A 57,671-nucleotide genomic window follows, 5' to 3' on the forward strand; every position below is an offset into this window, starting at 1 on the left:
AAGAGAAGAGGGCAATCATTCTCGAAGGAGCGCTTCACTGCTTTACGGAAAAAGGGTTTCAAGCGACGACCATCGACGACATCGTGAAGCATGTGGGGATCAGCAAAGGCGCGATTTACAACTATTTTGCTTCCAAAGAAGAGATGTACATTCAGATGGCTGACGATAAAATGAATGCGATGCTGGCAAATTCTCTGGAACATTTCAAAAGCTTGCCCGTAGCAGCGGATCAAATTAGGTATATGTATGACCGCTTCCGCAAACAACCGCTGGCAGAACTGCGCAAATGGATGGCGTTTCATCTGGAATTTATGCTGTACGCGGCTCGTCAGCCTCATCTGATCACGCGATGGGATCAGTACGCGGACAAAGCATTGGTGTTCATGCAGGGCATTATGGAAGCCGGCAGAACATCGGGGGAATTTCGTCCGGATCTGGATTGCGCAGCCGCTTCCCGCCTGTTCTGGTCGCTCCGGGACGGGCTGGCGCTCCAGTATATGTTAAGCGGGGAAGAATTGGACTACCTGCAGCGCATTGACGATATGGAAAGCATGGTATTCCGTTATATTGCGGGGTAACGAGGGAGGGCGAAAGCGATGATCGTCAAAAAGATGAGTGAGCTGTCGGTGGAAAGCGCGGTGGCGCTTTGGAATTTGGGGTTCGAAGGCTATTTGATCAATAGCACGCTGACGGTAGATAGATTCCTGGCACGAGCCGTGGGTGAGGGACTCTCCTTCGAGCATTCGCTGGCCATGTACGACGAGCAGGGAGAGCCGGTGGGGCTTGTCATGAATGGATTTCGGACCATAGCCGGCCGGAAAATCGCTTGGAATGGCGGGACAGGCATCGCGCCGGCTTTCAGGGGACAAGGGTTCGGGCGGCAGCTGATGGAACGGAATCTTGAGCTATACCGGGAGCAAGGCGTCGACGCAGCGCTGCTCGAGGCGCTTATTCAGAACAACGCTGCTATCCGGCTGTATCAAAAAGTCGGCTATGAGATCAGCGGGCGGCTCGTTGGACTTCAACATGAAGGCGCCTTGAACGCAGACGCGTTACAGGCGAATCATTCGTATACCGTGAAGCGAGGCCGGCCCGTCGAAGTGAGCAGGCTATCTTTTTACAATGCGATGTCAGCCTGGCAGACGCAGTGGAACAGCATCAAAGACGGTGAAAGCGTAATGATCACTGATGATGCGTCGGTGGTTGGTTATGCGCTTTTCAAATGTGTGTATGCGGAGGACGGCAGTTTGACGACGGTCGTGCTGTACCAATGCGAAGCCGCACCTGAACGCAAGGATAAGCGGGAAATTTTGCTGGCTGCGCTGCGTGTAGTTTTTGCACAAGGGGAGGCATCAAGTAAGCAGTTGACGATGAACATCAGGCAGACGAATCACGAGCTGCATGAGCTGTTGGTTTCCTTGGGCTTCGCACCTTTTGTCGAGCAGGTGCACATGCTGCGGCAGCTTTGAGCGTGATCGGGAGGCAGCTGCAGGAGATTCGCTTGTATCATTTGCGCAAACAGCAGGAGAAGGGCATTGATCTGATTCCTGTCAATGATTTCAGTTATTACGATCATATTCTTGATACGGCTGCCATGTTTGGAATTATTCCGCAGCGTTTTGCTTTCGAGGGAGACGCGGTTCCCTTGTCTGTCTATTATGGTGTCGCCAGAGGAACGAAAGAAGCTGAAGCAAGTGAAATGACCAAATGGTTCAACACGAACTATCACTATATCGTATCCGAACTGTCCGGAGCCACTCCTGTCATTACGGAGAATAAGCCGCTGGCTGCCTACCGGGAAGCGAAGGAAAAGCTCGGCATCCAAGGAAAACCGGTCATCGTGGGGCCATTCACTTTCTTGAAATTGTCCAAAGGCTACAGCGCCGCGGATTTCGACACGTGGCTCAACAAACTGCTGCCGCTGTATGTACAGATCCTTCAGGAGCTTGCGGCAGAAGGGGTGGAGTGGGTTCAGATCGACGAACCGATGCTCGTCACGAAGTTGAGCGATGCTGACATTGAGAGACTGAAAACGATCTATGAAACGTTCGCCAATTCCGTGCCGCACCTGAACATTGTGCTGCAAACGTATTTTGAAGCGGTAGATCGCTACGCTGATATTATTTCGCTGCCCGTCAAAGGCATTGGGCTGGATTTCGTTCATGGACTTAACGGCAACCTACAGTCGTTGAAGTCGTTCGGATTTCCTGCCGACATAGTATTCGGCGTTGGGGTAATCGATGGTCGCGGAATCTGGAATATTCACAGTCCGCGGGTTCCAGGCGTAGAGGAAATGACAAGCATGATAGAACGTGCTTTGCATGTGCTGGATCCGAAGCTATTCTGGATTAATCCGGATTGCGGTCTGAAAACGCGTGGACTCGAAGAAACCGTTGCTTCGTTGCGCAACATAATGGAAGCGACGCACATGGCACGTGCAAAGCATGCTGCTTACGTATAGGAAGGAGGGAAAGTCGCGTATGACGCGGCTTTTTCTTTTTATGTGATCACGTCTTGGAATGCCCATATAAAGGAAGATTAGACAATTCTGAGATCCTTCATACTAAGATCAACTTTATCTATGGGGGATGGATTCATGCGTAGAGCTTTCAATCAGTTCATCAAAGGGGTCACGGCATGTCTGGCACTGACAACCCTCACGAGTTGTCTGCCGCTTGCTTATGCTGCCAAGGCTGTTTCACACCCTGTTAGCCCAGAATTGAATAGGACGAAAATGGCTTATTTAACATTTGATGACGGCCCCTCGGAGAATACGGAGCGAATTCTAGCCATTTTGCGAAAATACGGCATTCGGGCCACGTTCTTTGTCATAGGGAATTCGTCAGATGAGGGAAAACGTTTATATCGACGGATTCATGCGGATGGACATGTCATTGGCAACCATACCTATTCTCATAATTATCAGGTTGTCTATTCATCGGTTCAGGCGTTCGCCAAAGATACCGAGCGACTAGAAACATTGTTGGAACAAACGATTGGCGTAAGGCCTGCCTTGCTTCGTTATCCGGGCGGATCCAATAATCTCGTTAGTCTCCATTACGGAGGAAAACAAATCATGCCTCGAATTATTCATGAAATGACGAGAAAGGGCTACGATTACATCGACTGGAATGTGAGTTCGACAGATGCCGCCAGAACCGTACAGCCCAAGCGTGAGATTATTGATGCCGTGCTGAGTGCCAGTAGAACGAAAAAAGAAGCGGTGATTTTAATGCACGATGTCAAAGTGAAAACAACGACGGTTGAAGCCTTGCCTGAGATTATTGAAGGCTTGGTCAAGCAAGGGTTTCATTTTGACGTGTTAAGCAGGGCGTCTTTTCATTATCATTTTTAGTGGGGTAGGGAGCGATTCGCCGCGGCTCTACTTGGCATGCTGACAGGCAGCTTTCCTTGGAGGGACAAGGGGCTGCTCTTTTTTTGCCGGAGTTCAGTCTAATGCCTGACAAACGGATGTATATATGAATTACTAACTGTAAGCGTTTACAACTTGTCCACAGATGGGAGCTCAGCGCCAAACATCCTCAGCTTCGTATGACATGGCATCCAAGGAGGTCGTTTGCATGCACCTAACGTATACGCCGCATCAGCTTCAGCTTCGCACGCTTGTGCGAGATTTTGCTCTGGCCGAGATTGCGCCCACTGTCCGGGATCGGGATGTGGAGGAGCGGTTTGAGCGCCGCATTTTTGACAGGCTGGCTGAGCTTGGGCTGACGGGACTGCCGTGGCCGGCCGCGTTTGGCGGCAGCGGAGAGCCTTTTCTCCATTATGCGATGGTCATTGAAGAGTTGTCCCAAGTATGCGCCTCAACCGGTGTAATGCTCTCGGTGCATACGTCGTTGACAAGCTGGGCGATCCATACGTTCGGCACGGCTGCGCAGCAGGAGGCGTTTTTGTTGCCGTTGGCGGAGGGGAAAGTGCTCGGTGCGTACTGTCTCACGGAGAGCGAGTCGGGTTCAGATGCCGGCGCAATGCGTACGACTGCGAGAAGGGACGGAGACAGCTACGTGCTGAACGGTTCAAAGCTATTTATTACAAGCGGAGGCGAAGCCGAAGTCTATATCGTATTTGCGTTGACCGAGCCTGCGCTTAAGCAGAAAGGGATCAGCGCCTTTGTTGTCGAGAAGGGGACCGCTGGACTGACATTCGGTAAAAAGGAAAAGAAACTGGGCATTCGCGCATCATCGACGCTGGAGATGTTATTCGACGACTGCCGGATTCCTGCTCACAATCTGCTGGGACAGGAGGGAAATGGGTTTCACATCGCGCTGCGCTGTCTAGATGGAGGAAGAATCGGCATCGCCGCTCAGGCGCTTGGTATTGCGCAAGCAGCGCTGGACGCAGGGCGGGATATGGGCGTGAATCTTTCTGCCCTCCGTGAATTGGCGACGGAGGTGCAGGCGGCAAGGCTCCTCATGTACCACGCCGCTTGGCGCAAAGACCGCGGTCTCCCCTACGGGAAGCAGGCAGCCATGGCGAAGCTGTGGGCCAGCGATACGGCAGTGAAGGTGACCAACGACGTTGTGCGGCTAGCGGGAAAAGATGGGATTGTACCTGGCAGTACCCTCGAGCGCTGCTGGCGCGATGCGAAGGTGACGCAAATTTATGAAGGGACGAATGAGATTCAACGCATTGTCATTTCCCGATGGCTGTTATCGGAAGGCGTGTAGAAGGGAGAGCGATACTATGAGTGATCTCTATTTGCCTGGACTTGAAAATGTTGTAGCGAGCGAAACCGGCATTTCTTATTTGGATGTCGAAAAGGAAGAGATTGTCATCCGCGGTTATGACTTGATCGAACTTGCGCAGCAGGCCGTGTATCTGGACGTTGCGGGATTGCTGCTGGACGGAGAATTGCCGGATGAGGCGGGGCGTGCCGCCCTGGAGGCGAGCATTGCGGACGCCTATGGGCTGCCGCAAAACGTGCGCGCGATTCTGCATCTGCTGCCTGCGAATACCCCTGCGATGGATGTGCTGCGCACGGGCATATCGGTGTTGTCCAGTTATGACGAGGAGCTCGATGATCGCTCGCCGGAGGCGAATAGGCGCAAGGCGATTCGTCTGCTGGCCCGTGTACCGCAGATTGTCGCCTACGGTCATCGCGCCCTGACGAAGCAGCCGCTCATTGAGCCGGACAGTTCGCTATCGTACTCGGCGAATTTCCTGTATATGATTACGGGGAAGGTGCCGTCGGCACTGGAGGCGGGAATTTTTGACCAATCGTTAATTGTATACAGCGAGCATGAAATGCCGAACTCGACGTTCACGGCCCGCGTCATCGCCTCGACGCAATCGGATCTCTATGGCGCTCTTGTGGGAGCCGTAGCTTCGTTGAAAGGCACCCTGCATGGCGGCGCAAACGAAGCTGTGATGGAGATGCTGCTCGAAGCGGGCTCAGAAGACGGCATGGAGGCGCTGATCAAGGAGCGGCTTGCAAGGCGAGAGCGCATTATGGGATTCGGCCATCGGGTGTATATGCGAAAGCCCGATCCGCGGGCATTGCTGATGAAGGATGCTTTAGCGCTTCTGGCGGCGCATTTCGGGCAGCCCGATCTCTACCATATGTGCGTGCGGGGCGAAGAGGTGATGCGGCGTGAAAAAGAGCTGCACCCGAATCTGGACTACTACGCTGCGCCTGTGTATCATCTGCTGGGCATTCCGACGGCGCTGTTTACACCGGTTTTTCTTGCGGCGCGAACGCTCGGCATTTCGGCGCACGTCATGGAGCAGCATGCGCATAACCGATTGTTCCGTCCGAGAGTCCGCTATACCGGCCCGAGGGGGTTGCACCCGCTGATTACCGATCAGCTGCTGCCGGAAAGAGAGGAGGATGAAGAGGAGTGAGTGGTCACCATGATGCGCTGGAACAGGCTGAAAAAGAGCTAAACTACGATCCGCTAATCGGTGAGCTGGCCGATTATGTGTTGGAGGCTTCGATCCTCAGCGAAGAAGCGTATCGAATCGCCTATCATGTGCTGCTGGATTCCTTGGGGACGGCCCTGTTGGCGCTCCGCTTTCCAGCCTGCACGAAGCTGCTCGGCCCAGTTGTGCCGGGTGCGGAATTGCCGGGAGGAGCGCGGGTGCCGGGCACCTCGTACGAGTTGGAACCCGTGCAGGCGGCGTTCAACATCGGCGCAATGATCCGCTGGCTCGATTACAACGATACGTGGCTGGCCGCGGAATGGGGGCATCCGTCGGATAATCTCGGCGCGATTCTGGCGCTTGCGGATTATTTGAGCAGGGCTCGCGTGGAATCAGGCGCCGCGTCGTTCAACGTACACGATGTACTCACGTATGCGATTAAAGCGCACGAGATTCAAGGCGTGCTCGCGTTGAACAACAGCTTGAATCGCGTCGGCCTGGATCACGTTCATCTCGTCAAGGTCGCTTCGACAGCCGTTGCTGCAGCGATGCTCGGCGGTACGAAGGCGCAAGTGTGCAGCGCGATCTCCAACGCCTGGATCGACGGGGCCAGCTTGCGGACATACCGGCACGCACCGAACGCAGGCTCCCGCAAATCGTGGGCCGCCGGGGACGCGACGAGCCGGGCAGTGCGGCTGGCGCTTATGGCAGTCCAAGGCGAGATGGGCTACGGAACGGCGTTATCGGCGCCGACGTGGGGCTTTCAGGACGTCCTTTTCCGTGGAAACCCGCTCACATTGGCGAGGCCGCTGGGTTCTTATGTGATGGAGAACATTTTATTTAAAATCTCGTTCCCCGCTGAGTTTCACGCGCAAACGGCGGTGGAATGCGCGTTCGAGCTGCATCCGGAAGTCGTGGGACGACTGGACGACATTCAGGAAATTACAATTACGACGCACGAGTCGGCGATGCGAATTATCGACAAACGCGGGCCGCTCCACAATCCGGCGGACCGGGATCATTGTCTGCAGTACATGGTAGCTGTGGGCCTCCTATATGGTACGCTGAAGGCGGAGCATTACGAAGATGAAGCGGCTGGGGAGCCGGCCATCGACAGGCTGCGCAGCTTGATGACGGTTAAGGAAGATGAGCGTTACAGCCGGGACTACCTGGACCCGGACAAAAGATCGATCGCGAACGCGCTGCAAATTACGTACAAGGATGGCTCGCGTTCACGGCAAGTGGTGTGCGAATATCCGATCGGACATCGACGGCGTCGCGAGGAGGGGCTGCCCAAGGTGATTGACAAATATAAAGCCAATATGGAAAGCCGCTTTGATGGCGAGCATACGGAACGTATCCTAGGGGCGACCTTGAACGTGGAAGGTCTGTCCAAGATGGCCGTACCGGATTTGATGGCGCTCTTTGTACTCAGCGATTGAGGCGGATTGCGCGAAGCAGAGATTGCCCGGAAATAGAGGACTGTTACATTCTTATGAGAAAGATGCAGAAAGGCAGGTATTTTGCTGATACCTCACTCGATTTGAAGAGAAGCCTGCGAATTGGCAGGTATTTTCGAAGGAAAGAGGCGATTTCGGGGAAAATGTAGGAAAAAGCTGCATTTTCGCAGGTTTCCTCTCTTTTCGGCTGCGAAATCTGGGATTTGCTGCACATTTGCAGGCTTTGGCAATGTATAAGGTGAAAAGTATGTGAGGCCAGCGTTTGAATGAAAACCTGTCATGAAAAGTTTGGAGGAGATTGCCATGTCCTGGCTCATCGAAGAGGAGGAGGATCAGCGCACCTTGTCGGCCCGGTTCCGAGCGCTTGTCGACACAGGCCCCGTACTGCAAATTCTCGGCGCGCATGACGGCATGGCGGCGAGGCTCGCCAAATTGGCGCAAGCCCGGGCCATTTACTTATCCGGCGCAGCGTATACCGCCTCTCGAGCGCTCCCGGATCTTGGTCTGCTATATTCGGGCGAAGTAGCGGAACGCGCGCGCGAGCTGGTCAGAGCCTCCGGCCTGCCGCTGCTAGTCGACATTGATACCGGGTACGGCGGGATTTTGAATGTGGCGCGTACTGCCAAGGAAATGATTGAGGCCAGCGTGGCAGCTGTGCAGATCGAAGATCAGGAGATGCCCAAAAAATGCGGCCACCTGAACGGCAAAAAGCTGATTGCACCGGAAGAAATGGCTCAAAAAATCAGAACCATTAAGGACGTCGCTCCTACGCTTTATGTCATTGCCCGCACGGATGCGAAAGGGGTAACCGGCATCGCAGACGCCATTGAACGCGCACGCGCTTACGTTGAGGCCGGGGCCGATGCGATTTTTCCGGAGGCGCTAGAGCGTCAGGAAGAGTTTAAGGCGTTCCGTGCCGCAATTAACGTCCCGCTGCTGGCGAATATGACGGAGTTTGGGCGGACGCCGTATTACACCGCTGAGCAATTTGCGCAATGGGGATACCGCATGGTGCTTTACCCGGTTTCCTCTTTGCGTGTGGCTGCCAAGGCGGTTGAGCGGGTGTATGCGGATATTGTGCATAACGGCACCCAACAGGGATCGCTTGCACATATGCAGACGCGGCGGGAGCTGTATGCGACGATTCGGTACGACGATTATGAAGAACTGGATGCCCGGATTGCCCGGACGGTGCTGGACGAGGAGGGAGAGGCGCAGTCAGGTTCAGGCAGCTTAGAGGAATGACCGCTTAGAAGAAGGAGCGTGCTAAACATGGATTTCAGCGTTCCGGAGGAGTTAGGCATGATTCGCGAGATGGTGCGGGATTTTGGTGCGCGCGAGCTGATGCCGTCCGCAGCGGTCCGAGATGAGAAGGCCAAGTTCAATGCTCCATTGTTTGCAAAAATGGCGGAGCTAGGGCTCGCTGGCATTCCATGGCCGGAGGGCTATGGCGGATTGGACGCTGATTCTCTGACATTCAGCTGCGTCCTCGAGGAGCTGGCTCGCTCCTGCACCTCGACGGCTTATGCGTTGTATGGGCATGCGGCGCTGGCGAGCGCGCCGATCGCCATGTTCGGAACGGAGCTGCAGAAGATAACGTATTTGATGCCGCTCGCAGAGGGCGCGAAGCTGGGGGCAGCCGCAGACCAGCAGGCGCTGCAGGACTTCGATCGGCTGCAGGCAGTGCGCAGCGGAGATGACTATATATTTAATGGCATTAACTATGGGGTGATACTTGCTTCAGCTGCGGATATATTCGTCGTCTATGCCTGTACGGGAATGCCAGAAAACGGGAGGGGATATACCGCTTTTATCGTTGAAAAAGCGGCCGGAGGCCTGACCATCGAGCCCGAACCGCCTCGATTGGGCCTGCGCGCTGCGCCTTCGGCGGCGCTGCGATTCAGCGGCTGCCGCATACCTGCCACGCAGCGGCTGGGCGAGGACGGCGGCGGCTTGCAGATCGCCGCCAGGGTGCATGAGGCCGCCCGCTGCTTGCTGGCGGCACAGGCGGTGGGCGTCGGGCAAGGCGCCCTGGCAGCGGCGCTCGCTTACGCGCAAGAACGGCGGCAGTTCGGCAAGTCGCTCGCTGCGCAGCAAGCGATTGCCTTCAAGCTGGCGGGCATGGCGACGCAGCTTGAAGCCGCACGGCTTCTGACGCTGGAGGCCGCCTGGCAGCGCGCGCAGGGGGCGGCGCCTATGCCGGCGCAGCCCATCGCGCATACGTTTGCCGGCGATGCGGCCGTGGCGGTGGCGATTGAGGCGCTGCAAATTTTTGGCGGCTATGGGTACACCAAGGACTATCCCGCTGAACGTTTCCTGCGGGATGCCAAAATGCTGCAAATCTGCCAGTCAACCCAGGAATCGCTCTTGGCGTCAATCGCGCCGCTGCTGTCCAAGGAAGACGATGTTGTGTGAGCAGAGGAAGGAGACGTGAACGATGAGAGAAACGGTCATTGTCGGCGGTGCGCGAACTCCTTTCGGCAAGTTTGGCGGGGCTTTGCGGGATGTCGCCGCGGTGGATTTAGGCGGAATCGCCATTCGGGAAGCGATTCGGCGTGCGGGCGTTGCCCCTTCGACCATCGACGAGGTCATTATGGGAATGGTGCTGCAGGGCGGTGCCGGGCAAGTGCCGTCCCGGCAGGCGGCGCGCAGCGCCGGCTTGGACTGGTCCGTCCCGACGGAGACCGTGAATAAGGTATGCGCTTCCGGTATGCGGAGCGTGACCTTGGCGGACCAAATCATCCGGGCCGGCGATGCGACAGTGATCGTCGCGGGCGGTATGGAAAGCATGAGCCGGGCGCCGTATTTGCTCCAGCAGGCCAGATGGGGCAGCCGCATGGGCGACCAGGCGCTGCTCGACGGCATGCTGCTCGACGGGCTGACCTGCCCGTTCCATGGCGTGCCTATGGCTATGCACGGCAGTCAGGTCGCGGCCGAACTCGGCATTGCCCGCGAGGAGCAGGACGCGTGGGCTTTGCGCAGCCACGAGCTGGCGGTGCAGGCCGCGGCAAAAGGTTACTTGGACGAGGAAATCGTCCAAGTCGCGGTGCCGGGCAAGGGGGGCGAGCGGCATGTCGGGCAGGACGAGTGCCCTCGTCCGGATACGAGCCTCGCGAAGCTTGCGGCGCTGCCGCCCGTGTTCGATAAGCGCGGCACGATCACCGCCGGCAACGCGCCGGGCGTGAATGACGGCGCCGCCGCGCTCGTGCTGATGGAGCGGACGCGCGCTGCGACGGACGGTCTGCAGCCGCTGGCGACGCTGGTCGGGCACGCCGCGGTCGGCGAGCGGGCGCCGTATATCTCGACGGCGCCCGCGCTGGCGATTGCCAAGCTGCTGCGGCAGACTGGCTTGGCTTTAGGGCAGATTGACCGGATTGAGGTCAATGAGGCGTTTGCCGCTGTGCCGCTCACTTGTGAGCGGATGCTCGGCTGGCAGCGTGATCGCGTTAACGTGAACGGCGGCGCGATTGCACTTGGCCATCCGATCGGCGCCAGCGGCACGCGGATTATGTTGACGCTGATCCACGAGCTGCGACGGCGTGGCGGGGGTTACGGCATTGCTGCAATCTGCAGCGGTACGGCGCAAGGGGATGCCGTTTTGCTGCGGGTAGACGGCTAGGAGGTGAGCGTTAGTGAGCATAGCAACCGTCATGGTGGTTGGCGCAGGCCAAATGGGTAGCGGCATCGTACAGGTCGCCGCAAGTAGCGGCAAATCTGTACTCTGGCAGGACGTGTCCGCTGTCGCACTGGAGAAGGGGCTTCAGCATATTGCCCACAATTTGGACCGGAGCATGGCCAAAGGAAGATTGAGCGGCTCGGAGAAGACAGCGATTTTGGAGCGGATTGAGGTGACCCCGTCCCTGGATCAGGCGGATCGAGCGCAGCTCGTTATCGAAGCCGTCACCGAACATATGCCGGTAAAGCAGGCGATTTTCCGCGAGTTGGATGCAGTGTGCCCGCCGGAGACGATCCTCGCGACGAATACGTCTTCGCTGCCGATAACGGAAATCGCCGCGGCAACGGGGCGGACCGGGCAGGTGATCGGGATGCATTTTATGAATCCGGTGCCGGTGATGCCGTTAGTGGAAATCATTCGCGGGCTGGATACTTCGCAAGCCGTGTTTGAAGCTGTGGAGCAGGTAGCCCGAGAACTCGGAAAAACGCCTGTGGAGGTGCAGGATTTTCCTGGTTTTGTATCGAATCGGGTACTCATGCCCATGATTAATGAGGCGATTTTCACCGTGTATGAAGGGGTGGCATCCCCAGAGGCGGTCGATACGGTGATGAAGCTCGGCATGCGGCATCCCATGGGACCGCTGGAGCTTGCCGATTTGATCGGCCTGGATACCTGCCTCGCGATCATGGAGATTTTGCATGAAGGGTTCAAAGACAGCAAATACCGTCCGTGCCCGCTGCTGCGGAAATATGTGAAGGCCGGACGTTTGGGGCGCAAGTCGGGGCAGGGGTTTTACCGGTATTCGGAATGATGGTTGTCCGGAGGTGGAGTAGAGACGAAGCGAGAACGCGTTTCTACTCTCTCCATACTTTGTTGAGGAAGGAGGAGCGCTATGTCATCAGCATGTTTAGGTTGTCAGTTGGCGAATGGAGAGGTACAAGCCCATGTTGTCTATGAGAACGAATGGATTACTTGTCTATTGGACATCGCACCGATTAACGAAGGGCATGTGCTGATTATGCCGAAACGGCATATCGTTGAGGTTGAGGAAATCGATGAGGAGACGATGCGGGCTGTCTTGTCGGCGGCGGCACAGATCAGCAGAGGGCTGAAAGCCTGTTTTGCTCCGGATGGCATCTCCATGATGCAAAATGGCGGAATGTTCAACGATCTGGGGCATTACCATCTGCATGTTTTCCCGCGGAATCAAGGCGATGGGTTCGGTTGGGTGGAGGCAAATGCGGGTAATGCGGCTGCAAAGCGGCTGGCAGAGACCCGATTGAAACTAATTAACCGCATTAATTAAAGATATAAAATATTAACTGCATTAACTAATCATGAAATCACCTTTACACACGCCAGCAGAACAAGCTTTATCTTCGACATACCGCCGCAATTCGTGGTACACTTATCGCATCTTAGGAACGTTGCCTGCATATGCAAACGCTTGAGGAGGAAATCGTTCGTGAAATTTCGTGCTGTCTCGCCTGAGACGCGAATGAATTATATGATCTGGAGCATTCAAAAAGAAATTCGGAAAGAGAATCAGTACCTCGCCTCACTGCCTTATGATCCGACACCGATTCTGTTTATTGTTAAAGCTCATATCGACAGATGGGACCCGGCGCAGCTGCTGGCGACAGACGGGGTGGAGGACGAGTACGACGGGGAGTCACGCAGCATTACGATCTACATCACGAAACATCTTGGGGCGTTAGAGATCCAAGGACTGGCATCTGAGATCGATCGGGTTCTCAACAAGTCATTTCAGGATCTGTATGTCCAAGATGGACAAGCCCGTGAGGTGGCAGCGCAAATCATCGCCGTTTTGGATGAAGTCATCGAGTTTGAACCCGCCGAGATGTAACAAAAGACAGTCTTCCTTGAAGTTGAAGAAGGCTGTCTTTTGCTTTTTATAGCAACTCCCTAGTTACTCCCTTCCTGCAAAAAGTACAGGTAATCTCACTGTAAAAGGTTCAACATGCCGTAAATCATGTAAACCTTACAGTAAAATTGCGCCGACAGGTGCGTTATCCTCGAAAATGGGGAGCCAGGCGGCGATGGAACTTTACGAAATGCAGGTCTTTTCGCGAAAACTGCTTATTCTTCGAAATTTAATGTACAGCATGCAGGATCACGGTAAAATGCGGTAGCGTCGGCTTTATATTTGTTGCCTTCACACTTCCCCCGAAACGCCGCGGCGGATGTGCCTTACCTCGAATGTCCAAGTGTTGTACCCCTATCAGACGCAACCTCGTAGGGTGCGTTAAGCCCCTTCTTCAGAATTCGCCCTTATAAATCCTATCTGCCAATGCGAGTACATCCTTGCCGTACTGTGTAAACTTTAAAGCAGCAGGCTTGTTTTTGACCAGATAGCTGCCTGCCGGATGCGGATCTGTTGCAGCGTTCAGAAGCAGGCCGGCGCCTGTGCTTGGAGGCGGGAAGATCAGCTTCATGACCGGCCTCAGGTAAAAAGGAAGGCCGGATTTGTTGCCCGGCCGCAAGGTATTGTTGCCGCCGGGGTCCGCGCTGAGCAGCCGAATGCCTTGTCGGGTGAATTCGGGCGCCGCCTCATGGACCCAGAGGGAAAGCGCCAGCTTCGAGGTCGCATAAGGGCCGAAAAGCTTCCGGAAAGGCGCTTCCGGCATCAGCAGCGAGCCCGGATCAAAGCTATTTAGTGTGGCAAACGCGTTGGTCGAAGTGCCGACGACGGTTCGCATGGACCCCTGCAGCAAGAGCTCCTTCAACTCATGGGTCAAAATATAAGGAACGATCGTGTGCAATTCCACATGAAGCTCTCGTCCCTGCTTCGAATAGAGGAGTTCCGGAAAGCTGCCTCCAGCATTGTTAAAAAGAACATCGATGGCCGTCTCGGCTGACTTGATCTGCTGCAAGGCAGAGCGCAGCTGTGAGAAGTCGGCCAAATCGGCGCGGTACACGCGCAGGGAGCGATCACGAATGGCCTGTTTAATCTGCATATCATCTTCCGGGAAATCAGAGCGATTCAGCGCCGCAACATGCCATCCTAGCTGCAGCAATTGCTTCGTCAACGCCAGGCCGATTCCGCTGCTAGCACCTGTAATAAGCGCGGTATGCGGGAAATTTGAGTTTGTCATAAGCCAATTCCTCCATCATCTTCATGTCTGGCGAGGGAACCCGCCTCTTTCATAGACCATACAACTTGGTGTTAACACCAAGTCAAGCCCACTTGGTAGGCCGGATGGAAAACGAAAGCGCCCCTCCAAAGTTTGGACAGAGACCGCAGGCTCATTCACATTGACTTGTGCAGAGTGTCTGGCGTATAATCAGTTTGTGGTTTAGTAAATTACTAAATAACTGAACATTCCTTTAGGAGGCTTCCCAATGAAAATTCCAACAACGTTGAAACATAAACCTGTGATCGTATCTGAAAATTATGCCAATATCGATGGCAGATATACGAACAACTCCGACGCTAAGGGTCTTTCGCTTGGCCTGGCCCAGTGGAACGACCGCGGCAAGGTCGACATTTCCGCCAAAGTTTGGCGTTATACGGGGGAGAAATGGTCCCGTCAATCCGAGGAGCTTCCGCTGCACCGGGTCCTGGACTTGGCCATTCTGGTTTGCCGGGCGAAGCAGCATTTTTTGGATGCGTACCGGTATGAGAACTTTTACGACCCTGAGAATCCAGAGATCGACCGTGTCGGCCTCCAGGGCGATGCGATGACGGTCGCGGTGTGTACGGATAACGAGAAAATTAATGAAGACATCCGCCTTTTTAACCAGGCGCTTAGTGACGATGATGAGCTGATCGGTGAACGACTCCGCACATTGTCAGCAATTTTGAAGGAAATGGGGTATTAATCCGCCGTGCTAGACAAAAATAAAAAGAAAGAGCTTTCCTCGGCGTATGCCCAAACGTTTCGCGCGATGGGCGTGTATCAGATTCGCAACACGTCGAACGGCAAAATTTACGTCGTCTCCTCCATGGACCTTGAGGGAGCGCGGAATCGGTTCGACTTTGCCAAGCAGATGAACTTGAGCATCTTTCATGAACTGCAAAAAGATTGGCAAGCCTTTGGCCCGAACAGCTTTGTGTTCGAAGAGCTGGACCGACTCAAGCCGGACGAAGATGCGCCCGTAGACGCTACCTCGCAGAAGCATTACCGTGACGAGGTCGATGCCTTGTTGGAGCTGTGGCTGGAGAAGCTGCAGCCTTACGAGGAGAAGGGATATAACCGGCGCAAGCGGTAGGGAAGTCCCGCCAATAGAAACGACCATACACTTCGGCTGAGAATCGGCTGAAGGGGTATGGTCTTTTTATGTCCGCCTCATCGTACACATGATTGATCAACTAGAAGGAGATCCGGTTATAAGAGAAGAAATGGGTACTTAAGGAAATCGGACCTGGAGAGGGGAGAATGCCTTGAGCAAAGTAAGCACCCGAAAAATCGGAAGATCAGTTCCTAGCCATCGTCTCAGGCTGATGATGCTTTTGAGCACAGTTTCACTCGTAATGCTCATCGCGAGCGGCTGCTCAAAGGGGGAGATGGCGGGCGGCGATGGAGGCACCGAGCTGGACGAGCTGATCTGGTATTACCCCCAGAACAAGGCGAATGCCGACTTGCCGTTGGTGAATGCTGAAGTCAACAGGCTGATCAAGGATAAAATTCACGCAAGTGTCAAGCTGCAGCCCATTGATTTTGCCAGCTACGAGCAAAAGTTGAATACGCTCGTGGCGGCGAGTGATCCGATGGACATTGTCTGGACCTCGAACTGGCTGTTCTCGTGGGACTCCAATGCCCGGAAAGGCGTGTTCCAGCCCTTGGACGAGCTGCTTGAACGCTACGGGCCCCAACTGCGGGCGTCGATGTCTCCGCGCTTCTGGAACGACGGCAAGCTGGACGGCAAGCAGCTTGCCGTACCGAACTACCAAATTGCCGCTATGCGCCCGAGCTTGGTCATTCAGAAGCGGTTCGTTGATAAATACAAGCTCGATGTAACTAAGATTCGCACGGTCAACGATGTAGAACCATTCTTGAAGCAGCTCAAGGAGGGGGAACCGGGCATCGTTCCGTTCGGCACGACGCGGGGCTTTTTCACGAACCACATCTACGGAATCGACTGGCGCGTGTCTGTGTATCAGGGCGATGCGAGCCACCGGGTTCTGCCCGATGTCCCGCCGGAAATGAAGCAAAACTTCGCTTTGGTACATTCCTGGTACGACAAAGGCTATATCAATCAGGACGCCGCTACGCTGAAGACCGCGGCGGATGTCTATAAAAAAGGGAACACCGCGGTTTGGTTCGATTTCACGGGAAAGCCGGGCTCCGAGGCGGAGTTTAAAGTCGGGGATGGCGGCTTCGACGTCGTGCTCGTTCCGCTGGCGAAGCCGTCGTTCACCGGGGCGGCCAGCTCGATGAATGCGATTAGCCGGACGTCGAAGCATCCGGAGAAAGCCATGCAGCTCCTTGAGATGGTGAACACGGACAAGCAACTGTACAACACGCTCGTTTATGGAATAGAAGGCAAGCATTATACGCGAACGGATGGCAACTTCGTAAAGCTGAATCCGGATTCGGGGTATTTTACGAACACGGATTGGGTATTTGGCAACATCCGCAATGAATATTTGCCGGAGGGGGCGCCTTCGGACAAGATCGAACAGACCATTCGCATTAATGAAGAAGCGGAGGTATCCCCTTACTACGATTTTGTATTCCAAACCGATGACGTAAAGGCGGAGCTCGCCAATGTGAAAGCGGTCAACGACGAGTATTATGCAGCGCTCGCCACGGGGACGGTCGATCCGGCGAAATATTTGCCGGTCTACGAAGATAAGCTGGTCAAGGCCGGCAGTGAACGGATTCGAGCGGAGAAGCAGCGGCAGCTCGATGAATGGTTGAAGGAGAAGGGGCGGAAGTGACCCTAACGCCTATATAGGGCAAGGCTGAGAACGAAGGTGTCCACCGCACCGGGAGGTCTCAGCCTTTTTGACGTTGCTTGAGGGTCCCAGCCTTTTTGGCACCTTTGCAAGCGGTCTGCGTGCCGGCCCTTGCGGCATGCCGCGGCCAGCGCGGACTTCAGTTAGTAAAATGCAGATCGTTCACATGAAATGGAGACAAAAGTACAGTTTTTGCACTGTTTTATAGATGAAATTCGGGCTATCTTGTTCTCAGGCAGCAAGCCAAGCAAACGCTACAAGCAAGGAGGAAGGCATCCCATGAGGCGCAAGAAGGCATTCCGGTTCTTCGGCAGGAATATCGAGCTGTTTACGCTCTCGCTCCCCGCAGTCATCTATATTTTCATCATGTCGTACATTCCGATGTTCGGGGTCATCATCGCCTTTAAAAATTATCGGTATGACAAGGGCATTCTGGGCAGCGAGTGGATCGGCTTCAAAAATTTCGAATTTCTGTTCAAAAGTGAAACCGCATTCCGCATTACCCGCAACACCGTGCTGTATAACCTGGGCTATATGCTGCTGACTACGATCGCGGCGCTCGCTGTCGCGATTCTCCTCAATGAAATTGCGAAAAAGTGGCTCAAGATTTATCAGACCGCGTTAATCCTGCCCTTTTTCCTTTCATGGGTCGTCATGAGTTATATCACGCTGGCGTTCCTCGATCATGACAACGGGTTTATCAACAGCTGGCTAGTGTCGGCGGGCATGGACAAAATCCAATGGTATTTCGAACCGAAATACTGGCCCTACATTTTGAACATCGTGCATCTATGGAAGGCAATCGGCTTCTCGGCGATGGTGTATTATGCCGGCATTCTCGGGATTGACGGAGAGCTGTACGAGGCGGCTCGCATCGACGGGGCCAAGCGGATGCAGATGGTGACGAACATCACGATCCCTCAGCTGACGCCGCTAATTATTATTCTGCTGATTCTCAGTATCGGCAACATGTTCCGGGGAGATTTCGGCCTGCACTATTTTATCCCGAACAACAATGGCATGACATACGCGACGACGGATATTATCGACACTTACATCTACCGTGCGCTCAGTGAGATCGCCGACGTCTCCATGGCTTCCGCCGTCGGTCTGTACCAGTCGTTCGTCGGCTTCGTGCTCGTTGTTGCCGCAAATTTCATCGTAAGACGAATTAACGAGGACAATTCACTGTTCTAAGGAGGGAGCAATCCGTGGTAGTCAAACAGTCCAAAGCGGTATGGAGCCAGCTGATCATTCATGCCATTTTCATCTTGATTACAATTGTAATGCTCGTTCCATTCGCCCTCGTCATCGTGATCTCGTTCTCTGACGAACAGTCGATTCTGCATAACGGCTTTCGCCTGATTCCGCAGCAATTCAGCGCTGCGGCGTATCACTACTTTCTGAAAACGCCGGAAACGATTCTTCGTGCTTACGGCGTGACGATCATCGTTGCGACCATCGGCACCTGCATCTCTCTGGTCCTGACCTCCACGATGGGGTATGTGCTTTCCCGAAGAGATTACGGGCTGCAGCGGGTAACCTCTTTCTACGTGTTCTTCACTATGCTGTTCAACGGCGGTCTGGTGCCGTTCTACATTCTGATGACCCAGCTGCTGCACCTGAAAGATTCGATCTGGGCCTTGATCGTACCGGGGTTGCTCAGCCCTTTTTACGTGCTGATCATGAAGGGGTTTATGGCCAAAATTCCGACCGAAGTCATCGAGTCGGCGAAGGTGGAGGGAGCGCGCGAGTGGCGGATTTACGCGGAACTGATCCTTCCGCTCTCGAAGCCGGCGCTGGCGACGCTGGGTTTGTTTATCCTTTTTAACTACTGGAACGAATGGTTCAATGCGCTTTTATTTATCAATACGGAGAAGCTGGTGCCGCTGCAATTGCTGCTCGTGCGAACCATGAATACCCTTGATTTCATCACCTCAAGGCCCGAGTTTGCCACAGCTATGGTTTCGCTGGGTGTCAATATGGGGGATTTTCCGAAGACATCGGCTAAATTTGCAGTTGCCGTTCTGTCGGCCGGTCCGATGCTGTTGGTGTTCCCGTTCTTCCAACGGTTTTTCGTCAAGGGACTGACCATCGGCGCCATTAAAGGATAAGTTGCTAGCGGGGGTGGCCGAGCCGGGAAGGAGGGGGATCGAAGGAGGATCAGGATTCAGCTTGTCATCACTGCTTTCATAGATAGCTTAATGACCATTTTAAGGGAGGTTTCTTCATTGGAAAAGATGACCAGAAAAAAAACGCGTTTTCAGTGGATGTCCGTTCTTGCGCTTAGTTCAGCACTCGCCATGGCCCTCACCGGCTGCGGCAGCAGCACAGACAATGCTTCGGATCCGGGAAGCAGTGCATCTCCGTCCGGCAGCGCGGCTCCGTCTGCATCAACAGGCATGAAGAAGCTCGATCCGGTCGAACTGACCTGGTATTACCCGCAGAACAAAGCGAATCCGGATCTGCAGTTGGTGAACGATGCCGTCAACAAGATTACGCAAGAGAAAATCAACGCAACGATCAAGCTGATGCCGATCGATTTCGGCACTTACGAGCAGAAGATGAACACGATTGTGGCGTCGAACGAAGTGACAGATATTATCTGGACTTCGAACTGGTTGTTTAAATTCGATCTGAATCAGAAAAAGGGCGTGTTCCAGCCGCTCGACGACCTGCTGAAGAACCAAGGTCAGAAGCTTTACCAAACCATGGAAGAAAAATTTTGGAACGATGCGAAGATGGACGGCAAAATCTATGCGGTTCCGAATTACCAAATCTCCGCTACCCGTGTGGGCCTGGTTATTCAAAAGCGCTTTGCCGATAAGTATAAACTCGACACCAGCTCTATCAAAAAGATAGAAGACATCGAGCCGTTCCTCAAGCAGATTAAGGATAACGAGCCGGGGATCGTTCCATTCGGCACGACGCGCGGCTTCTATACCGGCTATCTGTACAATATCGATCCGAAAGGGCCGGTTTACAAGAACGACCCCACGTTCAAGGTCCTTCCGGATGTGACGAATGAAATGAGAGACAACTTCAAGCTCGTTCACTCCTGGTACACGAAGGGCTACATTAATCAGGATGCAGCAACGCTTAAAAATGCGGCGGACGCCTACAACAAAGGTACCACTGCCGTCTGGTTCGATTTTACCGGCAAGCCGGGCTCCGAAGTGGAATTCAAGGCGGCGGACGGCGGCAACGACGTCGTGCTCGTACCGCTGGCGAAAGCAGTATTCAGCGGGGCTGCAAGCACAATGAACGCTATCTCCCGTACATCCAAAAATCCGGAGAGAGCCATGATGTTCCTGGAACTGGTGAATACGGATAAAGAGCTGTATAACACGCTTGTTTACGGAATCGAAGGCAAGCATTACACGAAGACGACAGGCAATTTTATTAAAATTAATCAAGATGCCGGTTACTTTACTAACACGGACTGGATTTTCGGCAGTATTATCAATGAATATTTGCCGGAAGGTTCGCCGGCCGACAAGCTGGAGCAGACCGCGAAAGTCAACGCCGAAGGCGAAGTGTCCCCACTCACCGGGTTTGTCTTCAACACGGATCCGGTCAAAACGGAAACCGCGAACGTCAAAGCGGTCAACGACGAGTATTTCGCCGCGCTCGGGACCGGTACGCTCGATCCGGAGAAGTACTTGCCGGTCTATGAGGAGAAGCTGAAGAAGGCCGGTGCCGATGTCATCGTCGCTGAGCGTCAGAAGCAGCTCGATGCGTGGCTGAAAGCGAACGGCAAGAAATAAAGGTAGCGTAGGAACCCATGTAAAGCTGGGCTATCTCCACAAACAGCGATGTTTCATAGGAATAGCTCAGACTTTCATACAAGAGAATTGGGAGGATTTCGATTGAAGATCGCTATGCTGTTAGGAATAGACAAAAGGGACCGGATCTTCGGGCCTGAGCATCTCGCTCAGCTCCGCGAATTGGGCGAGGTAACGCTCAATGAGGAAACCGGCAACCCCTCGGAGGAGCAGATGCGCGCCTTGATTGCCGGTGCGGATGTGGCGATTACGTCGTGGGGCTGCGGTGCGCTGACAGAGCGGGTGCTCGAGTCCGCACCGAATCTGCAGATCGTCCTGCATGCGGCTGGGACGGTGAAGCCGATCGTGACTGAGGCGCTGTGGCAGCGCGGGGTACGCGTCGCCAACGCGACTGAAGCACTCGGCCAAGGCGTGGCGGAGACGGCGCTTGGCTTTACCATCGTGTCGCTCAAGGACATGTGGCGGCTCAGCCGGGAGACGGCTGCCGGCGGCTGGGGCGACGGCTCGCGGGTACGCGAAGTGTACGGTCTGACGGTCGGGGTCGTCGGAGCTGGCCGGGCGGGTTCCCACTACATCAAGCTGCTGCAGCAGTTTGATGTCAGGATTGTTCTCTACGACCCGTTCGTTAGCGAGGAGCAAGCCAGGAAGATGGGCGCGCAGAAGCTTGAGCTGGAGGAGCTGCTGCGAGAAAGCGACGTCGTGTCCATTCATTTGCCATCGCTGCCGGAAACCTATCACATGTTTAACGCTGAACGTCTGGCGATGATGAAAGACGACGCGGTGCTGATCAATACAGCCCGCGGTTCGGTCATTGACGAGGAGGCGCTTGCAGCCGAATTGCGCAGGGGAAGATTGTTCGCCTGTCTCGACGTCACCGACCCGGAACCGCCGCAAGCCGACCATCCGTTCCGCACGCTGCCGAACGTGATCCTGACCCCGCATCTCGCAGGCGCCGTCAATAATGGCCTGCGCCGCATTGCCAAAGGGGTGGTGAACGATCTGCGGGCTTATCTCGACGGCCGCCCCCTGCGTGGGGAAGTTCTGGCGGAGCAGATGCATCTGCTCGCTTGATGATTAGGCGTTAGTCCCGCAGTATCAGCGGACACCCTTCGGTCAACCGAAGGGTGTCTATCTGCAAAAAGGAAGTCTGCGGTTTATGTTGAAATAGGTATAGATCAGCCATGCCAAGGTTGGAATGCCGGGCGAAGGGGACTGTCAAGGAAGCCGGAATAAGGGGGAAGCACCGATGAATAACTACTTGCGCAAGTACAGGGAGCGGAAATACTTGATACGTATCATTCTGTCGATCAATCTGCTTATTATCTCCGTGATGCTGGCCTCTTTGCTGTCCGCTTTTCTGTATTCCAAGAAGATTAGTCTGGATTCGCAGCAGGAAGCCAATGAGAAGGTGCTTTCTCAAATCAATTACAACATAACTTACATGAATGATACGGTGAAAAATTTTGCCATCTCCATGTTCTATGACACCGACATGGCCCATTTGTTATTCAGCGGCGAACGGGACACTTTCGAAGATACCGACCGCGTCAATAAGCTAAGCAAGACGATCGCCTATAATTCCTTTATTCATTCCATCGTGTTCTACAACAGCAAGCGTAACATGTTTTTTACAAGCGGAGATGATGCGATCACGAGCTCAACGAGCAACCTGATGAATCTGATTGGTGAATATTTGAGCGGTGGCAAGCCGATTTCTAAAATGCAGATGATGCCGCTCCGCTACATCCCGGATCTCAAGCATCCCGAGCGTCCGCAGCAAGTATTTTCCTTGTTTATGTACGATTCGCTGGATGCGTATACGAAGAAGGACAGCGCGCTGATCATCAATGTCAAACCGGAGTGGCTGTTCGAGAAGCTGGAACTGATGAATCGGCAGTCTACGAACCGAGCCAATCGTATTTTCGTCCTGGATCAGCATCAAGAAATGTACAGCCCGGACTTTCAAAACGACCAAGATCTGGGGGACCTGAAGGGCGAAGTGTATCGGCAGATCGCTTCTTCCCATCGCCAAGTTTCCCAGTTTACGTATATGGCGCACGGCGAGAAGCAAATTGTCAATTACCTGGTAAACAACTCGGTGAATTGGGTTATTGTCGATGTCGAACCGTATGAAGGCGTGATCGCCGCGGTGGATCGGCTGAAAATTGTGTTCCTCACGGTCGCCGCGATCTGTCTCGTTCTCGCTATTGCGGCCTCCTTCATCGTCTCGAATCGCCTGTATTCGCCGATCAACGGATTGCTCAATCAAACGAAGCGCTTGCCCGGCGGCGAGCCGGATCGCTCGAACGAGCAGGACGAGATTAGCTACATCTCGCATATCTACAACCATCTGATCGAAAAGCTCATGACGGAGCAGACGAGGCACGACAGTAATGAAGCGATTATACGTTCCTATTATCTGCGCAAGCTCTTCACGGACAGCCGTGCCTTCACCTCCGAAGAATGGTCCGAGTGCATACGGGGCGGGTATGTCAACGTCGATTTGGAAAAGAAAAGCATCGTCGGGGTTGTGAAGCTTGACCGCTACGGAGAGTTAAAAGACAAAATGCTCGGCGTGGATGTGAACCTGCTGAATTTTGCCGTATCCAATATTATTCGGGAAGTTGTATTGGAGGAACTGCGCGGGGACGTCGTTGATATTCGCGGCGACCACCTGGTGCTGGTCTTCGAAGCAGGTGCGCGACCGGAGGAAAGCTACGCGGCTATCACCAAGCTGCTTCAGGAGGCGCAGCGGATCTTCAGGGAGTACTACCACGTTACATTTACGGCGGCGCTTGGCGATGTCACATCCCACTATCACGAACTGACAACCTGCTACGAGAAAGCATTGGATTACCATCTGTACAAAATGAATTTCGGCCACGGTTCAATCATCACGCCGGAGATGGTGCAGAGCAACTTGGCGAATGTTGAAGCGCACATCCCGCTTGAGCTTGAGCGCAAATTTGCGGAGTCAATCAAAGCTGGCCGACCCGACAGCGTCTTCCAAGAGCTGGAGCATCTGCGCCGGTTGATCGCAGGGATGAGCTCTGACGCCGTCGTGCAGTCGGTGATTCAACTCGGCATCCTGATCAAACAGACGGTTCGCGAAATCAACCAGAATAAGTTGTCGCCGCTGCTCATCGACCTTCGTTCCATCGATCGCCTCGTCTTCGAGAAGGAGACGCTGGACGATATTTTTGCGGAGTTCGGCGCCATTCTCAGCGCGATTTTCGAGGATCAGAAGCGGGGGACGGAGACGAAGGATCATTTTATCATCGATACGATTAAAGACGTGATTCAGGCGAATTACTCCGATCCGAATCTGAGCTTGCAGGAAATCGCCGATATGCTGCGGATGTCCTCGGCGTATGTCGGCCGTATCTTCAAGAAGCAGGAGACGATCTCCGTTGCGGATTATTTGAACGAAATTCGACTGCTGAAATCGGTCATGCTGCTGGAGAACAATAATCTGCCGGTGAACGAAATCTCCGAGAAAGTTGGGTTCAGCTCGCCGAGCTACTTCTTCAAGCTGTTCAAGAAACGCTTCGGCACGACGCCGAAGGATTATCGCATCAAAAAATCGCTGTCCCTGTAAGCAGCACGTTAGAAATCAGCTTCATCGTTCATAAAAGTTCAAATTGTACATTGTTTCAGTGAAAGAAAGTGCGAATCTTGCACTTTCTTTTGCTTTTTCCGGGGGTTACGCTGATCCTAAGCCAACCGAACAAAGGGGAATTCACATGCAAGATGTATTTGTCTTCGAGACACGCTGTCTCCATTCTTTAGTCAAAGTATTTCCGGATGAGGAGCTTACGGATGACCCATATGAGCGGGGCACGGCCTTGCGCGGGGAGACGTTCCATTTCCAGGTCGCCTATCGGGCTCCTGCCTTGACCAAGCCGATTCGGGTGAGTGTTATGTCCGGGCTGCCGGCGGCGATTACGTTGCAGAAGGTTGGCTTGGCGCCGTCGGAGCTCCCCTGCCAGCGACGCCATGATGACAATGTGCTGCGGGTCACGCCCGGCCTGTATCCCGATCCGCTGTACCCGATCGACGAAGAGCGAGGCGTTGTGGGGATTCATTATCAATGGCGTTCCGTATGGGTCACCGTTGAGCTTGGCGAGGAGACGCCCGCAGGCGAGTATGCCGTCGCAGTGAAGTTTGCATCTTCGACAGGGGAGACGCTTGGGGAGGAGTGGTTCCGCTTGGAAGTGATCCCCGTTATGTTGCCACAACAGACGCTTATTCACACGGAATGGTTTCATCCCGATTGTTTGGCGAATTACTACGGGGTTGACGTATTTAGCGATGCACACTGGAGGCTGATCGAGAGCTATTTGCAAACCGCTGTACAGCACGGCATGAACATGGTGCTTACACCGCACTTCACGCCTCCGCTCGATACCCAAGTCGGCGGCGAGCGGCCGACCGTTCAGCTGGTCGATGTATGGATCGTCGAGGGCGGCAAATACGAATTCGGCTTCGATCGCCTGCTGCGCTGGATCACGTTGTGCGATCGAATCGGAATTCGTTATTTCGAATTCTCACACCTGTTCACGCAATGGGGCGCTAAGCACGCTCCGAAGGTGTTGGCGGAGGGGCAGGGGGAGCTGCGCCGCATATTCGGCTGGGAGACGGATGCAACCGGAGAGGCGTATACGTCGTTTCTCAACCAGTACCTGCCCGCTTTGATGACGTTCCTTCGAGCGCAAGGGCTGGAGAATCGGTGCTATTTTCATATCTCGGATGAGCCTTTGCTGGAGCATATGCCCTGGTACCGGAGCGCAAGCGAGCTGATGCAGACGCATTTGGGGAATTTCCCGATTATCGATGCGCTCACCAATTATGAGTATTATGAACAGGGGCTGGTGAAGCGCCCGATTCCGGCGAACGACCACATCGAACTTTTCCTCGAGCTGCAGGTGCCGGAGCTGTGGACGTATTACTGCTGCGTGCAGTACCGGCAAGTGTCCAATCGGTTTTTCAATATGCCGTCCGCTCGCAATCGGGTGATCGGCGTTCAGTTATATAAGTTTCAGATTGCCGGCTTCTTGCACTGGGGCTACAACTTCTGGAATACGCAGTACTCACTGCAAGCGATCGACCCGTATCGGGTGACGGATGCCGGCGGCAGTTTTCCTTCCGGCGATGCCTTCCTGGTGTATCCCGGGGATGCAGGGCCGGTAGAATCGATCCGCATGGACGTCTTCTACGAGGGCTTGCAGGATCTTAGAGCTCTGCAACTGCTGGAAAGCTTGGTCGGGCGCGATGCCGTGCTGGTTTTGATCGAAGAGGGACTCTCGGAGCCGCTAAGCTTTAGCCGGTATCCGCATGAGGCGGCGTGGTTGCTCGGGCTGCGGGAACGCGTCAATCGGGAGATCGGCGCTGCATTGGCGTCGAAGCGGAGGGAGGAAGAGAGATGAATATGAATCATAAACCTGTAGAGGTCATCATTGTGGGGGCTGGCAGCCGCAGTATGAATTACGCAAGCTACGCGCTGCGTCATCCGGATCAGATGCGGGTGGTCGGGGTGGTAGACCCGAACCCGCTCCGTCGCGCGCATGTGGCTGAACAGTATGGGCTAGCCGCGGAGATGGTGTTCGCGGATGTGGAGGCACTCGTCGTGCGGCCAAAGCTGGCCGATGCGGCGATTAACGGTACGTTAGACGCCCAACACGTAGCGACGAGCTTGCCGCTGCTGCAGAAAGGCTACGATCTGCTGCTGGAGAAGCCGATCGGGATTGCGGAGGACGAGGTGCTGGAGCTGTATCGAACGGCGCAAGCGTATGGCCGCAAGGTGATGATCTGCCATGTGCTGCGGTATGCCCCGTTTTACGTCGAACTGAAGAGGGAACTGGAAGCAGGGACGATCGGAGACATCCTCCACATGCAGACGGAGGAAAATGTGGACTATCACCACATGGCTACGGCATTCGTTCGCGGCAAATTCGCGAATCAGGCGCAGGGAGGCTCGTCCTTCCTCATGCAAAAATGCTGCCACGACCTCGACCTCATCACCTGGTTTCAGTCGAAGGTGCGGCCGGTCAAGGTGAGCAGCTATGGCGGACGGTCGTATTTTCACGAGTCCCGCGCTCCTCAAGGGTCGGGCAGCCGCTGCTTGACCGACTGCGCTATCGAAGCCAACTGTCCGTACTCGGCGAAAAAGCTGTATGTGGACCATCCGCTGTGGCCGGTTTACGTATGGCCTCGTTACCTGGACGGCGTGCGCTTGAGCGAAGAGGAGAGGCTGGCGAGCTTGCGCACCGACAATCCTTTCGGCCGCTGCGTCTGGCGGTGCGATAACGATATCGCCGATCATCAGGCGGTGATGATGGAATTCGAGGATGGCAGCACTGCCGTTCACAATTTAGTGGGCGGTGCGGCGAAAGCCTGTCGCACCGTGCATATTACGGGAACGAAGGGCGAGATCTACGGTGAGCTCGAGGAAGGCTTCTTCGTCGTGCGCCACCCGCATCTGCGGGAAGGAGGCGTGTACAGCGAGCGACGGGTGGAAATTCCGGTCAGCCGCGATATGCATGGCGGCGGCGATCACCGGCTCGTCGAGGATTTCGTACGGGTTGTGCGTGGAGATGCTTCCGCTCAATTCTCCACGTCTTTGGAGCATGCCCTCGTCGGGCATCTCGTCGGTTTTCGGGCGGATGCCTCCATGGCGTCCGGAACTTCTACGAAGATCGACTGGAGCGCCGTGATGTCAAAATGACGGCAAGCGGCCGAAGGTAAGGTGAAGCCGGAGAAATATTTACAAATGAGTATGATACAACATTGCAACAACCCCCTCGTATACGAGGGGGTTGTTTGTTCTCATTTATTTCCCGGACATATCATGAGGAACCGTGACAAAGCTTGAAACAACGGTTCTATTGCCAGCGTTGTCGGTAGCCGTGTAGGTGATGGTATAGGTGCGCACCTTTTCGGCTCGCAGGCTGAACGTTGTGGCAGGCGTACCGATGGCCGCTTGGATGTCACTGGCGCTGCTCGGATCACTGCAGGTAATCGAGGTCAAGATGACCGAGGCTATCCCCGAATCCGCATCGCTCGCATTCACGGCAGCATGGACCTCGACCATTTTATGATTCGGCGGCCATATGGAAGTTTTATCCAGTGTCACCGTCAGCGTCGGAGGGGTAAAATCCATCAAGCCAACGATCAGGGATTTAATCGCTTCTGCATTGCCGGCCTTATCGACAGAACGATATTGGATGGTTTGTGTACCGCCTTGCTCGATCGAAATAAGCCCTGTATAAGTGCTCCAGGTCCCGCTGTCGCCGATCCGATACTCGGTTGTCGCCACGCCGGACAGATTGTCGGTCGACGAGAGGGCCACGATCGTTGCTTGCGTGCCGTATACAGCCTCAGCCGTCGTAATCGGGGCGTGGAGATCCGCAATGAAGCCTGTGTTGACTTCCTTCGTTACACCGCCCAGGGTAATCGCTGCATGAACCGACGTAATGCCTTCCCCAGCAGCGGTTACGATGCCATGACTGTCGACATTCGCCACTTCGTTGTTGTCGCTTTTGTAGACGATCGTCGCCTGGCTTAGATCCGCTTGAGACCCATCGGAGATATGGCCGGTGACCGTCAGGGCAGCCGAGCTTCCGGCCCCTAGATACTGGGAATCCGCTGTCATCGAAACGGAGGAAAGCACTTCCTCCACTTGCACGTCCAACTGCGAGATGACGGCTTTAACCGGCGGCTTCCCGCTTCCCGAGAACAGGCCGATACCGGCAAGGAAGTCGGTTCCGTCGAATTCCACAGTTGTGGAACCGATGGATTGCCACTGAGCATCTTTATAGTAATAGCCGGTAACCTTATTGCCTTCCTTGACCAGCTTCATCTGGAACGGGGGGCTAATACTCTTGCCCGCATAGTCAAGCAGCAGCCCTGTTGATGAGCCCCAGTATTGCTGTTGGGCGGGCGGCTTCTGCGCATCCAGTATGCTGTCGTTGTTTCGGAATACATACCTGAGCACCTTGCCGGTTCCATCTGTTCGGAACTGCACGTGCTTCGAATCCGCTGTGTCTTTGGCGCGGAACATTAAGCCGACCGATGCGGGATCCGGGAAGTCGAAGGCGTCTATCGTAGCCGTAAGCGTTACTTTAATGTTAGGGTCTGACAGGTGTACGGGTTTACTGAGGTAGATGAAATCATCCGTTGCAGCCCATACATTATCCCCAACGCCTACGAGGGAATAGGTCCCATCGGTACCGACAGTAACAAAGCCTTTGCTGTGTGAACCATACGATCTCACCGTCCATCCTGTCGCTCCCGTATCCGTTCCTCCGGCGGGGAAGACGGTTAGGAGCTGTGAAGCGGCTTTGGTAATGCCATCCTTGTTCACGGTTACCGTTACGTTGACTTGGCCTTCAGACAAGGCCGTAACGGATACGGTGCCATTGCTTGCGCTATTCACGCGCAGCACCTGCGGATCGCTGGAAACGACCTGGACATTGGCTGTAGAGAGATCTGCCGGCTTACCGTTTTGCAGTGTTCCGGTCAACTGCAATTCGCCTTGCTCGCCGACGGTGTAAAGATTAATCGGCGCCGAAATCTGTATCTCTTTCAGGAGATCTTGGCTTACCCCTGAATCGAAGGGTGTGTTTTCAATGAGACCGGTATCGTCCGCATAAGAAAGGCCTGTCGCCGATCCGGATTTATAGATGCGCACGCGTGCCTCCGTATTCGTAGGACCGGTGCGGAACGGAATCTCTTTACGAACATATTGGGTATCTTTCGACGTAATATCGATGGCGTTTCCGCCGTAATTAAACACGCCGAGGTTCACGGCTTCTCCGGGCTCGTTATACACCCAGGCCACAAATTTATATTCGGTGTCCGGCTTAAGCCCCGTGATTTTCTGTTCCACGCCGGCGCCGCCTGGCCCAAGCTTCAGACGGAATTGTCTTCCGCGTACCTGCCAGTCGGGAGAAGTGGGCACCTGCTGGACGTCGGTGGTGCCGTTCGTGGTCCATTTCAGCCATTTATCCGTATTCCCGGAAAAGCCGCTGTTCGAGATCAGGTTCATATAGGGGGTATTGATGGGAACGAAATTGACGCTTGGCGGATTGGTCAGATCCGGCCCTGCCTTCCAGTCGATGCTGCCAAACTCATAAGCGCCTGCATCCGGGGCAGGCCCGAGATAGCCTTCGGTGATTCCTGGAATAACCGCCCCTGTGTTGATTGCCGTTGAGCCTGGGTTTAACCGGTAGTCGTTCGAAGAGGGATTAACAAAATTCAAGCCGGCGCTCGACGTGGTATTATATCCGTTCGCCGTGTCTGCCGTTAAGGAGACACTGTTCGTAAAAATGTTGTTAAACACCCTGGAGCCGAACAACTCTTGGTCATAGGGCGCAGATCCCCAAAAGCCGACGCTGCTGGTTGTATTGTTGACAACCGTGTTGTTGTAAATGAGCCGATAATTGCCCGGTGTATTGAGCTGGATGCCTACGTCGTTGTTGTAAATAACGTTATGATGCGCCACAACATTGTTCGCATAATTATCGAAATAGAGGCCGACGCTCATATCCGTGCCTTTGCTGTCGTGAATCAGATTATGGTGTATGTTGCTGTTGCCCATATCGAGGCCCCAGCTATAGAGCAGTGCGCCATCGCGGGAAAGCCACATCCCATTGGAGATGTCGTTGTAGGAGATTTCTCCGCTGCCCGATCTCCAGTAGATGTTGAATCTGCCTGAATTTCGAATCTCGTTGTGACTGATCAGGTTGCCGGTCCCGCTTGAAAGCTTGATCAGGGGATCGTAGGAGGCCATGTAGCTGCCGTCATGAATGACGTTGTTCACAATGCGGTTGCCGTTCCCCTCAATATTGATTAACGTGCCCGAGGCGTAGGCAATTCTGCTGTTCTTGATCTCATTGTTGTCTCCGGTGATGCTGATTCCGCCATTAAGCTGATCGGGATTCGTCGTATTCTGGGAATAGTTCGAGAAATACACATAGTCGGCCTGAATGCCATCCAAAACATTGTCGCTTGAACCGTTCATCGTGATGTTGGCAGCAAAGGTATGAATGCCGTTCATGTGAATAAAGGATTTTCCGTTTAAATTAAAGGCGGTTTTGCGCTTTTTAACCTCAACATTGGAAGGAACTCCGCCGTCCGGCGCCCACAGATACACTTTGTGGGCCGCTTCATCCACATACCACTCATTCGGAGCGTCCAGTGCGCCCAGAACCCCGCTAAGGAAATAGGTGCTGCCCTGTCGGGGATACAGCTCCGGATAATCGCCCGTAATCGGTTCATACGTGAGGGTATGGGTCGCACTGTCATAGCCTGTCACCTTGCTGGTCATGCCTTGGTATGCGTTACCGCCTCTTTCCCAGACCAAAGCGTTCCTCCAAAAGTCGGCAGGCTGCGTCAGGTCGGAATCAACGATCGACGTCGCTCCCCCTGCGTCCGCCGTGGCGACCCCCGCTTTTAAGCCGGGCAGCGTGTATTCGCTGATATTGGGCCAACGCGCTTCCCAAAGCGGGGAGGGGGCTCCCTCCTGATTAACGAATAGCTGGTTTTCTTTCCCAAGGCTCCAAGGCAGATCGGCTTTATAAATATGGCCGGCGTGCTGCGTCCAGCCGCTGATCGGTTCGGTACCGCTTACAATGACGGTTGCACCGGGGACTGGCTGAAAGGTGATGGGCAGACCGCTTTGGCCGGATGCAGCGGGCGTAACCGTCTCTCGATACGTCCCCGATGCGATGAGGCAAGTATCCCCGGCCTTCATGATTTGAGCGCATTGATTGATGGTTTTGAAGGGAGAAGCTTCTGAAGTTCCCGCTGCAGCATCATTGCCATTTGGTGCCACGTAGTAGGTCGTTGCAGCTGCAAGCGCGCTTGGTGCAGGCAGCAGTCCGCCGATGCAGCCAAGCGCCATCGTTAACGCCAACCCCAAACCAAGTGTTGGTTTTCTTCGCATTACACAATCCTCCTTAGGAAAGTTATTATGGAAATGATCCATACATCTAACTTACCAATTAACCAAATAATAGAAAGTCAAATATCCGTACTTTACTCCAGGATCCAGCTGCATAATTTATATTTTTGTGAACACCCACGACTTTAGGGATGACGCTCTCCCTGAGCATCAAGATTCGTCATCAGCCGCTTCCGCATCACCCCGTTCTCGTGCGGTACGCCGTCAGCGCTTGAAACTGGGGGCCAGTGTGTTTACACTGAAGGAGTAACGAATCCGAAGGAGGAGTCAATGTGAAATATCGTGAGTTGGGAGATACAGGACTGAAGGTGAGTGAGGTTAGCTTCGGCACATGGGCAATTGGCGGCAGCTGGGGCGTCTCGAGCGATGAGGAGGCGTTGCGGGGGTTAGCAGCGGCGATGGAAGCCGGCGTAAACTTCTTCGATACAGCGGACGTATACGGAAACGGACATGCGGAAGAATTGCTGGCTCAGGCGACACGGGGCCGGGAGGACGATGTATACATCGCAACCAAATTTTGCCGGGCGGGAGATATTCACGATCCGCAGACCTATTCAGAACGCACAGTACGGACTTATTGCGAAAGCAGTCTCAAACGGCTGAACCGCGAGCGAATCGATCTGTATCAGATTCATTGTCCGCCGCTGGCGATTTTGCAAGATGGGGCCGTATTCGAAGTGCTGGACAAGCTGAAAGCGGAAGGCAAAATCCGTCATTACGGCGTCAGCGTCGAAACGGTGGAAGAGGGGCTGTTCTGCCTTGGCGTGCCTGGCGTGAAAGCGCTGCAAGTGATCTTTAACCTGTTTCGGCAAAAGCCTGCGGAAGAACTGTTCCCGCGCGCTAAAGCGAACGGCACGGGCATTCTTGTAAGGCTGCCGCTGGCAAGCGGGCTGCTTACCGGCAAATTCACGCAGGCGAGCACGTTTGCGTCGGATGATCATCGCCATTTCAATGCGAATGGCGAGCAGTTTAACGTCGGCGAGACGTTTGCCGGCCTGCCGTTTGCGAAAGGCGTGGAACTGGCCGACGAACTGCGCTGGATCGCCGAAGGCAGGGACAGCATGGCGAGTGCGTCGATGCGCTGGATTTTGGATAACCCGAACGTGACGTGTGTCATCCCCGGGTTCAAAAGCGTTCAGCAAGTGGAAGCAAATCTGCGGACACTCGAGGTTCCTAGCTTTTCGGAAGATGAGCTGTCGCGTTTAAGTGAGTTCTATGAGGCGAATGTGAAGTCACATATTCGTGGCGCGTATTAACATGCTGGAACATATCCGCGAAAATAATGTGGAGCGCTTCATGGGCTTTGGCTCGCTGTATGACGAGAATCGGCCGCATGCGCCGAAGGAAGTGGTCGCTCTGCTCACCGCGTATTTGGGCGGGCGCCCGGAAACGGTCGTCGATGTCGGCTGCGGTACAGGGCTCTCGACGTTTCTGTGGTTGGACGAGGCGGAGCGTATCGTCGGCGTTGAGCCGAGCGATGACATGCGGGCGGTATCGCTCGCGAAGTGGGAGGCCATGGGCCGACCGGACAAGCTGCAATTCGTTAAAAGACTGTCTCATCAGCTCGAACTGCCGGACGCCTCTGCGGACATCATCACCTGTTCCCAATCGTTTCACTGGATGGAACCGCAGAGCACGCTGACGGAGTTTGCTCGGGTGCTCCGCCCCGGCGGCGTGTTTGCCGCGTATGACTACGACTGGCCGCCGGTCGTGGACGGCGAAATCGAGCTGCACTACGATCTCCTGACTGCCAAAGCCGATAAGATCGGCAAGAAGCTTGCCCCCGAGCAGCAGCACGCTCACCGCTGGAATAAATTTGAGCATCTGCAGCAGATTCAAAATTCAGGCTTGTTCCGCTATTCACGCGAGCTTGTGTTCCACCAGTGGGAGATGTGCAGCGCGGATCGTTTTGCGGGCTTTGCGCTTAGCCAGGGTGGTTTCCAAACCGCATTAAAACAAGGCGCTTCGGAGCTGCAGCCGGAAGTGAACGCATTCCGCGAAAGGGTCGACTGGAAATTCGAGGGCGGGGAGAAGCCCGTGCTGTTTGGATACCGCATGCGAATCGGGGTTATTTAACTGGGCGAGGATGGGGACAGCTGTGGTATGATCGTTTTTAACGAATGGTGAAGGGCATGAATAGCGCTGGATACTGTCTTGCATCGAGCGAATCCGTCCTAATTGGCATAAGGAGAAAGGATTACAAAGGAATGTCGACAAGGCTCGCAGCATTTTTTCTGTTTTACGCGGTCATTTATATGGGGAATGCCGTGTACGGCACCTTTCTGCCCGTATATTTGAGTCATGAGCAGTTTTCGCAGGAACAAATCGGGGTCATGCTCAGTTTAGGCCCATTGGTCGCCATGATCGGCCAACCGATCTGGGGCGCGTTCGGAGATAAAGCCCGCACCAAAAACATGGTTTTAATGGCTTTACTGATCGGGAGCGGGGCGTCGATCCTCTTTTTCCCGCTGTCGAACACTTTTATGTTCTTACTGCTGATGATTTGCGTGTTCACGTTTTTCCAGACCTCGATCTTTGCGCTTAGCGATGCGATTACGCTGGAAGAACTGGATCGGCACCCGAAAGTCAGCTTCGGCTGGATTCGGCTTGGTGGGACGATTGGCTTCGCCATTATGTCGCTCGTGTTCGGTCATATCGCCAAAGATCATATCGGCTCGATGTTTCCCGTCTATGCGGGGGCGATGGCGGTTGCTTTGCTGCTGCTGTGGCAGTTTCCGCCCGCGGCCGGACGCCAGGCCAATGCGATGGGCGGCAAATTCCGTGAACTGTTCACCAACAAGAAGTTTATGTTCTACATGAGTCTGAATTTTATCGTGCAAATTACATTAGGCTATTATTACGCATTCTTTCCCATTTACTTCAAAGAGGTTGGGGGCGACAGCTCGCTCCTCGGCTGGTCGATGGTCATATCATCGCTTAGCGAACTGCCGTTCCTCTTGTTCTCCGGCTGGATTTTCAAGCGGGTGTCGATGTCCGTGATTCTGCTCGTCGCGGCATTCGCTTCGGCCGTTCGTTGGTTTTTATTTTCACAATTTGAAAATCCGTACTGGATGCTGCCGGTTCAGGTGCTGCACGGTGTTATTTTTATCGTGTTGGCGGTGACGCTGGCGACGTTTATCAACCGCGAAGTGCCGCCGGCCTGGAAAGCCAGCGGCCAGACACTGAATGGGCTGCTGAGCCTTGGCGCGGCGCGCATTATCGGCAGCTTCCTCGGTGGGATTCTAAGCGCGTCGTACGGCATGCGACAAGTGTTCCTCTACAGCTCCTGGGTGTCGATGGGCAGCGTCGTCCTGTTCGGTCTGCTATTGATCTGGCAGCGGAAGCGGGGAGCAGAGGCTTTTTCGGCAGAGTAGAGCATGATGTATGGAGCTACTCACGATAGGAGGTCGTTTCGAGAGATGGAGATTCGCAAAATTACGAAACAGGATGCCGATTCGTTCTGGCAGCTGCGTCTGGAGGGGCTTCAGCAAAGCCCGACGTCGTTCTCGTCTTCGCACGAGGAGGCGATGCTGCTTTCGCATGAGCAAGTGCTTAAGCGGATTAATGAGGCGGAAGACAACTATATTCTCGGCTGTTTTGACGAAGCGGGAGAGCTAGTCGGCATGGCGGGCTTTATGCGGGAAACGAGTCTTAAGCTGAAGCATAAAGGGTTCATCTGGGGCGTGTACGTCACTCAGAAGGCTCGCAAGCAGGGAATCGGCCGCAGGCTGATGGAGGACATCATCCGCAGGGCGAAAGAGCTGCCAGGGCTTATGCAGATCTCTCTCAGTGTGACGTCGAGCAATTTGCCGGCGAAGCGCATGTACGAATCACTCGGCTTTGTGACGTATGGCGTCGAAAGCAATGCGTTATTTGTAGACGGCGTATTATGGGACGAGGATTTGATGGCCTTACAGCTGCTTTGAATCAACAACGAACCGCGCGCAAGCGTGGTTTTTGTTGTCGGTGCGAGTCGATGCGAAAGGAGGTTTGAGCGATGAAGCTGTACCATTTTAGCGAGGAACCGGATATCTCGATTTTTCGTCCCCGCGTTAAAGCCAACAGGCAGGACATGCCGCCGGTCGTGTGGGCGATTGATGAGACGCATGCGTTTACGTTTTATTTTCCGCGGAACTGCCCGAGAATTGTTTATCAACGTACAGCGGACATGACCGAGGCACAGGTACAGACTTTCTTCGGCGGTACGTCGTCGAATACGGTAATCACGGTGGAAACGCGTTGGTACGAAGCAATTCGGAGTATGACGATGTATAGGTACGAGCTGCCGCCTGCGACATTTCGCTTATTTGACAGCTATGCGGGGTATTACATTTCGGAGGAAACAGTCGAGCCGATTAAGGTAACGGCGATCCCCAATCTGCTCGGCGAACTAATGGAACTGGATATTGATGTTCGGTTTACCCCGGACTTGCATCCGCTGAGAGACGCGATTCTGCAGTCGGGCATCCCGGATTTCGGCATTCATCGGTTTATTTTTGCCGAGGTGCCGCAAGCTAAGACCGTGATGAGCAACATCCCTAAGAAAGAGTGATGCCCATGTCCATAACATTTGAAACGACCCATGAATGGCAGGAGTCGCGCTGGAATCAAGCGGAGACTGTCTACAATGAAGCGTTCCCGGAAGCTGGACGCAAAAGTCGCGCCATCGTCAAGCGCATGTTTGAGCGGGGCATCGCGATACTGCATACGTGGCACGAGAATGGCGACGTTGTCGCGATGGCGTTGTCTTCCGTTAATAAGCAGGCGAAAGTCCTCGTTATTGACTACATCGCCGTTCGTCAGGACCACCGGGGGCGGGGGCTCGGGCGCCGATGCATCGCAGATATTCAGGCTTGGGCATCGATAGAAGCGGGCTGCAAAGCGATCGTGATTGAAGTCGAAGCCGAGGAGACGCCGGTGAATCGGGAGCGGATTCAATTCTGGCAGCGCGTCGGGTTTCATCTGACGGCTTATGTGCATCCGTACATTTGGGTACCGGAAACGTACCGCGCGATGTACCTGAATTTGGATGAAGACGAGCTGCTGACGGACGATGGCAAGAAGCTGTTTACGTACATCACGAACTATCATGAACGGGCGTATCGCGGGAAGCTGTAGGCTTCCGAGCAGTCCAATTAACCACAGAAGGCAGGGCATCCAGCGCGGGTGCACTGCCTTTGTTCTAGAAAAGAGGAATTCCTGCAGCAGTAGAGAATTTGTGTAGCATGAAGGACTACTGGCGTGGGGGATGATCGTCCGATGAAATCTGTTTTTATTACTATGATGCTCCTAATGGGGGGCTGGACACATGCAAATGAACAAGGTGCGCTGCAAGGAAGTTCGCTGGATACGGTTTGTTCCCCAAAAAATGTAAGCGCATCCAATCTTCCTCCGATTGACACGAAGACGATCCACTACAAGAACAAGGCACTGGTTTTGACGTATCACCATTTGGACGAAAAGGAGTCTTTCATCACCATCACGCCGGTCAAGTTCAAACAGCATCTTCAAGCGTTAAAAGACAATCATTACAACGTCGTGTCGGTTGAAGACTACGCCTGCTTTCAAGCGAAACGCAGAATGCTGCCGCCTAACGCCGTTGTCATCACCTTTGATGACGGCTACCGCTCCTTCTACGAGAAAGCGTACCCGATTCTAAAGCAAATGGGCTATCCGGCAACGAATTTCGTCATTGTCAGCGATGTCGATTCGGACTATCCGTCTTTGCCGTTTCTCACCTGGAATCAAATTCGGGAAATGAAACGCGACGGGTACAGCTTCTATTCGCATACGTACGATCTCCATCAAAAAAGAAAAGATGAAGCGGGCAATGGGATTGCGCCCCTGCCGAACCGCGTGTTCCTGCCGAAGGAACAGCGGATGGAAATCGATGCCGAGCGCAAGCAGCGAGTTAGAACCGATCTGCTCCGAGGGGAAGCCTATCTGAAAATGAAGCTCGACAACAAGCTGTCGATGCTATGCTTCCCGATGGGCGAATATAACAAGACGGTGGTCGAGGAGGCAAAGCCGCTTGGATTTTCGTTGTTTTTTACGACAAAAGAAGGTATAAACAATGGTAGTAGTAGGGAAGTGAACCGCGTGAGCGCAGGAATGCCTTACGTGTCAGGAGATGTCCTGATGAAGAAGCTGGCGCAATATGACCAGAAATAAGCGAAATTTGGAATCGTTAAAGGAGGGGCAGCTATGAAATTTTCACCATCGCTTGCCGCCGTGTTTCGTGGAGCGGGACGGACTACGCGGGACAATATCCGGTTGGTGAAGGAAATGGGTTACACCAGCTTTGAGTTCTGGAGTTGGTGGAACGAGGATCTGGACGAGGTTGAGCAAGTGATGAAGGAGTACGACATGACGCTTGGTTCTACCTGTACGAAGATGGTATCTCTCACCGATCGTTCTCAGCGTGAGAGCTATTTGTCGGGGCTTCGCGAAAGTATCGCTGTGGCGAACCAGCTGAATTGCAAGTATTTGATTTCGCAGACGGGGAGCGAGCTTCCCGGTGTGTCCAGAGCGGAGATGACCGATTCCTTGATCGAAGGACTGCAGGCTGCGGCCGCGCTATTGGAAGGAACGGGCATCACGCTTGTGGTTGAGCCGCTGAATACCCGGGTGGATCATAAAGGTTACTTCCTGGCCCGTTCCGATGAAGCGTTCGAGATTATCCGGCAGGTAGGGAGTCCCCAGGTGAAGGTGCTGTTTGACGTGTATCACCAGCAGATCACCGAAGGTGATGTCATTCGGAACTTGACCGCGAACATCGCAGACATCGGGTATTTTCACATCGCGGACAATCCCGGACGTCATGAGATCGGCACCGGCGAGATCAATTATGATAATGTGTTGAAGGCGATTCATGAGACGGGATACACCGGCTTTGTGGGGCTGGAGTATATGCCAAAAGCGGATGCCTTGCAGACGCTGCAGCAGTTCAGGGAGCGGTATGCTTGCTACTGGGACTAAAGTGAGTATACCAATAAACAGTACTCTTAATAGAGTAGCCTTAATAAGGCAGATAGAAATCCCGTTGAACCTGAAAAGGTTCGGCGGGATTTTTTTGCAGCGAGTCAAGCGGGGGATGGGCGGAGTTAGGATCGGAGCGGGGAGACGTACCTGTAGAAAGTGCAGGTAATTGGCAGGAAATTATCCATTATCGTCACTTTCCTGTAAAAAGTACAGGTAATATTGGGGAAATGGCGTATTTCGGGAGATTTTGGCGAAATTCCGGAGAATTTGCTGTAGGAAATGCAGGTGGTTCACTTCGAAAAGCGCCATTTCAGCGAAATCAACTGTAAAATTGCAGGTGAAGAAGGTGAAGGTGGGGTACGCGGTGGTGAATATGAGGAAAAAGTGAGGGAAGGGGAGCGCGACATGGAAAATAAGCGGGAATTGGGAAGGGGAGGGCGATTGCAGCACGTAGAACATGCCGGATGTCATAAAATTCAATTGACCCGCGTTTAGCCTCTATGTTAATTTAATTCTTAATCTTACGTGAACGGCAAGTGTGCCCTTGCTAACCGGCGTGAGAACTCGTTCGTGTTCAGCGTGATCATGTGCTATGATTGCAGATTTGGTGTGCAAACGCTTTCTAATTGGAATCACCACAATTTGAAGGGAGGGGCGCAGGCATGCGGCCATTTCCTTTGCTTTGCCTGGCAACGGCGGCCTGCGCAAATTGCCATGAAAGCTATTATGCTGATGTTCGACTCGCTCAATCGCCACATGCTCCCGCCGTACGGCGGCTGGATTCACACGCCGAATTTTCAGCGGCTCGCCGAGCGCAGCGTCGTGTTCGACACGTGCTTTGTCGGCAGCATGCCATGCATGCCGGCTAGACGTGAGCTGCATACGGGCAGATACAATTTCCTGCATCGCAGCTGGGGCCCGCTGGAACCGTTCGACGATTCCATGCCGGAACTTTTAAAGCAGAACGGCATCTATACCCATCTCGTCACCGATCATCAGCATTACTGGGAAGACGGGGGCGCAACGTACCATAACCGGTACAGTACGTATGAATTTGTTCGCGGGCAAGAAGGCGATCCGTGGAAAGGGGAGATCCGCGACCCCGAGACGCCGGACTATATGGGCGGGCATACGACAGGACTCGGCGGCCACAGCGCAGGGCGCATGGTGACGCAAGACTGGATCAACCGCAAGTATATCCGCGAACTGGAGGAGTTCCCGCAAGCGGTAACGTTTGAGCTGGGTGAAGCGTTCATTCGAACCAACGCCGGGGAGGATAACTGGTTCCTGCAAGTGGAGACGTTCGACCCGCATGAGCCGTTTTTTGCACACGAAGCGTTCCGCAAGATGTACCCGCATGCGTACGAGGGGAAGCATTTTGACTGGCCGCCGTACCGACGCATTCAGGAGTCGCCTGACGTGGTGGCGCACTGCCGGTTCGAATATGCCGCGCTTGTCAGTATGTGCGATTACCATTTGGGCAAAATCCTCGATCTGATGGATGAGCTGGATCTGTGGAAAGATACGATGCTCATCGTCAACTCGGACCACGGGTTTCTGTTAGGCGAACATGAATGGTGGGCGAAGAACATTCAGCCTTTCTACAACGAAATTGCCAGGCCGCCGCTCTTTATCTGGGACCCGCGCAGCGGCAAAGCCGGCGAACGCCGGGACAGCCTCGTGCAAATGATCGATATGGCGCCGACGCTGCTCGATTATTTTGGCGTACCGATTCCGCCCGACATGCAGGGGCAGCCGCTCCGCGAAACGATCGCGAACGACGCGTCGGTGCGGCAAGCGGCCCTATTCGGCATCCATGGCGGGCATATTAACTGTACGGACGGACGGTACGTGTACATGAAGGCGCCGGTGTCGAAGGCAAACGGCCCGATCTATAACTACACGCTGATGCCGTCGCATATGCGGTGTTTGTTCAGCGTGAAAGAGCTTCAACACTTCTCGCTCGCGGAGCCGTTTTCGTTTACGAAAGGGCTGCAGACGATGAAGATTAACGCGAACCCGCATAACGACTTGCATCAGTTCGGCACCCTGTTGTTTGACGGACAGTCGGATCCGAGTCAGCAGCATCCGCTGAAGGACGAGCAGCTCGAAGCGCGGATGGCGGAGCTGATGCTGGGGCTGATGGAGGCGCACGACGCGCCGCCCGAGCAGTACGAGCGGGTCGGATTGAAGCGGCCGTAAGGATAAGCTGCATACAGAAAGGATGCGAAGCGCATGAGCAAGGTGGAAGTTGTCATCGCGGAAGATGAGCTGTGGATTCGCAGCATGATCGGCGAAATGGTGGAAAAGCTCGGGCCAGAATTCCATGTTGTCTGTGAAGTGGGCAACGGCGAGGACGCCTGGAGCTACATCGAGGAGAGTTGGCCCAGTATCGTCATTACGGACATCATGATGCCGCGCAAGAATGGGCTGTGGCTGGCGGAGCAGATCGCGACGCAGGAGCTGCCGATCATTTCGATCATCGTCAGCGGGTACGACAATTTTCAATATGCGAAGCAAGCGATGCGCTTCGGGATCTCGGAATACGTGCTCAAACCGGTTAATGAGGAAGAGCTGCACGACGCGCTTCGGCGCTCGGTGCAGCGGCTCGCCGGCCTGTCGGACACCCGGCAGACGATTGCGCGTATCCAGAAGTTTGCGGAGACGCTGCCGGACCTTGCGCAAACCGAGGTGCAGCAGGCCATTGACCATGTCGTCAACGAGACGTATCGGCTCAAAGTACCCGGACATGTCCGGAGCAAGCTGCTGAACGCCTTGTCCAATCAAATGAATGCGTTCCTTCACGGCATTGACAGCGGTTATCCCGTGCGCCCGCTGGAGGCAGGAACAGAGGCCGAGGTACGTCGGCATTTTCAGGGGTTGATCGCAAGCTGGATCGACCTCTATCCCAAATACGCCAATCAGCACGTCCGGATGGCGATCCGCAAGGTATGCGAGCATCTCGACGAGCATTATGCCAAGACGTATTCGCTGCCGGAAGCGGCCGAGATGGCGCATCTCAGCGTGTCGCATTTTTCCTCGCTTTTCAAGAAATCGACTGGGCTCACGTATCTGAATTATGTGAATCAGTTAAGAATCGAAAAAGCCAAGGAGGAGCTGTTGGCGCCGGAAGTCAAAATTTACGAAGTGGCCGCTGCCGTCGGCTTCGCCTCCTTGCCTTATTTTAACCGCATCTTCAAGCAACTGACAGGCGTGACCCCGCAAGAATACAGAAAGAGGCTGGGCATATGAATTCCATCAAACTTCCGCCTTATGTCAAACGGCTCTCCATCCGCTCCAAAATGGTATTAACGTTTCTGAGCGTCAGTATCGCCTCTGTGCTGCTACTGGCGTTTTTTTCGCATTATTATTACAGCCGCGCGATTAAAAAGGACTTTTTCAATATCTCGAATGAAGCCACGAACCGGCTCAATTATTTCCTCGACTATTACTTTAAGGAGTTTCAACGCTCTTCTTCCTCGCTGATCGAGAGCGACAAGGTGCAGGACTGGCTTGATGATCGGGATGGAGCGCGCGCCGACGTGGAAGACATTGAGCGGGAGCTTCGCCGCTACGTCGCGCTCAATTTCCCCGAGATTCAGAATATGTTTCTGGTCTCTCGCAACAAAGACGTCGTCTCCATCCGGCAATCCTACGTCGCCAATAACGATTACTCGTCCGAGCCGTGGTTCGGACAGCCGCTTTTGGACAAGCGGTCGATGATCCCGACGCATCTGGCGGATTATCCAGGCAGCGTGGGGGAAGGTGTGTTGTCGATTGTGCTGCCGATTTTCAGCGTGGAGTCGACGGGGCTGATCGGCAATCTGGTGATCGACATCAACCTGACGGAGATTCATCAAGCATTCAGCCGCTCCAAACTCGGAGAGACGGGGGATTTCTTCATTCTTTCCGATTACGACACGGTCGTGTACCACGCCAACCATCGATGGAACGGCCTTTCCCGCTCGCAGACGGATTTGAAGGAGCTAAGCCTGCCCGAGAATGAAGGCGCGACGATTCAACGTTTTCAAGGCACAGACTATTTGATAGCTCCCGTGGTGTCCGCAAGCACGCATTGGAAAATTGTAGCAATGGTGCCTTACGAGGAAATGGCCGGGGAATTACGTCTAGCCACCAACTCTTTGCTCGCCATTCTTGGGTTTATCGCGATTTTCATCCTGATCGCTGTGCCGATGCTGTCCGCCAGATTCGTGAAGCCGATCGTGACGCTCAAAAATCTGATGCGCCGGGTCGCCGGCGGCGATTTAAGCATCCGCGCAGAGCTGGTGCCGGGGCAGGACGAGTTCCAGCAGCTCAATCACAGCTTCAACATCATGGTGAGCCGGCTTGAAGATTTGTTCGAATCGAACATCGCGCTGAGCGTGAAGGAAGTGCAGTCGCAACTGCATCAGAAAGAGGCGCTGATCAAAGCGCTGCAAAATCAGATCAACCCGCACCTGCTGTACAACTCGCTCGGCATTATTAAAAGCATGGCCTATTTCGAGCAAATGCCGATGATTGAGCAGATGGCCGGAAACCTCGCCGACGTCTACCGGTACACTGCGCGATACAGCGGCCTCGAGACGACGCTCAAGGAAGAGATTACGCATCTGCGCAAGTATTTGGAGATTATTCATATTCGTTTTCCGAGTGAGTTTACCAGCCGGATTTATGTGAACGACAAATTTATGACGTGTTCCGTGGTCAAACTGATTTTGCAGCCGATCCTGGAAAATGCCGTCAAATACGCGATCGAGCCGATGGAAGGCAAAGGGACGATTATCGTCAGCGCCTACGATGAGAAAGACGATTTGATTCTTGAAATTACCGATACAGGACCGGGCATCGGCAGCGAGAAGCTGCAAGACATCGAAGAACGGCTGCAGCTGATTTCGGCGAATTACGTGGACAGCATCGACCACAGCGAGTCGCTCGGCATAACAAACGTGCATACACGGCTCGTGCTCAGATACGGGCCAGGGTATGGCATCCGGCTTAATTCGTTTGAAGGCCGAGGTACGGTTGTCTCGATACGTGTACCGTTTCGCCCCGAATCCAACGTAAAATCTGTTCAGGTAGGCGATGCCCAACTTCGTAAGATCGATTCATAAATTGTAATTCTGGGTAAGGAAATCGTGCCGTCCATCCCCCTATAATTAGGGTATAGCACAGACATGAAGGATACGAAGGGGGAAACAGAATTGAAAAAGTGGCTTTCCATCTCGTTAAGCGTCCTGATCTCATCAGGCGTCCTCGCCGGCTGTTCTTCGGACAATTCCAAAGACAATCCAGCGAGTTCCCCGTCAGGCACCGCTTCGGCAACGGCACAACCGACAGCGGCTGCACAAGATGACATGAAGGAAAAACTTGAACTTAACATCATGACCATCTCTTACGAAGGCGGCGGTTGGCCGGCGAACAATTCGATGATCGATTACTTGAACAAGAAGTTCAATATCGACCTCAAGTTTCAGTGGATTTCCCAAGACAATTACAAAGAGAAATTAAACGTGCTCGCCGCTTCCGGGGAATTTCCGGATTCGTTCCTGCTGCTCAAAGAGGACTTTCTGAAATGGCGGGACAAAGGTATTTTCCTGGATGTGAAGCCACTGCTAAGCAAATATCCGAACCTGGCGAAAAATCTTGGCGGGGAAGAGCAGCTGCAATTCATGAGTCCAAAAGGCAAATATTACAGCTTCCCGTATTACCAAATCGAAACGCAGACGTCCTTCGGCATCCGGAAAGATTGGCTGGATAAGCTGAGCCTGAAAATGCCGACCAACCTGGATGAATTCTATCAGGTATCGAAAGCATTCGCCACACAGGATCCGGATGGCAACGGCAAAAACGATACGTACGGCTTCTCGGCGTCGCTCGTTGCTAATAAGACCGACTTCAAGCACGTCGATCCGATCAAAGCGGCGTTCGGCCTGGTGGACAACTGGGGCCTCAAGGACGGCAAGCTGATCTCCTGGCATACGCAAAACAAGGAGTTGAAAGACTTTGCCGCTTATATGAACAAAGCGTATACCGAAGGCGTGCTGGACAAAGATTTTGCAATCAACAAGGTCAAAGATCCGCAGGATAAATACGAAGCCGGCAAAGTCGGCATCGACGATGTCGTCCCGAATGTCTTCTACCAGACGCTCGTCCCGAACTTGAAAAAAGTCGATCCGAAAGCAGAAACAGTGCAGCTGCTGCCGCCGAAAGGCCCGACAGGTCTGCAAGGCACGTCGACAAACGCGATCACGCAGCGGATCGTCATTAACGCCAAAATCGATGCGAAGAAACAAGATCGTCTGCTGAAGCTGTTCGATTACCTGATGTCGGATGAGGGCAATACGCTTTCCAAAAACGGCATCGAGGGCACGCATTACAAAAAGAACGGCGATTCGTACGAGAAGCTCCCGGCGTTCGATCAAGACCGTCCGATGCTGATCTCCGCCTGGTATTTGCGCAGATTCGATCTCAACACACAAATTCGGCTATGGGACGATAAGACGATGGTCGACAATGTAAACCAATGGTTCAAAAACAGTGAACCGTTCAAATGGCCAAATCTGGCGGCAGGACTTGAATCAACGACAGATACGAAGAACGGCGTCACGATCGATCAGAAGTTTATGACTACCTTGATCAAAGTGATTATGGGCGAACAGCCGCTTGATGCGATCGACGCTGCGGTTGAGCAGTGGAAGAAAGACGGCGGCGATCAGATTACGAAGGAATACAACGACGCGTACCTGCAGTCCAAATAATAGCAAGGAATGCGGAGGCCTTGCAGCGTCAAGGCCTCTTCGTTATTGGCTCGGAGCTTGAGGGAGGGGGAAAGCAAGATGAGAATCAGCAAAGAAGCGACATCGCCTGCGCCAAAGATGCTTCCCGAGGGCGCGAGAAGCCGCCGCCCGCTGCAGTGGAAACGTGGAATTCCGATGTATCTGATGATTTTGCCGGGCTTACTATTTTTCGTCATCTTCAAATACGTTCCGATGGGCGGGCTCGTGATCGCCTTTCAGGAATACGATCCGTTTGACGGCTTCCTGCACAGCGCTTGGATCGGATTCGACAATTTTCAACGGCTGTTCACCGATCCGGATTTCTGGACGCTGCTGCGCAATACGATCCTGTTAAGCGGACTGAACCTGTTCCTGTTCTTCCCGGCGCCGATCTTGTTCGCCATTCTGCTCAATGAGGTCGGCAGAGCCTGGTTCCGCAGAACGGTGCAGACGATCATTTATTTGCCGCACTTTCTATCCTGGGTGATCGTCGTCAGCATCACCGTCGTACTGTTCGCGACGCAGGAAGGCGGGATTAACAAACTGCTCGACAGCTGGGGATTCGCCCGCATCGAGCTGCTGACCAACGCAGATTACTTCCGCTTCCTCTATGTCAGTCAGAACATTTGGAAAGAGACCGGGTGGAACGCCATCATTTTCCTGGCGGCGCTAGCAGCCGTCGATCCGACGCTTTATGAAGCTGCGGTCGTGGACGGCGCCAACCGCTGGAAGCAGGTATGGCACATCACATTGCCTGCTTTGAAATCGACGATTGTCATTCTGTTTATTTTGCGGCTCGGTCAAGTGATGGAGCTCGGTTTCGAGCATGTGCTGCTGCTGCAAAATCCGGTGAACCTCGAGGTGGCCGATGTGTTTGACACGTATGTATACCGCAACGGGGTCCTACAGGGCAATTTCAGCTATTCGACGGCTGTAGGCATTTTCAAATCGGCGATTGGGTTGATCTTGATTCTGCTCGCCAACCGGCTTGCCAAAGCATTTGGCCAGGAAGGGGTGTACTAGCATGAGAGCTTATGACGCGCGCGGTCGTGACCCGGTTTTCAAGGTAGTGACGAACGGTTTGCTGGTGCTGAGCCTGATCTTGGTGCTGTTCCCCTTTCTGTATGTGGTGATGACGTCGTTTGCGCCGAGGGAAGAAATTTTAACACGGGGCTTCTTCATCATTCCTCATGATTTTACGCTAAATGCCTACGGTTTTCTGATGAGCAGCGTGCAATTTGTAACCGCATTCAAAAATGCTGTGATCATCACCGTGTTTGGGACAATCGTCAACATGATGCTAACCTCCCTGATGGCATACGGGCTGTCCAAGACGTGGTTGAAAGGCCGCCGGGTGCTGAACTTCATGGTGCTGTTCACGATGCTGTTCAGCGGGGGCATCATTCCGACGTATCTCGTGGTCAAAAGCCTGCATCTCATCAACAGCTTTTGGTCGCTGTTCCTGACCGGCGCGATCGCTCCGTTTCATCTGATTGTGCTGCGCAGCTTTTTTCAGAACATTCCGCAGGAGCTGGAAGAATCGGCGCGCATCGACGGCTGCGGCGAACTGCGTTTGTTCTGGCGGATCATTTTGCCGCTGTCCTTGCCGGCGATTGCGACGTTCACGCTATTTTATGCGGTACAGAACTGGAATTCCTACTTCAATGCCGTGCTTTATTTGAACGATTCGGACAAATGGCCCTTGCAAGTGTTCTTGCGTCAGATGATGAACGAAACGAACAACAGTTTGGAAAGCATGACGACGGAATTTCAGTACAGCCCGGCGGTCAAGATGGCGGCGATCGTGCTGACGGCGCTGCCGCTGCTGGCGGTGTATCCGTTTTTGCAGAAATATTTTAATAAAGGCATGCTGATGGGCTCTGTCAAGGGTTAAAACAGGTGAAAAGGTGGCGTACCGGATGGCAATTGGACATGATTATGTGGAGAAAGTATACGCAGGCTGGCTGGCGAAAGTGATCGGCGTCCGTCACGGCGGCTTGATCGAGAATTGGACATATGAGCGCATCGAACGTACGTTTGGCGAGATCACGGAATACCTGCACGAGTTTATCAACTTTGCGGCGGATGACGATACGAATGGACCGATTTTCTTTCTGCGGGCGCTCGAAGACTACGTATGTTCACGTGAAATTACAGCGGAGCAAATGGGCCTGACCTGGCTGAACTATGCGCCGGACGGGCACGGCTTCTATTGGTGGGGCGGATACGGCAAATCCACGGAACATACGGCTTATATGAATTTGAAAAATGGGATCATGGCGCCTAGATCAGGTTCTATCGCGCAAAATGGCGTGGCCGTAGCCGAGCAGATCGGCGGGCAAATTTTCATCGATGTGTGGGGACTCGTCGCACCGGGCAATCCGGAGCTGGCCGTTCATCTCGCGGAGAAAATTGCGTCCGTCTCACACGACGGCAACGGCAAATACGGCGGCATGTTCATCGCCGCATGCATTGCGGCGGCTTTCGAGGAGCGGGACATCGAACGCATCATCGACATCGGGCTGGGCTATATTCCGAAGGAGTGCGAATATGCGCAAGTGACGCGCGATGTGATCCGCTTTTATCACGAGCATCCGTCGAACTGGCGCGACGCGTTCCACTACGTGAAGGCGCATTACGGCTACGATCAGTATCCGGGGCATTGCCACATTATTCCAAACTCGGCTGTGATGATTCTTTCCTTGCTGTACGGGGAAGGCGACTTCTCGCGGACGATTAACATTTGCAACATGTGCGGCTGGGATACGGATTGTAATGTGGCCAATGTTGCAACGATTATGGGCGTGCGCGGCGGCATCGATTGCATCGATACGAAATGGCGCAAGCCGATCAACGATTTTCTGTGCTGCTCCAGTGTGATCGGGTCGTTGAACATCCTCGACATCCCGTGGTGTGCGACGTACATCGCGAAGCTGGGCTACCGATTGGCGGGCGAGGAGGTGCCGGCGCGTTGGGCAGGTATATTCGCAGATGAGCGGCTGTCGTATCATTTCGAATACCCGGGATCGACGCATGCGTTCCGGATGGCGCATACGGATAACTTGCCGGTGACGGGATATATGGACAATGAAGCGGGTGTTTCGGCAACCGGCAGCCGTTCGTTGAAGGTGCATTTCAACAATGTGCAGGGCGGGTGTGCGTATCGCATTTACCAGCAGACGTATTATCGGCCTGCGGATTTTAACGATAGTCGGTACGATCCGAGCTTCTCGCCGATTTTGTATCCGGGTCAGCGGGTTGAAGCGACGATTCAGCATCCGGGTCCGGCCGGTCAGCGCGTGTTGGCGCGGTTGTTTGTGTGGGACAGCAATGGGGACGCGTTTCATTACGGCGCTGTGGTGCAGCTTGCCGCCGGTGAGTGGACGAAGCTTGCGTATGACATTCCTCCCCTTTCCGGGGCATGCATCGAACATGCAGGCATCGAGCTCATCCCGATGGACGGAAAAAACGCCAAAGGCCCAAGCCTCGTCTGCTATGTCGATCACGTTGCGTTCAGTGGGAAACCGTCGTATGAGGTGGATTTTGCCCAGGAACGATTGGAAAAATGGAACGGTCTCCACGTCGAAGTCAGCCAGCTGACCTACTTGCGCGGCATCTGGACGCTGGAGGGCGGCGAGCTGAGCGGCAGCTACTACGGGGAGCCTGCGGAGGCGTACACCGGTGCGCTGGACTGGCGCGACTATCAGTTTGAAACTGTCATCGTGCCGAAGCTTGGCGAGCATCATCGCGTGAATTTCCGCGTACAGGGCGGCATCCGTTCGTATGCGGTCGGCTTTGCGCCGGGGGGCAAGCTCGCGCTTTATAAGAATGACAACGGCTATGTGAAGCTGGCCGAAGCAGCTTGCGCTTGGGAATTGGATGTGCCGGCGGTGGTGGCGATTAAGGCGGTGGGGAACACGTTCATGGTTTCTGTCGATGGCGTGTCGCTGCTCGATGCGGTGGACGACGATCGCCCTTACTTGACCGGCATGATCGGCTTCTCGAACAGTGAAGGAAGTCACACGCATTATCGGCGGTTTTCATTAACATCGCTGTAAGCTTAAGCTGGAAAGGAGCTGTGCAACATGAGCAAACCGAATATTGTTGTTATTTGCAGTGATCAGCATCATCCCGCTATTACCGGCTACCGCGGGCACCCGTTCATCGAGACGCCGAATCTCGATCAATTGGCGGCTGCAGGCACGTATTTCAGCAGCGCATACAGCAATTGTCCCGTGTGCACGCCGAGCCGCATGAGCTTTGTCACCGGCAAATATCCGCACCAGATCGACAGCTGGTTTCTCGGCTGCCCGCTCGACCGTGAGGAAATGACGTGGGCGCGCAAGCTGGATCAGGCGGGTATTCCGACCGCGATGTTTGGCAAGATGGACTTTTGCGGGGACTATCAGGACGGTGGCTTTACGGAGTATAAAATCATTAAAAAACGCCCGGCATTCAAGCCGTACCCGCGTAAGACGCCGCTGTATTCGCGGCTGGAAGGACATGTCCGCGCGGATAAGCGGAACCATATTGTTAACGCCGGCGTTCGCGAAGACGTTGTGACGGATGGAGATACCGGGTATAACAAGGATCTCGGGTTCTATGATCACGATCGGGTCGTTACGGAGTGGGCGATCGATTATTTGAAGCGGCGGGGCGCGGAAGCGGAGGGAGCGGGCGACAAGGACAGCGATGGACAGCCTTGGGCGATGTATGTCGGGCTGATGTTCCCGCATTGGCCGTATAAGGTGCCCCAGGCTTACTATGATAAGTATTTCCCGGATCGCGTCGTGCTGCCGCATGATGCGAAGTTCCCGAACGACGGGCTGCATCCGCAGGTGCGGAATATGCAAAATGCGCTCGGCCTCGGTGAAATTACCGAGGACCAGTTGAGGAACGTGATCGCGACGTACTACGGCATGATCACGGCGCTGGACGACAACATCGGCCGCATTATCGCCGAGCTCAAAGCGCAAAATCTGTACGATAACACGTATATCGTCTACATGTCTGACCACGGCGAGAACCTCGGCGAGCATGGGCTTTTCTATAAGCAGTGCAGCTACGAGGCATCGGTCGGCGTGCCGCTGATCGTAAAGGGGCCGGGGCTGCCGGCCGGTCAGCGAATTGAACTGCCCGTGAGCCTCGTCGATCTGTATCCGACGCTGATGGACATTGCCGGGCTGGAGACAGAAGCGGACCGCCCGGGCAACAGCTGGCTGCCGCTGATCCGCGGGGAGCAGCAAGCGGGACGAGGCGCGTATGCCTTCTCCGAGTATCACGGTAATTTTTTCAAGCAGGACTGGTATATGCTCGTGGAGGATGGCTTCAAATACACGTACTACGTCAACGATCGGCCGTCGCTGTTCAATTTGCGGGATGATCCGCAGGAGATGCGCGATTTGGCGCAGATGAAGGAGTACCGCGAACTGCTTGCAAGTTTTGAAGCGCAGCTGCGTGAGATTGTCGATCCCGAGGCAGTCTCGCTCCGGGCAAAAAGCCAGCTCGGCCTCATCGGGCCGAACGGTGAGGACTATACGCTGACGATGACCGATCCGCAATGCAAGGAACTGATCAAGCAAGGCGTGTTCGAAGATGAGCTGGAATTCCCGAAATGGGAGGGGCCTCCGGGCATCTTGATCAAAGAATGATCGTAAATCCGCTTTGGCCGATGGGGCCGGGGCGGATTTTTTTGGCTGGGTAAAGGCAAGCAGAGCTTGGCAGCGGAAAGATGTGCTCGGCGGTGGAGCGTTATGGTCGGAAACTCCACAAAATTGCAATCTTGCATGGTCGATCATACGTGAACCCCCCTTTCAGACGTGTAACGGTTACGATAGCGCCTATTTCGCAAAAAACGCGCAATCCCAACATGTAACGGTTACAGAGGAGGCTATTTAGCCTAAACTGCTCGGAAATCGGTGCAATTTGGGCAAATAAGCCCTGTGGCAACCGTTCTAGCGGAAAGTCAAGCGTGTGGAGCCAAATAAGCGCGGTGGCAAACGTTAGCCGGGGGGAGCGGCATATTGGGAGAACAGAGCGAAGTTAGCTAGGAGATGTGGGAGCATCGACATACACCGCGACTCACCGACAAATAACCTGGCCGCTTATCGGCCAGGCTATTTGCGATCTTACGCGCCAACTTCAGGCTCGATGCGCTTGAGCAGCAGTCGGTTGAACTGCTGAATGACCTGCGGATACATGTCGATGCCGAAGACGCGGCCGTACTGCATGGCGCCCTTGATCGATGAAAGAATAAGCGCCGCGAGGGCGGGGGCATTCTCGGACGGCAAGATCAGTTGCTCAAGCTTGCCGGCTTCCAAAATATCGGTCAGCGTCTGAAGTTCGAGCTGGCATACTTCCTGCAGCTTCATCTGCAGGCCTTCCGGCAAGGAGACGAAATCGGCTTGCAGCGATGAAATCGGGCAAATGGCATGACAGCCGAGACGGCTTGTGCGATAGGCGATAAATTCCTTGAGCTTGACGTCCGCCGACTCTGTCGATTGCGATGTGCGCTGCAGGCTGCGTATGATACGCTCAATGACCGCGGCGCCTAAGTCCTCCTTTTTCTCAAAATGGTAGTGAATGCTGGCCTTCGTGACACCTAGCTGCTTCGCCAGGTCGTCGTAGGAGATGGCGACATAGCCTTTGCTCCTCATCAACTGGAGCGTCAGTTCGACAATTTGGGCTTTACGGTTTTCTTTTTCCATGGGTCTATTTTATACTGACTAGTAGGTAAGTGTCAATGCGGCGAGAAATGGGGGAAGGTGCTGCTTGAACGGTGATCAAATCTACATAGATGTGGTGACACTGGTGGAATTTTGCCGCCATTGGGCTAAAACCATGCAAAATAGAGGGGAATTCAGTTGAATATCACAATGTGAGGCAGCCTGTAAGACTAAGAAACGAGGAATTAGGTGTGAATATTGATTGAAAATGACATCTTGACACTTACCTACTGGTAAGTTAATATGAGCAAATAACAGAGGATGAAGGTTATATCCATCCATTAGAAAGAACAGATAGGAGTTGGCTAGATGACGTCTACGTCCCCGCGTGTTTCCCGCTTTTATTACGGCTGGAAGATTGTACTTATTGTTTTCCTTACATTAATCGTTTCCGCAGCGATCAGTTCATTTCCCAGTGTGCTGATGCAATCCCTCGAACGCGAATTCGGTTGGCAGCGTGAAGCCATTTCCGCGGTCATCTCGGTACGAATTCTCTTGTACGGTCTCATGGGGCCTTTCTCAGCGGCGATGCTGGCCAAATTCGGTGTTCGCCGCATGATGATTTGTGCGATTATGGTCATGCTGCTCAGCCTAGGGTTGACGCCGCTGATACACGCCGTCTGGCAGCTTATGCTGCTGTGGGGCTTGCTTGGCGGACTCAGTACCGGAATGCTAGCCAACGTGCTCGGTGTAACGGTGGCGAATCGCTGGTTCGTGAAGCATAAAGGCTTTGTCATCGGCTTACTTACTGCGAGCGCTGCGACCGGGCAGCTTCTGTTCTTGCCGCTGCTGGCCAAAATCACCGAAGACGCCGGCTGGCGCTATGCGGTATTCGTAATTATGGGCGCGCTCGTTGTCCTGTTGCCGATTGTTGGGATCTGGATGCGGAATCATCCATCCGACGTTGGTGCCGCAGCACTGGGCACGGAGGAGGTCGTGAAGCCGGCGCCTTTTACCGGCAGCATACTGCTGACCCCGTTGAGCACACTGCGTATGGCAACGCGCAGCGCGACGTTCTGGCTGCTCGCGGGCACATTTTTCTTTTGCGGATTTTCCACAAACGGGCTGATCGGCACGCATCTTATCCCGGCCTGCGGCGATTACAACATCCCGGTCGTGACCGCCGCTGGCTTGCTGGCGATGATGGGCATGTTCGATCTCGTCGGCACAACACTGTCCGGGTGGCTTTCCGATCGGTTCGACAGCCGCAAGCTGCTGTTCTGGTACTATGGGTTGCGCGGGCTGTCGCTCATCTTTCTGCCGCATGCGCTAGGCGCAGGTTATACGCAGTTGACCGTCTTCGCCGTGTTCTACGGGCTGGACTGGATCGCGACCGTGCCGCCGACGGCAAAGCTCGCGTCCTCAGCGTTCGGGCCGGAGAAAGCAGGCATGGTGTTCGGTTGGATTGTCGTCATGCACCAGCTTGGCGCATCCCTAGCGGCGTACGGCGCAGGTTATGTGCGTGACCTGCTCGGCAGCTACACCGTCCCGTTCGTGACGGCTGGGTTTGTCTGCTTGCTCGCAGCCGTGTTCGCGCTGCGCATCCAGAAGAGCCGTCAGCAGGCAGCGGCGGCGTAACCAGGCTCAACCTTCATCCCATTGTGTGGATGAAGGTTTTTTTGCCCAGGAAGAGGTAAATGCTGGATTACGACGAAATAGTACCATCTACTGTCGAGCAACTGAATGGAGGGAAGGGCGTCCTAATGGAATACTACAAACAGCTTCGCGCCTATGTTGGGCATCAGCCATTGATTTTGCCTGGTGCAGTAGCGATTATCGTCAACCGGGAAGGAGACATCCTGCTCCAAAAACGAAACCAAACCACATGGGGGCTGCCTGGCGGATTGATGGAGCTGGGTGAGTCGTTCGAAGATACCGTGCGCCGCGAGGTGTTGGAAGAAACGGGGTTAACGCTAGGAATGTTAACGATGTTAAATGTTTACTCTGGGGCAGACTATCATATCAAAATGGCGAACGGAGATGAGTTCTACGCGGTGACCGCTGTGTATATCACGGAGGAATTCAGCGGCGAGCTGCAGGTGGATGAGATAGAGACGCATGGGCTGGAATTTTTCGCGCTGGGTGATATGCCCGATACGGTCGGCAAGAGCTACCGGAAATATCTCCAGGAATACCAAGCTCGACGGTAAAAGCTGCATATGAAATTACATATTATATATTATGTAAACAAATAACAGCCGCCGGTATGCTATAGCTTTGAAAATGTGCTTTTACCGACACGCTAAAGAAAAAGGATGCCTTTCCTTCCAGTAGAAGGAGAGACATCCTTGTGTGAGATTAATAGGCGAGAGCGAAGAGACCGTGAATATGGGAAAGATAACGCACGTTGCTCGCTTCTTTCATCAGGGTAGCTGGTAGACCTTTCAGCTGCGTATTGTTGCCGCCGATGGTGCCAATGCCGTCTTTGCGGCCCAGGCTGCCAAGAGTTCCGGAGAACACAGGCGTGAATTTCTCCATCGCACCGCCTTTCAATTGAACGGACAGGTTGAAACCAACCGTTTCGCCCATTTGCCAAGCCAGTTGCGCTGTTGGCGGGTAAGGACGCTCGCCGCCTTCAGGGAAGACAACTGCGCAGTCGCCAGCCAGGAACACGTCAGGATGGGAAGTCGATTGCAGGGTAGACGTAACGGTTGCGCGGCCGCGGTCTTCTGCGATGCCGCAGCTGCCCACGACAGCATTGCCTTTTACGCCGCCTGTCCAGATGATTGTGTTCGTTTCGATCGTTTGGCCGCTTTTCAGGGAAACCGTATTTTTCGTAGCTTCTGTAATCGCAACGCCAGTCAAGAACGTTACCCCGCGTTTCTCAAGGCTCGCTACTGCGCGCTCGATCAACACTTTAGGGAAAACTGGCAGGATCGCAGGGCCCGCTTCAACACAGTAGATGCTGATGTCGCCAAAATCGATGCCTTTGCTGCGGCAAACTTCTGGCAGTTTGTCGGCAAATTCGCCAACAAGCTCAACGCCGGTCAGGCCGCCGCCACCAACTACGATTGTTGCATCCGCTTTGTTGCCGGAAGCTTTGTAAGCATCCAGACGCGCGTAGACATGCTCGCGGATTTGGTTCGCATCGTCGGCGGATTTCAGGATCATGCTGTTTTCTTCTAGTCCAGGAATGCCAAAGTAGTTGGTTTCACTGCCCAGCGCAACAACGAGCGCATCGTAAGTATGTACAGCGCCGCTTGCGGTGACCACTTTTTTGTCGTCCGGTTTAATTTCCTTGACGGTGTCAACAATAATGTTAACGTCTTTGTCGCCGAGCAGCTTTTGCAGCGGAAGCGCTACAGCTTTCTCTTTGATTGTGCCGCCGGCAAGACGGTGCAATTCCGTAATGATTTGATGTGTAGAATAACGGTTAATAATTGTGATTGTTGCTTCGGAAGCCGACAAATGTTTGCGGGCAGTAAGCGCCGTAAGCAGACCGCCATAACCGCCGCCAAGAATTAGTATTTGTTTAGCCATGGGTTATCATCCTTGTCCTGTTAGTTTTTGCGTTCTGCAAGTACGTTCAAGAAAGCTTGCGCGAAACGAAGCGTCTTTTGCACTTCCGGATCTTTCAACATTTTCAAAATGCCAAAAAGACCGATCGTCGTTCCAGCTTCAGCCTGTGAACGCTCGCCAGCTTCAATCGCAGCCGATGCGATGTCTTTCGCTTTTTCCTGAACAGGCTTCACGAATTCGCCAATCCCTTGTGCAAAATCATTGATCAGCACTTTGTCCGTTGCAATGTTTTGGGCGAAATCATAGGCTTTCGTCAGTACTGTGACCATTTCAGCCAGCTTTGGAAGATTGTCAACAAGCACCGTTAGGGATTGCTGCACCTCAGGCTTTAACAATTGATCCAGTACATCTAACGATTTTGGTTCTGCAGCGATCGTTGCTGCAACTTCTTGAACAGCAGTTGGTTGTGACATACTTATAATCCTCCTCTGCGATGAATAAATCGGGTCCATGTCACACTCGATTGGGGAGCATCGTCGATCCCCTGGAGGTCGTAACATTTTTCACATACGTTAAGATAAAGTATGAAATACGTATATGAAATTCAATCCGTATTCTCATATTCTACACCTTTTGACACGAAATTTATAATTGAAAATATTTCAAATCTGTGACTTTTTTGTGATTCTAGTTTTATTTCGGGGCCCGAACAAGGTATAATAGGGTTAAATTGAACAGAAAGTGGTAGATCTATGGGACGCAAGTGGAATAACATCAAAGAAAAGAAAGCCTCGAAAGATGCCAATACAAGTCGAATTTACGCGAAATTCGGATTGGAGATTTATGTAGCCGCCCGCAAAGGCGAGCCGAACCCAGAATCGAACCAAGCGCTTCGTTTCGTGTTGGAAAGAGCGAAGACGTACAACGTGCCGCGGGCGATTATCGACCGCGCGATTGAGAAGGCGAAAGGCGGCGGCGAAGAAAGCTACGAAGAGCTTCGTTACGAAGGCTACGGACCTGCAGGATCCATGATTATCGTTGAAACGCTGACGAATAACGTGAACCGTACGGCGTCCGCAGTGCGCGCAGCGTTCAGTAAGAACGGCGGCAACATGGGCGTCAGCGGCTCCGTGACGTACATGTTCGATCAAACGGCTGTTTTCGGCGTAGAAGGCAAGTCGCTGGACGACGTGATGGAAATTTTGCTGGAAGCTGACGCGAATGTGCGCGATCTGGCTGAAGAAGACGAGCTGGTGATGGTGTATGCCGAACCGGATCAGTTCCAAGTGGTGCAGGATGCACTGAAACAAGCGGGAATTACCGAATTTGCGATTGCTGAGATTACGATGCTGGCGCAGAACTACATTACACTGCCAGCCGATGCGCAAGTGCAATTTGATAAAATCATCAACACGCTTGAAGACCTGGAGGATGTGCAGCAGGTTTATCATAACGTTGAGGAAACGGAATAAACATAGCAAAGACCGGACGAAGCTTAAAGCTTTGATCCGGTCTTTTTTTGTGCTCGCGCACTAAATGAATACATAGTATATATTATGTAAACAAAATAACCAAATAGAGAACCCAAGAGACCTCACTTCATGAAGTTCTGTCTTTTGGGTTATTGTGGATGCATTAATAAAGCCATTGCAGTTGATCGTTCGTCACTCGGATCATCGGTTTTCCGAGCTGCTGTGTGTGGAAGCAGGGAATCAGTGCGGCAGCTGACACCGGTTCTGGATGCGCCAACCATCCGGCGAGATGGGCGAGCAGACCGAGCAGCCGCTCGGGCGTGGCGCCTTGCGCTCGCAGGGCTGCGATCGATAAGCTTTTATCCCGTTTGGACATGCGACTACCCTCGGCATCGCCAAGCAAGGCGACATGCGCATACCGTGGAGGTGTCAAGTCAAGTGCAGCATATAACGCTAATTGCCTCGGAGTAGAGTCCAGCAAGTCGCTGCCGCGCAGCACGTCGGTGATCCCCATTGCCGCATCATCTACCGTTACGGCGAGCTGGTAGCTGAACATGCCGTCCGCACGCTT

48 protein-coding genes and 1 pseudogene (2 of these 49 cut by a window edge) are annotated in these 57,671 nt (G+C 53.9%); 43 read left to right on the top strand and 6 right to left on the bottom strand.

The window, feature by feature from the left end:
• The 13 genes and pseudogenes from EJQ19_RS21465 to EJQ19_RS21525 all read left to right on the top strand — a co-directional run.
• Nucleotides 1–578, top strand: the 3' portion of a protein-coding gene (locus EJQ19_RS21465) for a TetR/AcrR family transcriptional regulator (protein WP_126143290.1). It extends 31 nt beyond the left edge of the window; 578 of the gene's 609 nt are visible here — the last part of the coding sequence; its start codon lies beyond the left edge, outside the window; the stop codon is at nucleotides 576–578.
• An 18-nt stretch (nucleotides 579–596) separates the two neighbouring features.
• On the top strand, nucleotides 597–1,469 hold the full coding sequence (locus EJQ19_RS21470; RefSeq protein ID WP_126143291.1) for a GNAT family N-acetyltransferase: 873 nt from the start codon (nucleotides 597–599) through the stop codon (nucleotides 1,467–1,469).
• A 14-nt stretch (nucleotides 1,470–1,483) separates the two neighbouring features.
• Nucleotides 1,484–2,461 (top strand): annotated as a pseudogene (locus EJQ19_RS21475) (uroporphyrinogen decarboxylase/cobalamine-independent methonine synthase family protein); the annotation flags it as partial.
• 135 nt (nucleotides 2,462–2,596) lie between these two features.
• Nucleotides 2,597–3,355 (top strand): polysaccharide deacetylase family protein, encoded by a 759-nt coding sequence (locus EJQ19_RS21480; protein WP_164716653.1) that lies wholly within the window; start codon nucleotides 2,597–2,599, stop codon nucleotides 3,353–3,355.
• 226 nt (nucleotides 3,356–3,581) lie between these two features.
• Entirely contained in the window at nucleotides 3,582–4,688 is a 1,107-nt protein-coding gene (locus tag EJQ19_RS21485) for an acyl-CoA dehydrogenase family protein (protein ID WP_126143294.1), read from the top strand.
• Between the two features lie 16 nt (nucleotides 4,689–4,704).
• Complete coding sequence (mmgD, locus tag EJQ19_RS21490; RefSeq protein WP_126143295.1) at nucleotides 4,705–5,862, top strand: citrate synthase; 1,158 nt, start codon at nucleotides 4,705–4,707, stop codon at nucleotides 5,860–5,862.
• On the top strand, nucleotides 5,859–7,322 hold the full coding sequence (locus EJQ19_RS21495) for a bifunctional 2-methylcitrate dehydratase/aconitate hydratase (RefSeq protein ID WP_277600972.1): 1,464 nt from the start codon (nucleotides 5,859–5,861) through the stop codon (nucleotides 7,320–7,322). Before mmgD ends, EJQ19_RS21495 begins: the two co-directional genes overlap by 4 nt.
• A 321-nt stretch (nucleotides 7,323–7,643) precedes the next feature.
• A complete protein-coding gene (prpB, locus tag EJQ19_RS21500; protein WP_126143296.1) occupies nucleotides 7,644–8,585 on the top strand; it encodes a methylisocitrate lyase in 942 nt (313 codons plus the stop codon).
• Between the two features lie 27 nt (nucleotides 8,586–8,612).
• Nucleotides 8,613–9,755: an acyl-CoA dehydrogenase family protein gene (locus EJQ19_RS21505; RefSeq protein WP_126143297.1), complete on the top strand. Its 1,143-nt coding sequence runs from the start codon at nucleotides 8,613–8,615 to the stop codon at nucleotides 9,753–9,755.
• A 22-nt stretch (nucleotides 9,756–9,777) separates the two neighbouring features.
• Complete coding sequence (locus EJQ19_RS21510; protein ID WP_126143298.1) at nucleotides 9,778–10,959, top strand: acetyl-CoA C-acetyltransferase; 1,182 nt, start codon at nucleotides 9,778–9,780, stop codon at nucleotides 10,957–10,959.
• A gap of 13 nt (nucleotides 10,960–10,972) precedes the next feature.
• Nucleotides 10,973–11,827 carry a 3-hydroxybutyryl-CoA dehydrogenase gene (locus EJQ19_RS21515; protein WP_126143299.1) on the top strand — a complete coding sequence of 285 codons (855 nt, stop codon included), beginning with the start codon at nucleotides 10,973–10,975 and terminating at the stop codon, nucleotides 11,825–11,827.
• An 81-nt stretch (nucleotides 11,828–11,908) separates the two neighbouring features.
• Nucleotides 11,909–12,322, top strand: a complete 414-nt coding sequence (locus tag EJQ19_RS21520) for an HIT family protein (protein WP_126143300.1) — start codon at nucleotides 11,909–11,911, stop codon at nucleotides 12,320–12,322.
• 159 nt (nucleotides 12,323–12,481) lie between these two features.
• Entirely contained in the window at nucleotides 12,482–12,883 is a 402-nt protein-coding gene (locus tag EJQ19_RS21525) for a hypothetical protein (protein WP_126143301.1), read from the top strand.
• A gap of 412 nt (nucleotides 12,884–13,295) precedes the next feature.
• Here the strand turns inward: EJQ19_RS21525 and EJQ19_RS21530 are convergent, their stop codons facing one another.
• Nucleotides 13,296–14,132 (bottom strand): SDR family NAD(P)-dependent oxidoreductase, encoded by an 837-nt coding sequence (locus tag EJQ19_RS21530; protein WP_126143302.1) that lies wholly within the window; start codon nucleotides 14,130–14,132, stop codon nucleotides 13,296–13,298.
• Between the two features lie 247 nt (nucleotides 14,133–14,379).
• On the opposite strand from EJQ19_RS21530, the gene EJQ19_RS21535 reads away from it, so the two are divergent.
• The 10 genes from EJQ19_RS21535 to EJQ19_RS21580 all read left to right on the top strand — a co-directional run bounded on the left by EJQ19_RS21535 (nucleotide 14,380) and on the right by EJQ19_RS21580 (nucleotide 27,448).
• Nucleotides 14,380–14,859: a DUF6530 family protein gene (locus tag EJQ19_RS21535; RefSeq protein WP_126143303.1), complete on the top strand. Its 480-nt coding sequence runs from the start codon at nucleotides 14,380–14,382 to the stop codon at nucleotides 14,857–14,859.
• Between the two features lie 6 nt (nucleotides 14,860–14,865).
• Nucleotides 14,866–15,249: a GIY-YIG nuclease family protein gene (locus EJQ19_RS21540; RefSeq protein WP_126143304.1), complete on the top strand. Its 384-nt coding sequence runs from the start codon at nucleotides 14,866–14,868 to the stop codon at nucleotides 15,247–15,249.
• A 241-nt stretch (nucleotides 15,250–15,490) separates the two neighbouring features.
• Nucleotides 15,491–16,921, top strand: coding sequence for an ABC transporter substrate-binding protein (locus EJQ19_RS21545; protein ID WP_206438464.1), 1,431 nt, complete (start codon nucleotides 15,491–15,493; stop codon nucleotides 16,919–16,921).
• A 297-nt stretch (nucleotides 16,922–17,218) separates the two neighbouring features.
• The gene (locus EJQ19_RS21550) at nucleotides 17,219–18,136 is read left to right on the top strand and encodes an ABC transporter permease (RefSeq protein ID WP_126143306.1); all 918 of its coding nucleotides are present in this window, start codon (nucleotides 17,219–17,221) and stop codon (nucleotides 18,134–18,136) included.
• 14 nt (nucleotides 18,137–18,150) lie between these two features.
• On the top strand, nucleotides 18,151–19,053 hold the full coding sequence (locus EJQ19_RS21555; RefSeq protein WP_241243024.1) for a carbohydrate ABC transporter permease: 903 nt from the start codon (nucleotides 18,151–18,153) through the stop codon (nucleotides 19,051–19,053).
• A gap of 126 nt (nucleotides 19,054–19,179) precedes the next feature.
• Nucleotides 19,180–20,706, top strand: coding sequence for an ABC transporter substrate-binding protein (locus EJQ19_RS21560; protein WP_241243034.1), 1,527 nt, complete (start codon nucleotides 19,180–19,182; stop codon nucleotides 20,704–20,706).
• Nucleotides 20,707–20,820: 114 nt separating this feature from the next.
• A complete protein-coding gene (locus tag EJQ19_RS21565) occupies nucleotides 20,821–21,795 on the top strand; it encodes a hydroxyacid dehydrogenase (protein ID WP_164716655.1) in 975 nt (324 codons plus the stop codon).
• Nucleotides 21,796–21,970: 175 nt separating this feature from the next.
• Entirely contained in the window at nucleotides 21,971–24,322 is a 2,352-nt protein-coding gene (locus EJQ19_RS21570) for a helix-turn-helix domain-containing protein (protein ID WP_164716656.1), read from the top strand.
• Nucleotides 24,323–24,467: 145 nt separating this feature from the next.
• Nucleotides 24,468–26,150 carry a DUF4091 domain-containing protein gene (locus tag EJQ19_RS21575; protein ID WP_126143310.1) on the top strand — a complete coding sequence of 561 codons (1,683 nt, stop codon included), beginning with the start codon at nucleotides 24,468–24,470 and terminating at the stop codon, nucleotides 26,148–26,150.
• Nucleotides 26,147–27,448 (top strand): Gfo/Idh/MocA family protein, encoded by a 1,302-nt coding sequence (locus EJQ19_RS21580; RefSeq protein ID WP_126143311.1) that lies wholly within the window; start codon nucleotides 26,147–26,149, stop codon nucleotides 27,446–27,448. The genes EJQ19_RS21575 and EJQ19_RS21580 overlap by 4 nt, the downstream gene beginning before the upstream one ends.
• A gap of 105 nt (nucleotides 27,449–27,553) precedes the next feature.
• On the opposite strand, the gene EJQ19_RS21585 is transcribed toward EJQ19_RS21580, so the two are convergent.
• Entirely contained in the window at nucleotides 27,554–31,669 is a 4,116-nt protein-coding gene (locus tag EJQ19_RS21585) for an OmpL47-type beta-barrel domain-containing protein (RefSeq protein WP_164716657.1), read from the bottom strand.
• 290 nt (nucleotides 31,670–31,959) lie between these two features.
• On the opposite strand from EJQ19_RS21585, the gene EJQ19_RS21590 reads away from it, so the two are divergent.
• The 17 genes from EJQ19_RS21590 to EJQ19_RS21670 all read left to right on the top strand — a co-directional run bounded on the left by EJQ19_RS21590 (nucleotide 31,960) and on the right by EJQ19_RS21670 (nucleotide 51,095).
• On the top strand, nucleotides 31,960–32,943 hold the full coding sequence (locus EJQ19_RS21590) for an aldo/keto reductase (RefSeq protein ID WP_126143313.1): 984 nt from the start codon (nucleotides 31,960–31,962) through the stop codon (nucleotides 32,941–32,943).
• A 1-nt stretch (nucleotide 32,944) separates the two neighbouring features.
• Entirely contained in the window at nucleotides 32,945–33,763 is an 819-nt protein-coding gene (locus EJQ19_RS21595; RefSeq protein WP_126143314.1) for a class I SAM-dependent methyltransferase, read from the top strand.
• 131 nt (nucleotides 33,764–33,894) lie between these two features.
• A complete protein-coding gene (locus EJQ19_RS21600; RefSeq protein ID WP_126143315.1) occupies nucleotides 33,895–35,061 on the top strand; it encodes an MFS transporter in 1,167 nt (388 codons plus the stop codon).
• Between the two features lie 45 nt (nucleotides 35,062–35,106).
• On the top strand, nucleotides 35,107–35,613 hold the full coding sequence (locus EJQ19_RS21605; protein WP_164716658.1) for a GNAT family N-acetyltransferase: 507 nt from the start codon (nucleotides 35,107–35,109) through the stop codon (nucleotides 35,611–35,613).
• 71 nt (nucleotides 35,614–35,684) lie between these two features.
• Nucleotides 35,685–36,239 carry a DUF6886 family protein gene (locus EJQ19_RS21610; RefSeq protein WP_126143317.1) on the top strand — a complete coding sequence of 185 codons (555 nt, stop codon included), beginning with the start codon at nucleotides 35,685–35,687 and terminating at the stop codon, nucleotides 36,237–36,239.
• A gap of 5 nt (nucleotides 36,240–36,244) precedes the next feature.
• The gene (locus EJQ19_RS21615) at nucleotides 36,245–36,805 is read left to right on the top strand and encodes a GNAT family N-acetyltransferase (protein ID WP_164716659.1); all 561 of its coding nucleotides are present in this window, start codon (nucleotides 36,245–36,247) and stop codon (nucleotides 36,803–36,805) included.
• A gap of 141 nt (nucleotides 36,806–36,946) precedes the next feature.
• Entirely contained in the window at nucleotides 36,947–37,858 is a 912-nt protein-coding gene (locus EJQ19_RS21620) for a polysaccharide deacetylase family protein (protein WP_126143319.1), read from the top strand.
• 33 nt (nucleotides 37,859–37,891) lie between these two features.
• Complete coding sequence (locus EJQ19_RS21625; protein ID WP_126143320.1) at nucleotides 37,892–38,665, top strand: hydroxypyruvate isomerase family protein; 774 nt, start codon at nucleotides 37,892–37,894, stop codon at nucleotides 38,663–38,665.
• Between the two features lie 288 nt (nucleotides 38,666–38,953).
• Nucleotides 38,954–39,163, top strand: a complete 210-nt coding sequence (locus EJQ19_RS21630; protein WP_126143321.1) for a hypothetical protein — start codon at nucleotides 38,954–38,956, stop codon at nucleotides 39,161–39,163.
• 219 nt (nucleotides 39,164–39,382) lie between these two features.
• Entirely contained in the window at nucleotides 39,383–40,870 is a 1,488-nt protein-coding gene (locus tag EJQ19_RS21635) for a sulfatase (protein WP_126143322.1), read from the top strand.
• 33 nt (nucleotides 40,871–40,903) lie between these two features.
• Complete coding sequence (locus EJQ19_RS21640; RefSeq protein WP_126143323.1) at nucleotides 40,904–41,920, top strand: helix-turn-helix domain-containing protein; 1,017 nt, start codon at nucleotides 40,904–40,906, stop codon at nucleotides 41,918–41,920.
• Nucleotides 41,917–43,779, top strand: a complete 1,863-nt coding sequence (locus tag EJQ19_RS21645; RefSeq protein WP_126143324.1) for a sensor histidine kinase — start codon at nucleotides 41,917–41,919, stop codon at nucleotides 43,777–43,779. The genes EJQ19_RS21640 and EJQ19_RS21645 overlap by 4 nt, the downstream gene beginning before the upstream one ends.
• A gap of 90 nt (nucleotides 43,780–43,869) precedes the next feature.
• Nucleotides 43,870–45,426 carry a type 2 periplasmic-binding domain-containing protein gene (locus EJQ19_RS21650; RefSeq protein ID WP_164716660.1) on the top strand — a complete coding sequence of 519 codons (1,557 nt, stop codon included), beginning with the start codon at nucleotides 43,870–43,872 and terminating at the stop codon, nucleotides 45,424–45,426.
• A gap of 117 nt (nucleotides 45,427–45,543) precedes the next feature.
• On the top strand, nucleotides 45,544–46,467 hold the full coding sequence (locus EJQ19_RS21655) for an ABC transporter permease (RefSeq protein WP_277600975.1): 924 nt from the start codon (nucleotides 45,544–45,546) through the stop codon (nucleotides 46,465–46,467).
• A 1-nt stretch (nucleotide 46,468) separates the two neighbouring features.
• The gene (locus EJQ19_RS21660; RefSeq protein ID WP_126143327.1) at nucleotides 46,469–47,338 is read left to right on the top strand and encodes a carbohydrate ABC transporter permease; all 870 of its coding nucleotides are present in this window, start codon (nucleotides 46,469–46,471) and stop codon (nucleotides 47,336–47,338) included.
• A gap of 25 nt (nucleotides 47,339–47,363) precedes the next feature.
• Nucleotides 47,364–49,502 carry an ADP-ribosylglycohydrolase family protein gene (locus EJQ19_RS21665; RefSeq protein WP_126143328.1) on the top strand — a complete coding sequence of 713 codons (2,139 nt, stop codon included), beginning with the start codon at nucleotides 47,364–47,366 and terminating at the stop codon, nucleotides 49,500–49,502.
• A 27-nt stretch (nucleotides 49,503–49,529) separates the two neighbouring features.
• Nucleotides 49,530–51,095 (top strand): sulfatase-like hydrolase/transferase, encoded by a 1,566-nt coding sequence (locus EJQ19_RS21670; protein ID WP_126143329.1) that lies wholly within the window; start codon nucleotides 49,530–49,532, stop codon nucleotides 51,093–51,095.
• 477 nt (nucleotides 51,096–51,572) lie between these two features.
• Here the strand turns inward: EJQ19_RS21670 and EJQ19_RS21675 are convergent, their stop codons facing one another.
• Nucleotides 51,573–52,151, bottom strand: coding sequence for a TetR/AcrR family transcriptional regulator (locus EJQ19_RS21675; RefSeq protein ID WP_126143330.1), 579 nt, complete (start codon nucleotides 52,149–52,151; stop codon nucleotides 51,573–51,575).
• Between the two features lie 327 nt (nucleotides 52,152–52,478).
• Here EJQ19_RS21675 and EJQ19_RS21680 point away from each other — a divergent pair, with 327 nt between their 5' ends.
• The gene (locus EJQ19_RS21680; RefSeq protein WP_126143331.1) at nucleotides 52,479–53,747 is read left to right on the top strand and encodes an MFS transporter; all 1,269 of its coding nucleotides are present in this window, start codon (nucleotides 52,479–52,481) and stop codon (nucleotides 53,745–53,747) included.
• A gap of 125 nt (nucleotides 53,748–53,872) precedes the next feature.
• Nucleotides 53,873–54,319 (top strand): NUDIX hydrolase, encoded by a 447-nt coding sequence (locus EJQ19_RS21685; RefSeq protein WP_126143332.1) that lies wholly within the window; start codon nucleotides 53,873–53,875, stop codon nucleotides 54,317–54,319.
• Between the two features lie 148 nt (nucleotides 54,320–54,467).
• Here the strand turns inward: EJQ19_RS21685 and EJQ19_RS21690 are convergent, their stop codons facing one another.
• Together EJQ19_RS21690 and EJQ19_RS21695 are read right to left on the bottom strand one after the other, a co-directional pair.
• On the bottom strand, nucleotides 54,468–55,649 hold the full coding sequence (locus EJQ19_RS21690) for an NAD(P)/FAD-dependent oxidoreductase (protein ID WP_126143333.1): 1,182 nt from the start codon (nucleotides 55,647–55,649) through the stop codon (nucleotides 54,468–54,470).
• Nucleotides 55,650–55,669: 20 nt separating this feature from the next.
• Nucleotides 55,670–56,101 carry a helical membrane plugin domain-containing protein gene (locus EJQ19_RS21695; protein ID WP_126143334.1) on the bottom strand — a complete coding sequence of 144 codons (432 nt, stop codon included), beginning with the start codon at nucleotides 56,099–56,101 and terminating at the stop codon, nucleotides 55,670–55,672.
• A gap of 279 nt (nucleotides 56,102–56,380) precedes the next feature.
• Here EJQ19_RS21695 and EJQ19_RS21700 point away from each other — a divergent pair, with 279 nt between their 5' ends.
• Complete coding sequence (locus EJQ19_RS21700) at nucleotides 56,381–57,100, top strand: YebC/PmpR family DNA-binding transcriptional regulator (RefSeq protein WP_126143335.1); 720 nt, start codon at nucleotides 56,381–56,383, stop codon at nucleotides 57,098–57,100.
• A gap of 163 nt (nucleotides 57,101–57,263) precedes the next feature.
• Here EJQ19_RS21700 and gluQRS read toward each other — a convergent pair whose 3' ends face one another.
• Nucleotides 57,264–57,671, bottom strand: the final stretch of a protein-coding gene (gene gluQRS, locus EJQ19_RS21705; protein WP_206438465.1) for a tRNA glutamyl-Q(34) synthetase GluQRS. The gene runs 549 nt beyond the window's last position; only the last 408 of its 957 coding nucleotides appear in the window; its start codon lies off the right edge, out of view — the gene reads right to left on this strand; the stop codon is at nucleotides 57,264–57,266.

This window comes from Paenibacillus whitsoniae (genome assembly GCF_003955665.1).
Lineage (GTDB): Bacteria > Bacillota > Bacilli > Paenibacillales > NBRC-103111 > Paenibacillus_E > Paenibacillus_E whitsoniae.

What these genes read in the sequence shown, in the direction of transcription:
- EJQ19_RS21560 (WP_241243034.1), top strand. Translation starts at nt 19,180, where the DNA reads ATGACCAGAAAAAAAACGCGTTTTCAGTGGATGTCCGTTCTTGCGCTT.
- EJQ19_RS21640 (WP_126143323.1), top strand. Translation starts at nt 40,904, where the DNA reads ATGAGCAAGGTGGAAGTTGTCATCGCGGAAGATGAGCTGTGGATTCGC.
- EJQ19_RS21615 (WP_164716659.1), top strand. Translation starts at nt 36,245, where the DNA reads ATGTCCATAACATTTGAAACGACCCATGAATGGCAGGAGTCGCGCTGG.
- EJQ19_RS21680 (WP_126143331.1), top strand. Translation starts at nt 52,479, where the DNA reads ATGACGTCTACGTCCCCGCGTGTTTCCCGCTTTTATTACGGCTGGAAG.
- EJQ19_RS21655 (WP_277600975.1), top strand. Translation starts at nt 45,544, where the DNA reads ATGCTTCCCGAGGGCGCGAGAAGCCGCCGCCCGCTGCAGTGGAAACGT.
- EJQ19_RS21660 (WP_126143327.1), top strand. Translation starts at nt 46,469, where the DNA reads ATGAGAGCTTATGACGCGCGCGGTCGTGACCCGGTTTTCAAGGTAGTG.
- prpB (WP_126143296.1), top strand. Translation starts at nt 7,644, where the DNA reads ATGTCCTGGCTCATCGAAGAGGAGGAGGATCAGCGCACCTTGTCGGCC.
- EJQ19_RS21610 (WP_126143317.1), top strand. Translation starts at nt 35,685, where the DNA reads ATGAAGCTGTACCATTTTAGCGAGGAACCGGATATCTCGATTTTTCGT.
- EJQ19_RS21535 (WP_126143303.1), top strand. Translation starts at nt 14,380, where the DNA reads ATGAAAATTCCAACAACGTTGAAACATAAACCTGTGATCGTATCTGAA.
- EJQ19_RS21605 (WP_164716658.1), top strand. Translation starts at nt 35,107, where the DNA reads ATGGAGATTCGCAAAATTACGAAACAGGATGCCGATTCGTTCTGGCAG.
- EJQ19_RS21575 (WP_126143310.1), top strand. Translation starts at nt 24,468, where the DNA reads ATGCAAGATGTATTTGTCTTCGAGACACGCTGTCTCCATTCTTTAGTC.
- EJQ19_RS21565 (WP_164716655.1), top strand. Translation starts at nt 20,821, where the DNA reads ATGCTGTTAGGAATAGACAAAAGGGACCGGATCTTCGGGCCTGAGCAT.
- EJQ19_RS21600 (WP_126143315.1), top strand. Translation starts at nt 33,895, where the DNA reads ATGTCGACAAGGCTCGCAGCATTTTTTCTGTTTTACGCGGTCATTTAT.
- EJQ19_RS21480 (WP_164716653.1), top strand. Translation starts at nt 2,597, where the DNA reads ATGCGTAGAGCTTTCAATCAGTTCATCAAAGGGGTCACGGCATGTCTG.
- EJQ19_RS21510 (WP_126143298.1), top strand. Translation starts at nt 9,778, where the DNA reads ATGAGAGAAACGGTCATTGTCGGCGGTGCGCGAACTCCTTTCGGCAAG.
- EJQ19_RS21570 (WP_164716656.1), top strand. Translation starts at nt 21,971, where the DNA reads ATGAATAACTACTTGCGCAAGTACAGGGAGCGGAAATACTTGATACGT.
- EJQ19_RS21685 (WP_126143332.1), top strand. Translation starts at nt 53,873, where the DNA reads ATGGAATACTACAAACAGCTTCGCGCCTATGTTGGGCATCAGCCATTG.
- EJQ19_RS21695 (WP_126143334.1), bottom strand. Translation starts at nt 56,101, where the DNA reads ATGTCACAACCAACTGCTGTTCAAGAAGTTGCAGCAACGATCGCTGCA.
- EJQ19_RS21620 (WP_126143319.1), top strand. Translation starts at nt 36,947, where the DNA reads ATGAAATCTGTTTTTATTACTATGATGCTCCTAATGGGGGGCTGGACA.
- EJQ19_RS21470 (WP_126143291.1), top strand. Translation starts at nt 597, where the DNA reads ATGATCGTCAAAAAGATGAGTGAGCTGTCGGTGGAAAGCGCGGTGGCG.
- EJQ19_RS21595 (WP_126143314.1), top strand. Translation starts at nt 32,945, where the DNA reads ATGCTGGAACATATCCGCGAAAATAATGTGGAGCGCTTCATGGGCTTT.
- EJQ19_RS21670 (WP_126143329.1), top strand. Translation starts at nt 49,530, where the DNA reads ATGAGCAAACCGAATATTGTTGTTATTTGCAGTGATCAGCATCATCCC.
- EJQ19_RS21520 (WP_126143300.1), top strand. Translation starts at nt 11,909, where the DNA reads ATGTCATCAGCATGTTTAGGTTGTCAGTTGGCGAATGGAGAGGTACAA.
- EJQ19_RS21505 (WP_126143297.1), top strand. Translation starts at nt 8,613, where the DNA reads ATGGATTTCAGCGTTCCGGAGGAGTTAGGCATGATTCGCGAGATGGTG.
- EJQ19_RS21625 (WP_126143320.1), top strand. Translation starts at nt 37,892, where the DNA reads ATGAAATTTTCACCATCGCTTGCCGCCGTGTTTCGTGGAGCGGGACGG.
- mmgD (WP_126143295.1), top strand. Translation starts at nt 4,705, where the DNA reads ATGAGTGATCTCTATTTGCCTGGACTTGAAAATGTTGTAGCGAGCGAA.
- EJQ19_RS21665 (WP_126143328.1), top strand. Translation starts at nt 47,364, where the DNA reads ATGGCAATTGGACATGATTATGTGGAGAAAGTATACGCAGGCTGGCTG.
- EJQ19_RS21585 (WP_164716657.1), bottom strand. Translation starts at nt 31,669, where the DNA reads ATGCGAAGAAAACCAACACTTGGTTTGGGGTTGGCGTTAACGATGGCG.
- EJQ19_RS21675 (WP_126143330.1), bottom strand. Translation starts at nt 52,151, where the DNA reads ATGGAAAAAGAAAACCGTAAAGCCCAAATTGTCGAACTGACGCTCCAG.
- EJQ19_RS21580 (WP_126143311.1), top strand. Translation starts at nt 26,147, where the DNA reads ATGAATATGAATCATAAACCTGTAGAGGTCATCATTGTGGGGGCTGGC.
- EJQ19_RS21635 (WP_126143322.1), top strand. Translation starts at nt 39,383, where the DNA reads ATGAAAGCTATTATGCTGATGTTCGACTCGCTCAATCGCCACATGCTC.
- EJQ19_RS21550 (WP_126143306.1), top strand. Translation starts at nt 17,219, where the DNA reads ATGAGGCGCAAGAAGGCATTCCGGTTCTTCGGCAGGAATATCGAGCTG.
- EJQ19_RS21530 (WP_126143302.1), bottom strand. Translation starts at nt 14,132, where the DNA reads ATGACAAACTCAAATTTCCCGCATACCGCGCTTATTACAGGTGCTAGC.
- EJQ19_RS21700 (WP_126143335.1), top strand. Translation starts at nt 56,381, where the DNA reads ATGGGACGCAAGTGGAATAACATCAAAGAAAAGAAAGCCTCGAAAGAT.
- EJQ19_RS21485 (WP_126143294.1), top strand. Translation starts at nt 3,582, where the DNA reads ATGCACCTAACGTATACGCCGCATCAGCTTCAGCTTCGCACGCTTGTG.
- EJQ19_RS21690 (WP_126143333.1), bottom strand. Translation starts at nt 55,649, where the DNA reads ATGGCTAAACAAATACTAATTCTTGGCGGCGGTTATGGCGGTCTGCTT.
- EJQ19_RS21645 (WP_126143324.1), top strand. Translation starts at nt 41,917, where the DNA reads ATGAATTCCATCAAACTTCCGCCTTATGTCAAACGGCTCTCCATCCGC.